This window comes from Bradyrhizobium sp. CCGB20, from assembly GCF_024199855.1.
Lineage (GTDB): Bacteria > Pseudomonadota > Alphaproteobacteria > Rhizobiales > Xanthobacteraceae > Bradyrhizobium.
The window spans coordinates 9,155,228-9,211,095 of record NZ_JANADN010000001.1; the positions used below are offsets into that span (position 1 = coordinate 9,155,228).

At 64.3% G+C, this 55,868-nt stretch carries 51 protein-coding genes, 1 tRNA gene and 2 pseudogenes (2 of these 54 running past the window's edge); 28 read left to right on the forward strand and 26 right to left on the reverse strand.

What is annotated here, in order from left to right; genetic code table 11:
* Positions 1 to 847, reverse strand: partial view of a LysR family transcriptional regulator gene (locus NLM15_RS43100; RefSeq protein ID WP_254124049.1) — the 5' portion only. It extends 53 nt beyond the left edge of the window; the window shows 847 of its 900 coding nt (coding positions 1–847); it begins with the start codon at positions 845 to 847; its stop codon lies beyond the left edge, outside the window.
* 112 nt (positions 848 to 959) lie between these two features.
* On the opposite strand from NLM15_RS43100, the gene NLM15_RS43105 reads away from it, so the two are divergent.
* Complete coding sequence (locus tag NLM15_RS43105) at positions 960 to 1,364, forward strand: nuclear transport factor 2 family protein (protein WP_254124050.1); 405 nt, start codon at positions 960 to 962, stop codon at positions 1,362 to 1,364.
* A gap of 50 nt (positions 1,365 to 1,414) precedes the next feature.
* Here NLM15_RS43105 and NLM15_RS43110 read toward each other — a convergent pair whose 3' ends face one another.
* Positions 1,415 to 1,945 carry a methylated-DNA--[protein]-cysteine S-methyltransferase gene (locus tag NLM15_RS43110; RefSeq protein ID WP_254124051.1) on the reverse strand — a complete coding sequence of 177 codons (531 nt, stop codon included), beginning with the start codon at positions 1,943 to 1,945 and terminating at the stop codon, positions 1,415 to 1,417.
* Positions 1,946 to 2,029: 84 nt separating this feature from the next.
* On the opposite strand from NLM15_RS43110, the gene NLM15_RS43115 reads away from it, so the two are divergent.
* From NLM15_RS43115 to NLM15_RS43125, 3 genes are all read left to right on the forward strand, one after another.
* Complete coding sequence (locus NLM15_RS43115; RefSeq protein WP_254124052.1) at positions 2,030 to 2,392, forward strand: DUF1304 domain-containing protein; 363 nt, start codon at positions 2,030 to 2,032, stop codon at positions 2,390 to 2,392.
* A gap of 130 nt (positions 2,393 to 2,522) precedes the next feature.
* Positions 2,523 to 3,749 (forward strand): ABC transporter substrate-binding protein, encoded by a 1,227-nt coding sequence (locus tag NLM15_RS43120; RefSeq protein WP_254124053.1) that lies wholly within the window; start codon positions 2,523 to 2,525, stop codon positions 3,747 to 3,749.
* A 256-nt stretch (positions 3,750 to 4,005) separates the two neighbouring features.
* Positions 4,006 to 5,232, forward strand: coding sequence for an ABC transporter substrate-binding protein (locus tag NLM15_RS43125; RefSeq protein ID WP_254124054.1), 1,227 nt, complete (start codon positions 4,006 to 4,008; stop codon positions 5,230 to 5,232).
* Between the two features lie 77 nt (positions 5,233 to 5,309).
* Here NLM15_RS43125 and NLM15_RS43130 read toward each other — a convergent pair whose 3' ends face one another.
* Positions 5,310 to 5,735 carry a DUF1330 domain-containing protein gene (locus tag NLM15_RS43130; protein ID WP_254124055.1) on the reverse strand — a complete coding sequence of 142 codons (426 nt, stop codon included), beginning with the start codon at positions 5,733 to 5,735 and terminating at the stop codon, positions 5,310 to 5,312.
* A 167-nt stretch (positions 5,736 to 5,902) separates the two neighbouring features.
* Between NLM15_RS43130 and NLM15_RS43135 the strand changes: the two genes are divergently transcribed.
* Positions 5,903 to 8,116, forward strand: a complete 2,214-nt coding sequence (locus NLM15_RS43135) for a transglycosylase domain-containing protein (RefSeq protein WP_254124056.1) — start codon at positions 5,903 to 5,905, stop codon at positions 8,114 to 8,116.
* 347 nt (positions 8,117 to 8,463) lie between these two features.
* Positions 8,464 to 9,123, forward strand: coding sequence for a hypothetical protein (locus tag NLM15_RS43140; RefSeq protein ID WP_254124057.1), 660 nt, complete (start codon positions 8,464 to 8,466; stop codon positions 9,121 to 9,123).
* A 177-nt stretch (positions 9,124 to 9,300) separates the two neighbouring features.
* On the opposite strand, the gene NLM15_RS43145 is transcribed toward NLM15_RS43140, so the two are convergent.
* The 4 genes from NLM15_RS43145 to NLM15_RS43160 form a co-directional block, all read right to left on the reverse strand.
* A complete protein-coding gene (locus NLM15_RS43145; protein WP_254124058.1) occupies positions 9,301 to 10,140 on the reverse strand; it encodes a M48 family metallopeptidase in 840 nt (279 codons plus the stop codon).
* 311 nt (positions 10,141 to 10,451) lie between these two features.
* The gene (locus NLM15_RS43150) at positions 10,452 to 11,780 is read right to left on the reverse strand and encodes a polyhydroxyalkanoate depolymerase (RefSeq protein WP_254124734.1); all 1,329 of its coding nucleotides are present in this window, start codon (positions 11,778 to 11,780) and stop codon (positions 10,452 to 10,454) included.
* A gap of 121 nt (positions 11,781 to 11,901) precedes the next feature.
* Positions 11,902 to 12,720: an ABC transporter permease gene (locus NLM15_RS43155; protein WP_254124059.1), complete on the reverse strand. Its 819-nt coding sequence runs from the start codon at positions 12,718 to 12,720 to the stop codon at positions 11,902 to 11,904.
* Positions 12,721 to 12,829: 109 nt separating this feature from the next.
* The gene (locus NLM15_RS43160; RefSeq protein ID WP_254124060.1) at positions 12,830 to 13,633 is read right to left on the reverse strand and encodes an ABC transporter ATP-binding protein; all 804 of its coding nucleotides are present in this window, start codon (positions 13,631 to 13,633) and stop codon (positions 12,830 to 12,832) included.
* Between the two features lie 107 nt (positions 13,634 to 13,740).
* Here NLM15_RS43160 and NLM15_RS43165 point away from each other — a divergent pair, with 107 nt between their 5' ends.
* A complete protein-coding gene (locus NLM15_RS43165) occupies positions 13,741 to 15,063 on the forward strand; it encodes an ActS/PrrB/RegB family redox-sensitive histidine kinase (RefSeq protein ID WP_254124736.1) in 1,323 nt (440 codons plus the stop codon).
* 102 nt (positions 15,064 to 15,165) lie between these two features.
* Positions 15,166 to 15,720 carry an ActR/PrrA/RegA family redox response regulator transcription factor gene (locus tag NLM15_RS43170; RefSeq protein WP_074122131.1) on the forward strand — a complete coding sequence of 185 codons (555 nt, stop codon included), beginning with the start codon at positions 15,166 to 15,168 and terminating at the stop codon, positions 15,718 to 15,720.
* A gap of 98 nt (positions 15,721 to 15,818) precedes the next feature.
* Here NLM15_RS43170 and NLM15_RS43175 read toward each other — a convergent pair whose 3' ends face one another.
* Positions 15,819 to 16,310, reverse strand: coding sequence for an MmcB family DNA repair protein (locus tag NLM15_RS43175; RefSeq protein WP_254124738.1), 492 nt, complete (start codon positions 16,308 to 16,310; stop codon positions 15,819 to 15,821).
* A gap of 250 nt (positions 16,311 to 16,560) precedes the next feature.
* On the opposite strand from NLM15_RS43175, the gene NLM15_RS43180 reads away from it, so the two are divergent.
* Positions 16,561 to 18,261, forward strand: a complete 1,701-nt coding sequence (locus NLM15_RS43180) for an alpha-amylase family protein (protein ID WP_254124062.1) — start codon at positions 16,561 to 16,563, stop codon at positions 18,259 to 18,261.
* A gap of 58 nt (positions 18,262 to 18,319) precedes the next feature.
* Here NLM15_RS43180 and NLM15_RS43185 read toward each other — a convergent pair whose 3' ends face one another.
* Positions 18,320 to 19,924 carry an alpha-amylase family glycosyl hydrolase gene (locus NLM15_RS43185; RefSeq protein WP_254124063.1) on the reverse strand — a complete coding sequence of 535 codons (1,605 nt, stop codon included), beginning with the start codon at positions 19,922 to 19,924 and terminating at the stop codon, positions 18,320 to 18,322.
* A 171-nt stretch (positions 19,925 to 20,095) separates the two neighbouring features.
* On the opposite strand from NLM15_RS43185, the gene NLM15_RS43190 reads away from it, so the two are divergent.
* A complete protein-coding gene (locus NLM15_RS43190) occupies positions 20,096 to 20,788 on the forward strand; it encodes an MBL fold metallo-hydrolase (RefSeq protein WP_254124064.1) in 693 nt (230 codons plus the stop codon).
* A 4-nt stretch (positions 20,789 to 20,792) separates the two neighbouring features.
* Here NLM15_RS43190 and NLM15_RS43195 read toward each other — a convergent pair whose 3' ends face one another.
* Positions 20,793 to 21,161: a helix-turn-helix domain-containing protein gene (locus NLM15_RS43195; RefSeq protein WP_254124065.1), complete on the reverse strand. Its 369-nt coding sequence runs from the start codon at positions 21,159 to 21,161 to the stop codon at positions 20,793 to 20,795.
* A 131-nt stretch (positions 21,162 to 21,292) separates the two neighbouring features.
* Here NLM15_RS43195 and NLM15_RS43200 point away from each other — a divergent pair, with 131 nt between their 5' ends.
* Positions 21,293 to 21,595: a hypothetical protein gene (locus NLM15_RS43200; RefSeq protein ID WP_254124066.1), complete on the forward strand. Its 303-nt coding sequence runs from the start codon at positions 21,293 to 21,295 to the stop codon at positions 21,593 to 21,595.
* Positions 21,596 to 21,632: 37 nt separating this feature from the next.
* On the opposite strand, the gene NLM15_RS43205 is transcribed toward NLM15_RS43200, so the two are convergent.
* Together NLM15_RS43205 and NLM15_RS43210 are read right to left on the reverse strand one after the other, a co-directional pair.
* Positions 21,633 to 22,811: a PHB depolymerase family esterase gene (locus NLM15_RS43205; RefSeq protein WP_254124067.1), complete on the reverse strand. Its 1,179-nt coding sequence runs from the start codon at positions 22,809 to 22,811 to the stop codon at positions 21,633 to 21,635.
* A 149-nt stretch (positions 22,812 to 22,960) separates the two neighbouring features.
* Positions 22,961 to 24,373, reverse strand: a complete 1,413-nt coding sequence (locus NLM15_RS43210) for an MFS transporter (protein WP_254124068.1) — start codon at positions 24,371 to 24,373, stop codon at positions 22,961 to 22,963.
* A gap of 145 nt (positions 24,374 to 24,518) precedes the next feature.
* Here NLM15_RS43210 and sthA point away from each other — a divergent pair, with 145 nt between their 5' ends.
* The 3 genes from sthA (at position 24,519) to NLM15_RS43225 (ending at position 29,069) form a co-directional block, all read left to right on the forward strand.
* Positions 24,519 to 25,910 (forward strand): Si-specific NAD(P)(+) transhydrogenase, encoded by a 1,392-nt coding sequence (gene sthA, locus NLM15_RS43215; RefSeq protein WP_254124740.1) that lies wholly within the window; start codon positions 24,519 to 24,521, stop codon positions 25,908 to 25,910.
* 407 nt (positions 25,911 to 26,317) lie between these two features.
* Positions 26,318 to 27,553 carry an LLM class flavin-dependent oxidoreductase gene (locus NLM15_RS43220; RefSeq protein WP_254124069.1) on the forward strand — a complete coding sequence of 412 codons (1,236 nt, stop codon included), beginning with the start codon at positions 26,318 to 26,320 and terminating at the stop codon, positions 27,551 to 27,553.
* Positions 27,554 to 27,692: 139 nt separating this feature from the next.
* The gene (locus NLM15_RS43225) at positions 27,693 to 29,069 is read left to right on the forward strand and encodes a cytochrome P450 (RefSeq protein ID WP_254124070.1); all 1,377 of its coding nucleotides are present in this window, start codon (positions 27,693 to 27,695) and stop codon (positions 29,067 to 29,069) included.
* Positions 29,070 to 29,194: 125 nt separating this feature from the next.
* Here the strand turns inward: NLM15_RS43225 and NLM15_RS43230 are convergent, their stop codons facing one another.
* Entirely contained in the window at positions 29,195 to 30,034 is an 840-nt protein-coding gene (locus NLM15_RS43230; protein ID WP_254124071.1) for an SDR family NAD(P)-dependent oxidoreductase, read from the reverse strand.
* A 179-nt stretch (positions 30,035 to 30,213) separates the two neighbouring features.
* Between NLM15_RS43230 and NLM15_RS43235 the strand changes: the two genes are divergently transcribed.
* The 11 genes from NLM15_RS43235 (at position 30,214) to NLM15_RS43285 (ending at position 44,269) form a co-directional block, all read left to right on the forward strand.
* Positions 30,214 to 31,179: a sensor histidine kinase gene (locus tag NLM15_RS43235; RefSeq protein ID WP_254124072.1), complete on the forward strand. Its 966-nt coding sequence runs from the start codon at positions 30,214 to 30,216 to the stop codon at positions 31,177 to 31,179.
* A gap of 206 nt (positions 31,180 to 31,385) precedes the next feature.
* Positions 31,386 to 33,122: a bifunctional diguanylate cyclase/phosphodiesterase gene (locus NLM15_RS43240; RefSeq protein WP_254124073.1), complete on the forward strand. Its 1,737-nt coding sequence runs from the start codon at positions 31,386 to 31,388 to the stop codon at positions 33,120 to 33,122.
* A gap of 75 nt (positions 33,123 to 33,197) precedes the next feature.
* On the forward strand, positions 33,198 to 34,640 hold the full coding sequence (locus NLM15_RS43245) for a sigma-54-dependent Fis family transcriptional regulator (protein ID WP_254124074.1): 1,443 nt from the start codon (positions 33,198 to 33,200) through the stop codon (positions 34,638 to 34,640).
* Between the two features lie 337 nt (positions 34,641 to 34,977).
* Positions 34,978 to 36,162, forward strand: coding sequence for a substrate-binding domain-containing protein (locus tag NLM15_RS43250; RefSeq protein WP_254124075.1), 1,185 nt, complete (start codon positions 34,978 to 34,980; stop codon positions 36,160 to 36,162).
* Between the two features lie 63 nt (positions 36,163 to 36,225).
* Entirely contained in the window at positions 36,226 to 36,990 is a 765-nt protein-coding gene (locus NLM15_RS43255; RefSeq protein ID WP_254124076.1) for an ABC transporter ATP-binding protein, read from the forward strand.
* Positions 36,987 to 37,709: an ABC transporter ATP-binding protein gene (locus NLM15_RS43260; RefSeq protein WP_254124077.1), complete on the forward strand. Its 723-nt coding sequence runs from the start codon at positions 36,987 to 36,989 to the stop codon at positions 37,707 to 37,709. Before NLM15_RS43255 ends, NLM15_RS43260 begins: the two co-directional genes overlap by 4 nt.
* Positions 37,706 to 38,716 carry a branched-chain amino acid ABC transporter permease gene (locus NLM15_RS43265; RefSeq protein ID WP_254124078.1) on the forward strand — a complete coding sequence of 337 codons (1,011 nt, stop codon included), beginning with the start codon at positions 37,706 to 37,708 and terminating at the stop codon, positions 38,714 to 38,716. The genes NLM15_RS43260 and NLM15_RS43265 overlap by 4 nt, the downstream gene beginning before the upstream one ends.
* On the forward strand, positions 38,713 to 39,798 hold the full coding sequence (locus tag NLM15_RS43270) for a branched-chain amino acid ABC transporter permease (RefSeq protein ID WP_254124079.1): 1,086 nt from the start codon (positions 38,713 to 38,715) through the stop codon (positions 39,796 to 39,798). Before NLM15_RS43265 ends, NLM15_RS43270 begins: the two co-directional genes overlap by 4 nt.
* A 174-nt stretch (positions 39,799 to 39,972) precedes the next feature.
* Positions 39,973 to 43,083 carry an EAL domain-containing protein gene (locus NLM15_RS43275; RefSeq protein WP_375166923.1) on the forward strand — a complete coding sequence of 1,037 codons (3,111 nt, stop codon included), beginning with the start codon at positions 39,973 to 39,975 and terminating at the stop codon, positions 43,081 to 43,083.
* A gap of 1 nt (position 43,084) precedes the next feature.
* Positions 43,085 to 44,134: a diguanylate cyclase gene (locus NLM15_RS43280; protein WP_254124081.1), complete on the forward strand. Its 1,050-nt coding sequence runs from the start codon at positions 43,085 to 43,087 to the stop codon at positions 44,132 to 44,134.
* Between the two features lie 58 nt (positions 44,135 to 44,192).
* Positions 44,193 to 44,269, forward strand: a tRNA-Arg gene (locus NLM15_RS43285).
* A gap of 107 nt (positions 44,270 to 44,376) precedes the next feature.
* On the opposite strand, the gene NLM15_RS43290 is transcribed toward NLM15_RS43285, so the two are convergent.
* Together NLM15_RS43290 and NLM15_RS43295 are read right to left on the reverse strand one after the other, a co-directional pair.
* Complete coding sequence (locus NLM15_RS43290) at positions 44,377 to 44,586, reverse strand: hypothetical protein (protein ID WP_254124082.1); 210 nt, start codon at positions 44,584 to 44,586, stop codon at positions 44,377 to 44,379.
* A 94-nt stretch (positions 44,587 to 44,680) separates the two neighbouring features.
* Positions 44,681 to 45,124: a TspO/MBR family protein gene (locus NLM15_RS43295; RefSeq protein WP_254124083.1), complete on the reverse strand. Its 444-nt coding sequence runs from the start codon at positions 45,122 to 45,124 to the stop codon at positions 44,681 to 44,683.
* Between the two features lie 43 nt (positions 45,125 to 45,167).
* On the opposite strand from NLM15_RS43295, the gene dinB reads away from it, so the two are divergent.
* Entirely contained in the window at positions 45,168 to 46,268 is a 1,101-nt protein-coding gene (gene dinB, locus NLM15_RS43300; protein WP_254124084.1) for a DNA polymerase IV, read from the forward strand.
* Positions 46,269 to 46,389: 121 nt separating this feature from the next.
* Here the strand turns inward: dinB and NLM15_RS43305 are convergent, their stop codons facing one another.
* The 3 genes from NLM15_RS43305 to NLM15_RS43315 all read right to left on the reverse strand — a co-directional run bounded on the left by NLM15_RS43305 (position 46,390) and on the right by NLM15_RS43315 (position 47,896).
* Positions 46,390 to 46,683 (reverse strand): hypothetical protein, encoded by a 294-nt coding sequence (locus tag NLM15_RS43305; protein ID WP_254124085.1) that lies wholly within the window; start codon positions 46,681 to 46,683, stop codon positions 46,390 to 46,392.
* 204 nt (positions 46,684 to 46,887) lie between these two features.
* Positions 46,888 to 47,181 carry a DUF1330 domain-containing protein gene (locus NLM15_RS43310; RefSeq protein ID WP_254124086.1) on the reverse strand — a complete coding sequence of 98 codons (294 nt, stop codon included), beginning with the start codon at positions 47,179 to 47,181 and terminating at the stop codon, positions 46,888 to 46,890.
* A gap of 25 nt (positions 47,182 to 47,206) precedes the next feature.
* Entirely contained in the window at positions 47,207 to 47,896 is a 690-nt protein-coding gene (locus NLM15_RS43315) for a DNA-3-methyladenine glycosylase I (protein ID WP_254124087.1), read from the reverse strand.
* Between the two features lie 201 nt (positions 47,897 to 48,097).
* On the opposite strand from NLM15_RS43315, the gene NLM15_RS43320 reads away from it, so the two are divergent.
* The gene (locus NLM15_RS43320; protein ID WP_254124088.1) at positions 48,098 to 48,925 is read left to right on the forward strand and encodes a metallophosphoesterase; all 828 of its coding nucleotides are present in this window, start codon (positions 48,098 to 48,100) and stop codon (positions 48,923 to 48,925) included.
* Here NLM15_RS43320 and NLM15_RS43325 read toward each other — a convergent pair.
* From NLM15_RS43325 to NLM15_RS43350, 6 genes and pseudogenes are all read right to left on the reverse strand, one after another.
* Positions 48,864 to 49,352 (reverse strand): Crp/Fnr family transcriptional regulator, encoded by a 489-nt coding sequence (locus tag NLM15_RS43325; RefSeq protein ID WP_254124089.1) that lies wholly within the window; start codon positions 49,350 to 49,352, stop codon positions 48,864 to 48,866. The two genes, NLM15_RS43320 and NLM15_RS43325, sit on opposite strands and share 62 nt — an antisense overlap.
* A gap of 77 nt (positions 49,353 to 49,429) precedes the next feature.
* The gene (locus NLM15_RS43330) at positions 49,430 to 49,957 is read right to left on the reverse strand and encodes a GNAT family N-acetyltransferase (protein WP_254124090.1); all 528 of its coding nucleotides are present in this window, start codon (positions 49,955 to 49,957) and stop codon (positions 49,430 to 49,432) included.
* Positions 49,958 to 50,096: 139 nt separating this feature from the next.
* Positions 50,097 to 51,622, reverse strand: a pseudogene (gene bchE, locus NLM15_RS43335) (magnesium-protoporphyrin IX monomethyl ester anaerobic oxidative cyclase).
* Positions 51,623 to 51,754: 132 nt separating this feature from the next.
* A complete protein-coding gene (locus NLM15_RS43340) occupies positions 51,755 to 52,495 on the reverse strand; it encodes a di-trans,poly-cis-decaprenylcistransferase (protein WP_254124091.1) in 741 nt (246 codons plus the stop codon).
* A gap of 29 nt (positions 52,496 to 52,524) precedes the next feature.
* Positions 52,525 to 52,902 carry a transcriptional regulator gene (locus NLM15_RS43345; RefSeq protein ID WP_254124092.1) on the reverse strand — a complete coding sequence of 126 codons (378 nt, stop codon included), beginning with the start codon at positions 52,900 to 52,902 and terminating at the stop codon, positions 52,525 to 52,527.
* Positions 52,889 to 53,506 (reverse strand): hypothetical protein, encoded by a 618-nt coding sequence (locus tag NLM15_RS43350; RefSeq protein WP_254124093.1) that lies wholly within the window; start codon positions 53,504 to 53,506, stop codon positions 52,889 to 52,891. The genes NLM15_RS43345 and NLM15_RS43350 overlap by 14 nt, the downstream gene beginning before the upstream one ends.
* 201 nt (positions 53,507 to 53,707) lie before the next feature.
* Between NLM15_RS43350 and NLM15_RS43355 the strand changes: the two genes are divergently transcribed.
* Positions 53,708 to 54,955 (forward strand): S1C family serine protease, encoded by a 1,248-nt coding sequence (locus tag NLM15_RS43355; protein WP_254124094.1) that lies wholly within the window; start codon positions 53,708 to 53,710, stop codon positions 54,953 to 54,955.
* 67 nt (positions 54,956 to 55,022) lie between these two features.
* On the opposite strand, the gene NLM15_RS43360 is transcribed toward NLM15_RS43355, so the two are convergent.
* A complete protein-coding gene (locus NLM15_RS43360; RefSeq protein WP_254124095.1) occupies positions 55,023 to 55,760 on the reverse strand; it encodes a DUF899 domain-containing protein in 738 nt (245 codons plus the stop codon).
* Positions 55,761 to 55,775: 15 nt separating this feature from the next.
* Positions 55,776 to 55,868 (reverse strand): annotated as a pseudogene (locus NLM15_RS43365) (SRPBCC domain-containing protein); its annotated part runs 240 nt beyond the window's last position; the annotation flags it as partial.

The window sequence follows — 55,868 nt, forward strand, 5'->3', positions numbered from 1 at the left end:
GCGCGGCTGGCTGATGCCGACGACTGGGATAATACATGAAGAAGCCGGGAATTGGCGGCGTCCAATCCTCCAGCACCCTGACAAGGCGGCGCTGCGCAATATATCCGACGACCTGCTCTTCATAGGCGATTCCGACACCAACTCCGGCGAGCGCCGCCTGAATCACCAGGTGAGTATCGTCAATGACGAGCGGCCCGTTCACGTTGATCGTGACCGACTTTCGTCCCTGCTCAAACTCCCACCGATATGGGCCACCCGCAAGACGCAGGGTAATGCATCGATGATCGTTGAGATCCTTTGGCTTTTCGGGGATGCGTCGTGAAGCGAAATAGCGCGGCGACCCTACGACCGCCAATCGCAATTCGCGCGTGACACGAACCGCGATCATGTCCTTTTGAATGTACTCGCCAAGCTGAATACCGGCATCGAACTCGCCTGCAACAAGATCCACGGGGCCAGTGACGGTGACAACGTCCAGGACGATGTCAGGGTAGGCCTCGGCGAAAGCCCTTAGCCGCGGCAGCAATACCATCACGGCAGCTGATCGTGACATGACAATTCGAAGGCGACCCTCGGGTCGGTGCCGAACGTTTCGGGCTTTGTCGAGGGCATGCCGAATTTGCTCGAGTGCGGGCGACAAGTCTTCCAGGAGAGCGGCCCCCGCAGCGGTTGGTGCAACGCTCTTGGTTGTTCGCGCGAGCAGCTGCAGCTCAAGCCGTTGCTCAAGCCTCCGGATGGTGTGGCTGAGGGCAGACTGAGACACACCCAGCTTTGTCGCAGCGCGTGTAAAGCTTCGTTCACTGGCCACGACTGCAAACGTAGCGAGCTCGTTCATTTCGTTTGTCATCGTTCATGAATATCGCTCATGAGCCCATGCCATGCAAGGCGACTAGTCTCATAAGCCACGTTGCCCTAGTCATGCGCAAGCAGGTGACGCTCGGCACAGCTGGCCGAGCCGCATGAATGAGTTCGGTGTAACAGCTTTGAGGATGACGATGGATACGGACGCTCCCGCCTTGCGCTCCCTTGCGCAGACCTATTTCGATGCCGCCTATGAAATGGATGCCGAGAAATTTGCATCCATATTCCACCCCTTGAGTTCCGTGACGAAGGTCGCCGAGGACGGCAACGTGGACGTGACGCCGATTGCGACCTGGCTGGCAGCGGTCCGCAACATGAAAGCTCCGAAGCAACAGGGCTTCGAGCGCGACGATCAGATCCTGTCGGTGGATATTGAAAGAGAGCTCGCGCTCTTGAAGGTGAAATTGCAGATTCCGCCGCGTTCCTTCACGGACCTGTTGTCATGCCTAAAGGTGAACGGGACCTGGAAGATCGTGCAGAAGGTGATGACGTCGAAAGTCTGACGGTTTCGGTTACACCGCCGCCAATCGCTCACACATTCTCAAACGGGCCCTCAAACCTCCACGCCCTCATGCCGCAGCAGCCAGCGCTTGCGCTCGAGGCCGCCGCCGTACTTCACCAGCGAGCCATCGGCACCGATCAGGCGGTGGCAGGGCAGCACCACGCTGATCGGGTTGGAGCCGTTGGCATGGCCGACGGCTCGGATGGCCTTCGGCATGTCGATCCTCGCAGCCATTGCACCGTAGCTCATCGTGGTGCCGGCAGGGATTTGCGCCAGCGCGGTCCAGACCTTCTGCTGGAACGGCGTGCCGGCGATGCGCCAGGCAATGCCCGAGAGCTGGCCGAGATCGCCTTGGAAGTAACGTGACAGCGCAGTCCGCATCTGTGTCGGCGCCGGCCGATCGTTCAGATCCACCGCGCCGTAATGCAGGCGCAAGAGCTCGCGCATGCGGTGCTCGTAATCGTGCCAGTCGAGCGCGCGCAAGGCACCTTGCGCATCGGTGACGAGCAACGCGATCCCAATCGGCGTCGGCAGCCGATCGAGGCCGAAACGTTCGGGCGTCTTGATTGATCGAACGGCCATTTGCGCCACCATTGCATCGAAACACGCCATCGCACTTGCCATGCCGACCGTGCTAAGGTCCACCCGAAAGCTGGGGGGCTCAACTTGATTTGGATCGCCAATATCCTGGTGGCGCTGGTCGCCGCACTGCACGCCTACTTCCTGATCCTGGAGATGTTTCTCTGGGACAAGCCGCTGGGCTTGAAGACATTCCGCAATACGCCGGAAAAGGCCGAGATCACGAAAGTGCTGGCCGCCAACCAGGGGCTCTATAACGGCTTCCTCGCCGCGGGGCTGATCTGGGGCATCATCCACGGCAACCCGGCCTTCGCGTTCCAGATCAAGGCATTCTTCCTGCTCTGCGTGATCGTGGCCGGCGCCTACGGCGCGGCGACCGTCAGCACCCGCATCCTGCTCGTACAGGCGCTCCCGGCGGCGGTCGCGCTGGTTGCCCTGCTCCTGACCTGAGACGCTTCGGCGCAGCGCCGCGATCCTTGCGCGGCGCCGGACCTTCCTCCACAATCTTCGGCAGCGATGGCGACCGTTATCAACGGGAAAAGACCGTCGGCCGGAAATTCCGCCAGGAGGAACAACCCAGATGAACAATCGCAGAGCCTTTATAGCTGCCACGGCTGCGTTCGCCTTCGCGTTCTCAGCCAGCCAAGCCCTCGCCCAGAAGAAATACGACACCGGGGCGAGCGACACCGAGATCAAGATCGGCCAGACCGTGCCGTTCTCCGGCGCCTACTCCGTCTACGCCAATATCGGCAAGACGCAGGCCGCCTACTTCAAGATGATCAACGATCAGGGCGGCATCAACGGCCGCAAGATCAACCTGATCCAGTATGACGACGCCTATTCGCCGCCGAAGACCGTCGAGCAGGTGCGCAAGCTCGTCGAAGGCGACGAAGTCCTCTTCACCTTCCAGATCATCGGCACCGCCGCCAACGCCGCCGTGCAAAAATATCTCAACGGCAAGAAGATCCCGCAGCTCCTGGCGTCCACCGGCGCCGCGCGCTTCAACGATCCGCAGAACTATCCCTGGACCATCGCCTATAATCCCAACTACGTGTCCGAGGGACGGATCTACGCAAAATACATTCTCAAGGAGCATCCCAACGCCAAGATCGGCGTGCTCTACCAGAACGACGACATGGGCCGCGACTATCTCGCCGGCCTCAAGAGCGGCCTCGGCGACAAGGCGGCCAGCATGATCGTCGGCGAGGTCTCCTACGAAGTCACCGATCCGACGGTGGATTCGCAGGTGGTCAAGCTGAAGTCGCTGGGCGCCGATCTCTTCTACGATGCCTCGACACCGAAATTCGCGGCGCAGGCCATCAAGAAGGTGGCCGAGCTCGGCTGGAATCCGGTGCACATCCTCGACATCAATGCGAGTCCGATCTCGGCGACGCTGAAGCCGGCCGGCCTCGACATCTCCAAGGGCATCATCTCGACCCAATACGGCAAGGAGCCGAGCGATCCGCAGTGGAAGGACGATCCGGGCGTGAAGGCGTTCTTCGCATTCATGGACAAGTATTTCCCCGAAGGCGACAAGCTCAACACGGTCAACACCTATGCTTACTCGGTCGCCGAGCTGCTGACGCAGGTGCTGAAACAGTGCGGCGACGACCTGTCGCGTGAGAACGTGATGAAGCAGGTCGCCAACATCAAGGACTTCACCCCGAGCTTCGCGCTGCCCGGCATCAAGATCAACACCGGCCCGAACGACTACCGCGTCAACAAGCAGATGCAGATGATGAGGTTCAACGGCGAGCGCTGGGAGCTGTTCGGACCGATCATCGAGGACAACGGGCCGGCGGGTTAGTTCTGTCGCGGTCGCAGGGTGGGTTAGCTCGCGGCTGCGCGGAGCGCAGTCCGCTGGCGTAACTCACCTCCTTTCGCTTCTGCGGAGACAGACAGTGGTGGGTTGCGCCTTCGGCCAACCCACCCTACGAACTGAGTGTCTCCGTCCACCTTGCGTTGCAACAATCGTTCCTCCACACTCGCCCTCAGCGATGGCATCGGGCGCGCAACAGCGCGCCCGATCGATCATCGGCAATAACAAGCTGAGGAAATTGCGAATGAGGAATGGAATGCTGCATCTGGCCACCGCAACGGCGCTGACCCTGGCGCTGTCGGTCTCCGCGGCCAATGCCCAGAAAAAATATGATCCGGGCGCGAGCGACACCGAGATCAAGGTCGGACAGACCATGCCGTTTTCGGGACCGGCGTCGGCCTATTCGTCGATCGGCAAGACCCAGGCCGCCTATTTCAAGATGGTCAACGACCAGGGCGGCATCAACGGCCGCAAGATCAATCTGATCCAGTATGACGACGCCTATTCGCCGCCGAAAGCCGTGGAGCAGATTCGCAAGCTCGTCGAGAGCGACGAGGTGCTGCTGACCTTCCAGATCATCGGCACGCCCGTGAACGCGGCCGTCCAGAAATATCTCAATGCCAAGAAGGTGCCGCAGCTGTTTGCGGCGACCGGCGCCTCGAGGTTCACCGATCCGAAGAACTTTCCGTGGACCATGGGCTATAATCCGAACTACTTCGTCGAAGGCCGCATCTACGGACAGTACATCCTGAAGGAGCATCCGAACGCCAAGATCGGCGTGCTCTATCAGAACGACGACCTCGGCAAGGACTATCTCAACGGCATCAAGGCCGGTCTCGGCGACAAGGCCGCCAAGATGATCGTGACCGAAGCGTCCTACGAAGTTTCCGATCCCACGGTCGATTCACAGATCCTCAAGATCAAGGACGCCGGCGCCGACCTGTTCTTCAGCGCCAGCACGCCGAAGCAGGCGGCGCAGGCGATCAAGAAGATCGCCGAAATGGGCTGGCATCCGGTGCAGATCGTCGACATCAACGCAACCTCGGTCGGCGCGGTGCTGAAGCCGGCCGGCCTCGATGCCGCCAAGGGCCTGATCAGTGTCAACTACGGCAAGGAACCGCTCGATCCGACCTGGAAGGATGACGCCGGCCTGAAGAGGTATTTCGACTTCATGGCCAAGTACTATCCGGATGGCGACAAGGACTCGAACTTCAACACTTACGGCTACGGCACCGCCCAGCTGCTGGTCCATGTGCTCAAGCAGTGCGGTGACGATCTGACGCGCGAGAACGTCATGAAGCAGGCGGCTTCGCTGAAGGACGTCACCAGCGACATCGCGCTGCCCGGCATCAAGGCCAACACCTCGGCCACCGACTACCGCGTCAACAAGCAGCTTCAGATGATGAAGTTCAACGGCGAGCGCTGGGAGCTGTTCGGCCCGATCCTGGAGGATGCGGGTCCGGCGGGCTAGTGTTGCTCTCGTAGGGTGGGTTACGCCCAACGGACTGCGCTCCGCGCAACCGCTGCGCTAACCTACCCTACGAACTCCTACTCCGGTATTTCTCCAAAGCCCTTCCCGACCGGCAGCACCGCGTGCCGGATCAATCGCGAATCCTCCACCGCGGCCTGCCGGTGCTTCACCGCCTCGCGATAGACGGGATCGCGGATCATCTCGACGAAGGCGGCGACGCTGGGATATTCGGCGATGAAGCAATGGTCCCAGCGCTCCGTCTGCGGCCCGATCAGCATCAGCTCGAACTTGCCCTGCCAGACGATGCGGCCGCCGAGGCGCTCGAACACCGGACCGCTCTCGCGGCCATAGGCCGCATAGGCTTCCGCGCCGCTCGCCTTGCGGCCGTCAGGATAGGCCGCCTCCTGGCGCAAACGCACCAGATTGAGCATGTGGATGGGGCCGGGGCGGTCGTTGTCCCGGAACTGCGCAAAAATCTCCTTGGTCGGATCGATGTGGCCCATGCGGGTTCCCTCTTCTTGATGCGGTCGATCCTAGCTCTGGCGCCTGGGAAGCGGAACTGCGGCAGGCGAATGCCGCACCTCCTAATCGCGCGTTAACGTCGGGGTAACCGGGCCTTAAACAGCGACCGCTAGCGTGCGACGGGGCGGGCTGACCGGGCGTATTGCGTATGGGGCTGGGAAAGAAAAAGGGTGGGCGGAAGGAGCCGTTGTTCGGCTTGCCCGCGGCGCTCGCCGATCTGCGCCTGACGGCGGCGGACCGCATCCCCGGCGGCGACGACAAGCCGAAGAAATCAGCGAAATCACCTGCCAAGCGCAAGAGCGACGATGCCGGTGACGAGCCGCCGCGCGAGAAGCCGCAGCCGAGCCGCAGCGGCGCCAAGCGGCGATCCAGATCGCGTATCGGCGCCGGCCTCGGCCGCCTGGTCTATTGGGGCGCGGTGCTGAGCCTGTGGGGCGTGATCGCGGTGATCGGCGTCGTGATCTATGTCGGCGCCCATCTGCCGCCGATCCAGTCGCTGGAAATCCCCAAGCGCCCGCCGACGATCCAGATCGTCGGCATCGACGGCAGCATGCTGGCGCAGCGCGGCGAGATGGCCGGCGCCAACGTCTCGCTGAAGGATCTGCCGCCGTATCTGCCCAAGGCATTCATCGCCATTGAGGACCGCCGTTTCTATTCGCATTTCGGCATCGATCCCGTCGGCATCCTGCGCGCGCTCGTCACCAACGTCATGCATCGCGGCGTGTCGCAGGGCGGCTCGACGCTGACGCAGCAGCTTGCCAAGAACCTGTTCCTGACCCAGGAACGCACCATGCAGCGCAAGCTGCAGGAGGCGGAGCTCGCGATCTGGCTGGAGCGCAAGCATTCCAAGAACGAGATTCTGGAACTCTACCTCAACCGCGTCTATTTCGGCTCGGGCGCCTATGGCGTCGAGGCAGCGGCGCAAAAATATTTCGGCAAGTCCGCCAGGAACGTCACCGTCGCGGAAGCCGCGATGCTGGCCGGCCTCGTCAAATCGCCCTCGCGGCTGGCGCCGAACCGCAACCCCGAAGGCGCGGAAGCGCGCGCGCAGATCGTGCTCGCGGCGATGGCGGATGCAAAGTTCATCACCGACGCGCAGGCACAGGCCTCCATCGGCCACCCCTCCTACAACGTGAAGCCGGCCGGCGCCGGCACGGTCAATTACGTCGCCGACTGGATCGGCGAGGTCCTGGACGATCTGGTCGGCCAGATCGACGAGAGCATCAAGGTCGAGACCACGATCGATCCGAAGCTGCAGAGCGTGGCGGAAGCCGCCATCATCGACGAGCTCGCGGCCAAGAGCGTCAAGTTCAATGTCAGCCAGGGCGCGCTGGTCGCGATGACGCCCGACGGCGCCGTACGCGCCATGGTCGGCGGACGGAACTATTCCGAGAGCCAGTACAACCGCGCGGTCACGGCAAAACGCCAGCCAGGCTCCTCGTTCAAGCCGTTCGTGTACCTGACCGCGCTCGAGCAGGGGCTGACGCCGGACACGATGCGCCAGGACGCGCCGATCGAGGTCAAGGGCTGGAAGCCCGAGAACTACACCCATGAATATTTCGGCGCGGTGACGCTGACGCAGGCGCTGGCGATGTCGCTCAACACCGTCGCCATCCGCCTCGGCCTCGAGGTCGGGCCGAAGAACGTGGTGCGCACCGCGCACCGGCTCGGCATCTCCTCGAAGCTCGAGGCCAATGCCTCGATCGCGCTCGGCACCTCCGAGGTCTCGGTGGTCGAGCTGGTCGGCGCCTATGCCCCCTTCGCCAATGGCGGCCTCGCGGTGGCGCCGCACGTCGTCACGCGGATCAGGACGCTCAGCGGCAAGCTGCTCTACATGCGCCAGCCTGACGAGCGCAATCAGGTCATCGACCCGCGCTATGTCGGCATGATGAACACGATGATGCGGGAAACCTTGATCAGCGGCACCGCCAAGAAGGCGGAGATCCCCGGCTGGCCGGCGGCCGGCAAGACCGGCACCAGCCAGGATTACCGCGACGCCTGGTTCATCGGCTACACCGCCAACCTCGTCACCGGCGTGTGGCTCGGCAATGACGACAATTCGCCGACCAGAAAGGCAACCGGCGGCGGCCTGCCCGTCGAAGTCTGGTCGCGCTTCATGCGCGCGGCGCACGAGGGCGTGCCGGTGGCGGCCCTGCCGAACTCGCAAGCGACCTGGGGCCTGTCGAACCTCGCCCAGGCGGCATCGCAGGTGTCGCCGCCGACCGCGGCGGCGCCCGGACCTGTCGCGGCGACCAATGGCGGCTATCGCCCGCCGCCTCCGACCCGCGCCAATGTGCGGCCGGAAGCGGCGGCAGGGCTCGACGGCTGGCTGATGGACCGGCTGTTTGGCGGAAATCGCTAGGTGTTCCCGAGGTTCTTGAGACCCTCGAAACATAAAATCGCGAAAACAACCCCATGCACAGTAGCCGGTGATGTCTGGCGCGGTGCGCGGTGGATCGTGCGAAGCGTTTGATGTGGAGAGGAAAATCGAGCGCGCAGCGCAATCGTCGCTGCGGAGGACTGGAATCGCGCGAAACGCGCTGACATCTGCCCGTCATTCCCCGCGAACGCTTCGGCAAATCCTGCCCATGGCGGCAAGATCGACCGAGGCCAGCGCCCCCTGAAAGCAAAAACACCAGTCTCTTCAGGCTCTCGCTATTGGTCCAGGATTTGCTCTCATAGGTTGAGCAAGTAAGCGAGGAGCGTTCCATGATATCCGGTGTATCCAGCGCGGCATTGCCCCATCTGCGGCCCGCCTCAACATCCGCTTCAAATGCGACATCGGGTCTCCAGCCTGCGGTACCGGACGCGACTGACGCTGCGACCAGCGGCTTCCGGATTGACGTCTCGCAGGTCAAGCCGCTGTCAGGCGCCAAGCCGATATCGGTGGCGGACAATCCTGTCCTGCGCGACCTGATGGCAACGAACTGGCTGATGACCCATGATACGAGCGCGACTCAAGCTGCCGTCTCGGACGATGCGCCGGAGAACACCTATGCTCGGGTGAAAGTCGACGGCAAGGTGGTGGCCACTCTGTACAATGGCGGCTCCTCGACGATGACCAACGCGGCGGCCGCGAAGATCGGCAATCTGCAGGATCCTCCCGGTCTGAGCGGACCGGATCTGGCGCAATGGCGCGCCGACACCTACGCCGAGCTGCTTGGCGGCACCGTCGAAAAGGCTCCCACCGCGATCACGCAATCGCAATGGACACCGCGTCAGAGCAGTTCTGCGACCTACAGCCGCGATCAACTCGATGCGGCCTTCCAGGCGATGCTGGCCGAGGGCCAAAGGGTCATGGCGCAGCAGCAAGCGCCGTATCTGGCGACACGCGCGCGGTCGGGGACGAGCGCGGATTTCAGTACGTGAGCGTCGTTTGATGCCGCCCCGCTCATCGCTGTCATTCCCCGCGAAAGCGGGGAATCCAGTACGCCGCGGCGTCTCGGTTTGACAAGAACCGCCTCTGGAATACTGGATCGCCCGCCCCAGTGCGCAAGCGCGCACAAGGCGGACGATGACAGTGTTTGCTGGGCTCGCCAGCGGGGCCTAATCCTCGACCCCGTACCGGTGCAGATCATTCCCGTACGTGTCGAGCCACTTCTTGGCGCGCTCCATCGACGGGCAGACCTTTCCGCAGACGCGCCAGAACCGCGCCGAATGGTTCATCTCGACGAGGTGGGCGACCTCGTGCGCGGCGAGGTAGTCGAGCACGAAGGGTGGCGCGAGGATGAGGCGCCAGGAAAACGACAGCGAGCCGGCCGAGGTGCAGGAGCCCCAGCGGCTGGACTGATCACGAATCGAGAGGCGCTTGACCTTGACGCCGAGCTCGGCGGCGTAGGCCTCCGCCGAGCGCTGGAGATCGCGGCGCGCCTCGCGCTTGAGGAAGTCGCTGATGCGGCGGTCGACATGCTCGTGCCCGCCGGCGACGCAGAGAATGCGTTCACCGCTGTCGCGCACTTCGGTCCACACCGTGCCGCGCGTGCCGGCACGATGCACGATGCGGTGGGAAACGCCGCGAAGCGGTATCACTGTGCCGGGTTGGAACGGCGCCGCCTTCGGCAATCGGCCGAGACGTGCCGCGATCCACGCACCATGACGCTGCGCGAAATCCTTGGCTTCGGCCAACGTGCCGCGCGGCGGGATGGTGAGGATGGCTTCGCGATCGCTCGGATGAATTCTGAGCGTGTAGCGGCGCGCGCGGCGATGCCGGCGCAGTCGGATCGCAAAGAATTGCGATCCGTGGGTGATCAGGAGGGTCTTCGGTTCGTGGGGCCGTCGATAGAGGAGCGCGCGAGTGGCCATGTCTGTCAGTCCGGGGGGCAGGAGGGCGCCCGGATTCTGCCATAACCGCCGCCAGGGAAAGCGCTCGGCGCAAAAACAAATCATTTGCCCAATATACAGGGGTTAGGCGTCCGGGAGACCCTACAGACTGGGGTTGGAACCGGCTTTTTTCGCCCCCGCTGGATGCATGCGGTACCCCCAAGGGTTGAGGGGAGACTCACTCCTATAAAGCTACCTAAATACCGCGAATCCGGAGGGAACCCAGCCCTGTCGGAACTCCCGACCGGGCATCGATTTTCAGCGGGAAAGCCGAAAAACGCGACTAGAGCCGTTCCGATGGAATCGGAACGGCTCTAGATTCCTGTTTTGACGCGTTTTCTTTACGCGAACCGGTCGCCACTTCGCTCGAAAACGCTCTATTCCGCCGCGAGAGCCTGCAACGAGCTCGGATTCGCAGCCGAGACCATGAAGTCATGGATGCGCGGCACGATTTCCGACTTGAAGCGCGAGCCGTTGAACACGCCGTAGTGCCCGACGCCCTTCTGGACGTAATGAACGCGGCGATGATCGGGGATCGAACTGCACAATGTGTGCGTTGCTTCGGTCTGACCGAGCCCGGAGATATCGTCGTTCTCGCCTTCGACCGTCATCAGCGCCACGCGCGTGACCTTCGAGGGATCGACGCGGGTTCCGCGATGGGTCATCTCGCCCTTCGGCAGCGAGTGCTTCACGAACACGGTGTCGACCGTCTGCAGGTAATACTCTGCCGAGAGATCCATCACCGCGAGATATTCGTCGTAGAAGTCGCGATGCTTGTCGACGAGGTCGCCGTCGCCCTTCACCAGATTAGCGAACAGCTGCTTGTGGGCGTCCATGTGCCGGTCGAGGTTCATGCTGATGAACCCGTTGAGCTGCAGGAAGCCCGGATAGACGTCGCGCATCATGCCCGGATGCGGGAACGGCACCTTGGTGATGACGTGGTTGCGGAACCAGTCGATGCCGCGTTCCTGGGCCAGGTTGTTCACGCCGGTCGGATTGCGGCGGGTGTCGATCGGGCCGCCCATCAGCGTCATCGAGGTCGGCACGAACGGGTCTCGCCGCGCTTCCATGATCGAGACGGCGGCGACGACGGGAACGGAGGGCTGGCACACCGCCATGACATGAGTGTTGCCGCCAAGGACGTGCAGCATCTCGATAACGTAGTCGATGTAGTCGTCGAGATCGAAGCGGCCTTCGCTGAGCGGCACCATGCGGGCGTCGGCCCAGTCGGTGATGTAGACCTCATGCGCCGGCAGGAACGCCTCGACCGTGCCGCGGAGCAGCGTCGCATAGTGGCCGGACATCGGCGCGACGATCAGCACGCGCGGCTGCGGGCTGCGCAGCGGACGAGCGAACTTGCGATCGAAGTAGAGTAGCTTGCAGAACGGCTTTTCCCAGACCGAACGGACCTCGACGGGGACGCGGATGCCGTTGACCTCGGTGTCGTCGAGGCCCCATTCCGGCTTGCCGTAGCGGCGCGTGGTGCGTTCGAACAATTCGCAGGCCGCGGCGACCGACTTGCCGACCTCGGTGCGCGCCCAGGGATTGAGGGGATTCTGAAACAGAAGCTTGGTCGCGTCGGTGACCGCACGCGCCGGATTGAGAGAGGCCTGCGCCATCTCGTACATCCAGTACATCGGCGTCGTCAGGACCGGGCTGCCTTCTGCCGCCAGGGGCGGCGCGCCGCCGAACTCACCAATAGGCATCGTCATATTCCTCTTCGCATCGCAGCATACTGCCGAATGCGTAATATTGCGTCAATGCATGGTTCCGTACATCTACGTGCTCTGAACGGCCAAACCCGCCTGAATCCACGAGAAAATGTGATTATTCGCCGCTCGAGAGCAGCGAGCCGTGCTTCTTGGCGCTCCGCAAAAGGGCAAGGAATGCCCCGAAAGATGCAACCAGCAACACCGCATTGATGGCCAACGCGCTCAGCATCAGATCGGTCCTGACGGTGTGCTCGATCAAAAGCGCCCGCATTCCCTCGAACACATAGGTCGGCGGCAGCGACCAGGCCACGTATTGCAGCCATCCCGGCAGCACGCTGACGGGATAGTAGACGCAGGCAAGCGGCATGACCGCGAACATCAAGGTCCAGACGATGCTTTCGGCGCCAAGGCCGTTTCGCAGCACCAGCCCCGAGACGAAGATGCCGACCGCCCAGCTCGTGAAGATCAGATTGCAGAAGAACGCGATCAGCGGCAGGCCGAGGGCATAGACGTTGAAGTGAAACAGGAACAGCGCGAGCAGCGTCATCGGGATGACGCCGATCGCGAGCCGGATCATGCTCATGATCATCAGCGACAGCAGAAACTCGATCGGCTTCAAGGGGCTCATCATGAGATTGCCGATGTTGCGCGCCCACATCTCCTCCAGAAACGAGATGGAGAAGCCGAGCTGGCCGCGGAACAGGATGTCCCAGAGGATGACGGCGCCGATCAGCGTGCCGCCGGCGCGCGCGAAGAAGTTGGCGTTCTCGGCGATGTAGAGCTGGAGAAAGCCCCAGGTGACGACCTGGAGCGCGGGCCAGTAAAGCAGCTCGAGCAGCCGCGGCCAGGATGACATCAACAGGTACCAATAGCGCAGGATCATCGCGCCGATGCGGTGGGCGGAGATGCCGCGATGGAGGGAGATGTCGGTCATCGGGGCACCGCGTAGCCCGGATGAGCGCAGCGACATCCGGGACTTTGCTTGCAGCGTCCCCGGGTATCGCTGCGCTCACCCGGGCTACGGCAGAGACTGAGGGGGCCGCTCATCTCACCGCCTCCTTCGCACCGTTCGCCCGGCCGCGGGCGACGTCCAGGAACACCTCCTCCAGTGTCGTGCGGTTGTAGCGGGCCATGATTGCCTCCGGCGTGTCGTCGTCCTCGATGCGGCCGCGCTTCATGATGATGACGCGGTCGCACAGACGCTCGACCTCGAGCATGTTGTGCGAGGCCAGGAGGATGGTGGCGTTGTTCTCCTTGCGATAGCGCTCCATATGCGCTCGCACCCAGTCGGCGGTGTCAGGGTCGAGCGAGGCGGTGGGCTCGTCCAGCAGGAGCAGCTCGGGCTGGTTGATCAGCGCTTTCGCGAGCGCGACCCGGGTCTTCTGCCCGGCGGAGAGCTTGCCGTTGGCGCGGTCGATGAAATCCGTGAGATCAAGCTCGTCGGCCAATCTGGCGATGCGATCGGAGAGGTTCTTCACCGCATAGAGCTTGCCGAACACGGTGAGGTTCTGCCGCACCGTGAGCCGCATCGGCATGTCGACATAGGGGCTCTCGAAATTCATCCGCCCCAGCACCGCGGCGCTCTCCTCGGGCATCCGATGCCCGAGCACCCGAACGCGGCCGGAGGTCGGCAGCACCAGGCCCATGATCATCGCGATGGTCGTGGTCTTGCCGGCGCCGTTGCCGCCCAGAAGCCCGGTGATGCTACCGCGCGGCAGCGAAAAGGAGATATCGTCGACGGCGCGGATCTGCTTGTAGACCTTGACGAGGTGATCGACCGCAATCGCCGCGGAGGAGGCGCGATCCGCGACAGTCGGCCGACTTGAAGCCTTGTCATTCTCGGTCATGCTGGGCCGTTCTTCTGCTATTGCAGCGGAGAGCGCAAGGCTTGTATCTCGGGCGGTTCCACGAGCCCAGCGTTTGTGATCGAGAAGGCACCGCCACATTGACCGACATGACCGAAATCGCCGCTTCCGACTTTCGCCACGCGCAGCGGCATATCCGCCTGGACACGATCCTGCGGCTGCGCTGGCTCGCGGTGCTCGGGCAGCTTGCCGCGATCTTCATCGTGGCGCAGGGGCTGGAGTTCAATGTCGAGATCGTCCCCTGCGTCAGCATCATCGCCCTGTCGGCCGCGCTCAATCTGGCGCTCCAGACCGCGTCCAATCCGATGCAGCGGCTGGAGCCGATGCAGGCGGCCGGACTGCTCGCGCTGAACATCGTGGAGCTGGCGGGGCTGTTGTTCTTCACCGGCGGACTGCAAAACCCGTTCTCGTACCTGTTCCTCGCGCCCGTGCTGATCTCGGCCACCGCGCTGCCGGCCCGCTTCACCTTCGGTCTCGGCCTGCTCGCGGTGGCCTGCGCTTCGGTCCTGTTCTTCTTCCATCTGCCACTGCCCTGGGATTCCGACGATCCGCTGGTGCTGCCGCCGATCTATCTCGTCGGCGTCTGGCTCTCGATCGTGCTCGCGATCGGCGTCACCAGCCTCTACTCTTTCCAGGTGACGGAGGAGGCGCGCAAGCTCGCCGACGCGCTGGCCGCGACCGAGCTGGTGCTGACGCGCGAGCAGCATCTGACCCAGCTGGACGGCCTGGCTGCCGCCGCCGCGCACGAGCTCGGCACGCCGCTCGCGACCATCTTCCTGATCTCGCGCGAGCTGGAAAAGACGGTGAAGGAGCCGATCTTCGCCGCCGACCTGAAGACCCTGCGCGAGCAGACCCAGCGCTGCCGCGACATATTGAGCAAGATCACCCAGCTTTCCTCCGAAGGCGCGCCGTTCGACCGCATGAAGCTGTCGGAGCTGATCGAGGAGGTGGTGGCGCCGCACCGCGATTTCGGCGTCGACATCAAGGTGCGGATCGCGGTCGCCGTCGTGGCCGAGCCGGTCGGCTCGCGCAACCCGGCGATCCTCTACGGCGTCGGCAACATCGTCGAGAACGCGGTCGATTTCGCCCACACCACCGTCGAGGTGAATGCGTGGTGGAACAAGGACACGATCGAGATCGTGATTTCCGACGACGGCCCGGGCATTCCGCCTGATATCCTTAACCGGATCGGCGAGCCCTATCTGTCGCGGCGGCGCAATCTGGATGACAGCGGCGGCGAGCGGCGTGGGCTGGGACTCGGCGTGTTCATCGCGCGCACCTTGCTGGAACGCACCGGCGCCAAGGTCTCGTTTACCAATCGGACCTTTCCTGAACACGGCGCGGTGGTCCACATCAATTGGCCGAGAGAGCGTTTTGAGGCTATCGAGACGCTCGAAGAAACAATAGGATAGGCGCGACCTTGCGTCGCACGGCGGGGCCGATCGACTATTTGCGGCCTTGGCACCGCCCGGCTGCGACGCCATATGTGGATGTGCAGGAGAGAGGACAAAACCTTGAACGCCATCGCCGAACTGAACGAACAGACCGACCGCTCGCTTCTCATCGTGGAGGACGACAAGCCGTTTCTGGAGCGGCTGTCGCGCGCGATGGAGACCCGCGGATTTGCGGTGACGTCATGTGACACCGTCTCGGACGGCCTCGCCCAGATCGGCAAGGCCGCGCCCGCCTTCGCCGTGGTCGACCTTCGCCTCGGCGACGGCAATGGCCTCGACGTTGTCTCCGCACTGAAGAAGAAGCGCCCCGAAGCCCGCGCAATCGTGCTGACCGGCTATGGCAACATCGCCACCGCCGTCACCGCCGTGAAGATGGGTGCGATCGATTATCTCTCGAAGCCCGCGGATGCCGATGATGTCGTCGCCGCGCTGCTGTCGACCAGCGCGGAGAAATCCGAGCTGCCGACCAACCCGATGTCCGCCGACCGCGTCCGCTGGGAGCACATCCAGCGCATCTACGAGATGTGCAACCGCAACGTCTCGGAGACCGCGCGCAGGCTCAACATGCACCGGCGCACCTTGCAGCGCATTCTGGCGAAGCGCGCGCCGAGGTAACGCGAATCTTGTAGGGTGGATTAGCCGAAGGCGTAATCCACCTTTTCTCGCTGCGACAGCAGTTGGTGGATGACGCTACGCTAATCCACCCTACGACTTCATTCCCAGAAATCCGCGTGGCCCTGCGGGTCGACCAGACGGTTGATCCGCAAGGCTGCCGCCATCGCGAAACGCACCGTCATCTGCTTGCGCGTGGCGGCGGCGATCTTGTGCTCGGGCGCCTCGCAGTGCAGATGCGCGCCATAGGCATCCGCGATGATCAGGCCGGTGCCTTCCGGAAAGATCTCGCACGGCAGGTCCTGCGTGAAGGCGAAGAACAGCCGGTCGCAATGGGCACGGTATTCGTGCCATTTCTGGTCGGCGCGCAGATCCTCGACCGACGATTTGATCTCGACGATCCAGATCTCGCCGCGCTCGTTCAGCGCCACCAGATCGGCGCGCCGGCCCGACGGCAGCGGCAATTCGCTGATGCAGGTAAAGCCGAGCGAACGCAGCAGCCGCGCCGTGCCGCGCGCGATCGCCAGCGCCGTCTCGGATTGGCGGCGGTCGGGCGGTGGAACGAGGGCGATATTGCGGGCGGTGCTGTCCATGGCGGGAGGATAGCCGATTCCGGTGGGGGCGGACACGTCCATTCTCCGCTGTCGTCCCCGCCCTAGTGCGCAATTGCGCACGGGGAGCGGGGACCCATAACCACAGGGAGAGGTTATCGCGAAAGCTGGTCACTTCGAGTCTTCGCCAAACATCTCCCTGTGGTTATGGGTCCCGGATCTGCGCTCCGCTTGTCCGGGACGACAGTGAGTGTGAGGCGGGAACCTCCCCTCCTCCACGCACTTATCACGCATGATCGACGATCTCTGGTACAAGAACGGCGTGATCTACTGCCTGTCCGTCGGCTCCTATATGGATTCCAACGGCGACGGCGTCGGCGACTTCAAGGGCCTTCTGCGGCGGCTCGACTATCTGCACGGCCTCGGCATCACCACGATCTGGCTGATGCCGTTCCAGACTTCGCCGGGCCGCGACGACGGCTACGACATCGCCGACTATTACAGCGTCGATTCCCGCTACGGCACGCTCGGCGATTTCGTCGAGTTCGCCCATGGCTGCAAGCAGCGCGGCATCCGCATCATCATCGACCTCGTCGTCAACCACACCTCGGACCAGCATCACTGGTTCAAGGAAGCGCGGCGCGACAAGGACTCGCCCTATCGCGACTGGTATGTGTGGTCGGACAAGAAGCCGGCCGGCGCCAACAAGGGCATGGTGTTTCCCGGCGTGCAGAAATCGACATGGTCGCGCGACAAGGAAGCCGGCGCGTATTACTTCCATCGCTTCTACGATTTCCAGCCCGACCTCAACACCTCGAACCCGCACGTGCAGGCCGAGATCCTCAAGATCATGGGCTTCTGGATCCAGCTCGGCGTCTCCGGCTTCCGCATGGACGCCGTGCCGTTCGTGATCGCCACCAAGGGCGCCAAGGTGAAGAAGCCGGTCGAGCAATACGACATGCTGCGCGCGTTCCGCGAATTCCTGCAATGGCGCCAGGGCGATGCCATCATCCTTGCGGAAGCCAACGTGCTGCCGGAAACCGACATGGAATATTTCGGCCGCGATGCCGACCGCATGCACATGATGTTCAACTTCCACGTCAACCAGCATCTGTTCTATGCGCTGGCATCCGGCGACTCGCGTCCGCTGGCGAAGGCGCTGAAGGCGACCAGGCCGCGGCCAGCCACGGCGCAATGGGGCCTGTTCCTGCGCAATCACGACGAGCTCGATCTCGGCCGCCTGACCAAGGTGCAGCGCGACATCGTGTTCAAGAAATTTGGCCCCGACAAGGACATGCAGCTCTACGACCGCGGCATCCGCCGACGCTTCGCGCCGATGCTGGGCGGCGACCGCAGGCGGCTCGAGCTCGCCTACAGCCTGATGTGCACGCTGCCGGGCACGCCCGTGATCCGCTACGGCGACGAGATCGCGATGGGCGACGATCTCGCGCTGCCCGAGCGCAACTGCGCGCGCACGCCGATGCAATGGTCGACCGAGCCGCATGGCGGCTTCACCAGGAGCGACAAGCCGGCCTGCCCGGTCATCGACAAGGGCCCTTACGGCTACCCGCATGTCAACGTCGCAAAACAGCGACGCGATCCCAACTCGATGCTGAACTGGACCGAGCGCATCGTGCGCATGCGCAAGGAAGTGCCGGAGATCGGCTGGGGCGATTTCGCGATCATTCCGACACGCGACCCCGCCGTGTTCATCATGCGTTACGACTGGCGCAACAATTCCGTGCTGTTCGTGCACAATCTGGATGAGATGCCACGCGAGATCGCGTTCTCGGCGGGGCTGCCTGGCGATGCCGGTGCGCACCTGATCAATCTGCTCGCGGAGGATCACAGCCACGCCGACAAGCGCGGCCAGCATCGCGTCGTGCTGGAACCCTATGGCTATCGCTGGTACCGCGTCGGCGGGCTGGATTATCTGCTGAAGCGCAGCGACATCGACGAGAATACGGTGCGGGGCAAGCAGCATCCCGGGTAGGTATATGCCCGCGCATCACCGTCATTCCCGCGCGCGCTGCGCTTGTCCGGAACGACGGCTAGATATGAGGCGGCGCCACCAAGACCCCCTCATTGCCGCGCAAATCGAGCACGCCATCCAGCCGCTCGCCCTCGCGATCCAGAAACGTCGACAGCAATATCTCGCTGTTGAAACGGATCGCGCTGGTGGTGACGGCGATCGGCTCTGGGCCGAGATTGAGCACGACGATCACCGCCTTGCCCTCGGCCTCGCGGCGATAGATCAGGAGATCGCCCTGCGCGGCGACCGGATGATAGTCGCCTGCGACCAGCGGCGGAGACGCCTTCCGCAAGGCAATCAGCCGCTTGTACAGGTTGAGGATCGAGCGCGTATCGGCCTCGAGATTGGCGACGTTGTCGTGGATATGGTCCTCCGGCAGCGGGAGCCATGGCCTTACGCCGGAGAAGCCGCTGGTCTGCGAGGAATCCCACTGCATCGGCGTGCGGCAGCCGTCGCGGCCGACACCGATGCCGGGCACGTTCTTCTCGAAGGGATCGCGCACGTCCTCGGGCGCGATCGCGAGCTGATGCATGCCGATCTCGTCGCCGTAATAGAGCGTCGGCGTCCCGCGCAACGTCAGCAGCAGCATGGCGGCGACGCGGGCCTGCTCGGGTCCGACACGGCTGGCGACGCGCGGACGATCGTGATTGCCGAGCACCCAGTTCGGCCAGGCGCCCCTGGGCAGCGCTTTCTCGTAATCCTCCACGATCTTCTCGATCGAGCGCGCGCTCCAGAACGTCGAGAGCAGCGCAAAATTGAACGGCATCTGCGCGCCAGTGAGATCGTTGCCGTAATAGGCCATCAACCGGTGCAGCGGCAGATAGATCTCGCCGATCAGCACGCGCGCCGCATACGCATCGGTGACGCGCCGCATCTCGGCGATGACGTCGTGCACCTCCGGCTGGTCGGTGGAGTATTGCGTCAGGATCTTCTCGTTCGGCGGCCGGCCCTCGACGTAATGCGGGTTTGGCGGATTGTCGCGGAATTCGGCGTCCTTAATCAGGTGCCAGATCACGTCGACACGAAAACCGTCGACGCCCTTCTCCAGCCAGAACCGCATCACGTCGTAGATCGCGGCACGGACATCCGGATTGCGCCAGTTGAGGTCCGGCTGCTGGGCGAGGAAGGCGTGATAGTAATATTGACCGGTTGTCTCGTCGAATTGCCACGCGCTGCCGCCGAACTCCGACAGCCAGTTGTTCGGCACGCCGCCGTCCGGCGCCGGATCGCGCCAGACGTACCAGTCGCGTTTGGGATTGTCGCGCGAGGCGCGGCTCTCGACGAACCAGGGATGCTGGTCCGAGGTGTGGTTGGGCACCAGATCGAGGATCAACTTCAGGCCGTTCTCGTGCACGGCGGCGAGCAGCGCATCGAAATCCTCCATCGTGCCGAACAGCGGCTCGATGCCGGTATAGTCGGAGATGTCGTAGCCGAAATCGGCCATCGGCGAGGGGAAGATCGGCGACAGCCAGATCGCGTCGACGCCAAGCGATTTCACGTAAGGCAACCGCCGCAAGATGCCGGCGAGATCGCCGACGCCGTCACCGTCCGTGTCCTGAAAGGAGCGCGGGTAGATCTGATAGAAGATGCCGTCGCGCCACCAATTGTCGCCGCCCTGAGCCATGCCGGAAACCCACCCAAAATCTGCGTCTCGCGCGAGAGAACGCGGAAGGAACGCTGCGGTTCAAACCAGCAGGCGAAATGGGACGGCCGTGTGACGGCCGGTGCGGCTGTTCCGGGGCGCGGCACGAATCTTTTGCTTGGCGGCATGGCAAAAATCGGCATTGTGAGGCCCATGACCGAGCAAAATGACACCCAACAATCCGCGCAGGACTCCTCGCAAGCCAAGGCCGGCGCGATCATCGTCCCCGTGACGCTGTTCGAGCAGAACTGCACCATCATCTGGGACGAGCCCAGCAAGAAGGCCGTGGTGATCGATCCCGGCGGCGACGTGCCGAAGATCCTGGACGCGATCAAGCAGACCGGCGTCACCGTTGAGAAGATCTGGCTGACCCACGGCCATATCGACCATGTCGGCGGCGCCGCCGATCTGCGCGATGCGCTGAAGGTGCCGATCGAGGGCCCGCATGTCGCCGACAAATTCCTGCTCGACAACGTGGTCGAGAGCGGCGCGCGCTTCGGCATGACCGGCGGGCGCAATTTCGAGCCGGACCGCTGGCTCGACGAGGGCGACAGCGTGTCGATCGGCGGCTTGCAGTTCGACATTTTCCACTGCCCGGGCCACTCGCCGGGCAGCGTGGTGTTCTTCAACAAGGAACTGCGCTTTGCCCATGTCGGCGACGTCTTGTTCGCCGGCTCGGTCGGCCGCACCGATTTGCCCGGCGGCAGTCACGCCACGCTGATCAACTCGATCAAGACCAAGCTGCTGCCGCTCGGCGACGATGTCGGCTTCATCTGCGGCCACGGCGCCGGCTCGAGCATCGGCCAGGAGCGGATGACCAATCCGTTCATCACCGGCGAGGTGTGAGGCCCTATTCGGCGGCGTCCGCCAGCGTCGTCACGTCGCCGAGATTGCGCTCGCCCCACTCGCGGATCGCGGCGACGACCGGCACAAAGCTCTTGCCCTTGCGGGTCAGGCGATACTCGACCTTGGGCGGCACCTCGCCGAAATCCTTGCGATCGATCAGGCCGCTCTGCGTCAGCGCCTTCAATTCGCGGCTGAGCACGCGCGGGGTGATTTCGGCGCTGCCCTCTGTGCCGCGCAGCAGCCCGCTGCGGATCTCGCCATAGCGGCGCGGGCCGTCCTTGAGGTCCCAGACGATGCGGAGCTTGTACTTGCCGCTGATCATCTTCTGAAAGGCCGCAACCGGACAGCTGCGCGCCGGGATCGCCTTTGCCATGTCGTCTCCTCCATGCGCGAGATAACAATAGGAGCGACGTCGAAAAAGTCCATACTATCAATTTTGTCCATACTTGCAGGATCGCCTGCAAGCCGCAGATGATGACGCACACGACGAACAGGGAGCGTCACATGAAGCACTTCATGATCAGATACGAATTCAGGAACGGCACGTCGGAGGCCTGGCACCAGGAGATCGGCCGCTTCGTCAAGGCGATCGACGGCGATCCGGAGCTGAAGGGGCGGATCGGCTACCGTGTCCTGAAGAACCGCGACGACGGCAGCTATTTCCACCTCGCCAGCGTTACGGATGATGCCGCGCAAAAGACGCTGCAATCGCGCGATTTCTTCAAGGCCTATCAGGAGATGACGCGGAAGGTCGCCGGCGGCGAGGTGACGGTGACGCCGATCGAGATGATCGCAGCGACGGCGTAGCCGCAAGCTCCGCCGTCGTCCCGGACAAGCGTAAGCGTTACTTCATCAAACCCGCCGCCGTCAGCGCGCGCGTGATGATCTGGCCGAGATCGAAGCCGCGAGCCTCCGCGCGCTTCGGCTCGGCCGGCTCTTCGGCGACTGCGGCGCGGATCGAGCGGGCGAGATGCGGCGCGGGCGGGAGCCCCGGCTTCGACGTTGCAGGCCTGGCCTCGACCTTCTTTCCGGCCGCGTCCGCAATCCAGCCGGTGAGGCCGAAGAACTTTGCGATGTGGTAGGACGAGGAAATGCCGGCCTCGATCAGGAATGCGCCTTCGATGCCGTAGCGCTGATCATTGTCGGCGAGGCCGAGCGGGGTGCCATGCGCCATGTCGGTGATGGCGTAGGACTCGACCAGCGTTTCGCCGTCCTTGTTCCACCAGGCCTGGCGCGGATAGCCATCGACGATGGTCTCCGCCATCGGCGCGGCCGGCAGATCGTGCACATCGAGCCACTGCTTGACGATCTCATTGGCATTGCCCGGGTTGACCGTGCGGTCGGCGCTGCCGTGCCACACCGAAACCTTCGGCCACGGCCCGCGATGGTTCGAGGCGCGCCGCACGAAATCGCCGAGCTCGCGCTCGGGCCGCGCCGGCGAATGAAACATGCCGTCCAGCGCCTCGCGCAAATTCGACGCGATGCCATAGGGCAATCCGGCGATCACCGCGCCGGCCGCGAAGACTTCGGGATAGGTCGCGAGCATCACCGATGTCATGCCGCCGCCGGCGGAGAGACCGGTGATGAAGACGCGCCTGGAATCGATGCGATGCGCCTGCACCATATGCGCGACCATCTCGCGAATCGAACGCGCCTCGCCGCTGTCGCGCGCAGTGTCTTCCGGATTGAACCAGTTGAAGCAGGTGTTGCCGTTGTTGATGCGCTGCTGCTCGGGCATCACCAGCGCGAAGCCATAATGCTGCGCCAGCGTCGACCAGCCCGCGCCGAGATCGTAGGCAGCTGCGGTCTGGCCGCAGCCATGCAGCACGACGACGAGCGCGCGTGGCTTCTGGAGTTGCGCCGGCACGAACGCGAACATGCGCAAATTTCCGGGATTGTCGCCGAAGCCCGTGACTTCTTCCAGCGGGCTGGACACATCCGCGCTCCGGCCGAGCTCGGCAAGGCGCAGACCATCCACCTTCGGCAGATGTCTCAAGAGAGCGACATTTTTTGCAAGCAACACGGCAACTCCTGGCAGGCGACGTTCAACGTTCACCCAAACCAAATAGTTGCTGCGCTGCAAAATAAAAAGGCCGTGTGCTGTCAATCACGCGAAATCACTCGAAAATCCGCAGGAATCCGCAAGAATCCGCACGCATTAACCGCACTGCCTCAACTTCGTGCAGATGCGCGGCGCATCCACGTCAGGAATGCGGCGCAGATCATGATTAACGCCGCAAACAGCGCGAGCGAAACGAGGAAAGCTGCGCGCGCTGATTGCAGCGCTTCGACCGCGAAGAACACCGCGCCGATTGCGGCCACTCCGGCCGCATTTCCGATCTGCGCAACGGTGCCATACATGCCGGAGGCCGAGCCTGCCGCGACAGGTTTCACCGTCGAGAGCACCGCGCCTGACAGCGGCGCCATCACCAGCCCCTGGCCGTAGCCGAAGATGGCCATGGTGAGTGCGAGCGCGATCGGCGTCGGCGCATCGACATAGAATGCAAGAGCCGCGAGCGCCGCGAGGCCCGCGATCTGAAGCGCGCAGCCTTCGATCAACACTTTTGTGCCGCGATGCCGTGCGCGCGCGCCGCTGTGGCGCGAAGCCGTGACGAAGGCGATTGCAAGTGGAATGCAGGCCATGCCGGCTGCGAGCGGCGGGATCTTCAGGCCACGCTGCATGAACAACGTCATGACGAGATAGAATGAGAGATTGGCGACGAAGAAAAAGAAGGCAGCACCGAGGCCGCGCAGAAAGGCTGAGTCCGCCAGCAACGAGAGATCGATCAGCGGCATGCCGCCGGCGCGCGCGACCGTATGTTCCAGCTTCAGGAACGCCGCGAGGATCGCGCCGCCGAGCGCCATCACCGCCCACAGCCACGGCGCCCAGCCGACATCGTGACCGAACAGCAGCGGTCCGATCAGACACAGCAGCCCCGCGAACAGGACGGCGCTGCCCTGAATGTCGAGCCGCGTGCCGGCCCGACGCGGCACCGACGGCATGATGCGCCAGGCGGCAGCCGCGATGAGGAGACCGCCGGGCACGTTGACAAAAAACACCGAGCGCCAGCCGGTGTGGGCAAGGTCGATCGTGACCAGCAGACCGCCAAGCAGGAAGCCTGCGGCGCCCGCAAGCCCGAGCACGATGCCGTAAATGGCGAAGGCGCGGCTGCGCGTTTCATCCGTGAAGAGCAGATGCAGCGTCGCCAGCACCTGCGGCACCATCAGCGCGGCCGTGGCGCCCTGCGCGAGCCGCGCGACGATCAGCTCCGCACCTGATTGCGCGAGGCCGCACCACAGCGAGGTCACGGTGAAGCCGAGCACGCCGGCGAGAAACACGCTCTTCGTGCCGTGGATGTCGCCGAGCCGCCCTCCGGTGACGACCAGCGTGGCGTAGGCGATCAGATAGATCGCGATCACGGATTCGATCTGCGCCGGCGTCGCATGCAGATCGACCGCGATGGTGGGGATGGCGACGTTCACGATGAAGGCATCGACACCGAACATGAACTGTGCGGCGACGACGATCGCCAGCACCCACCAGCGGCGGGTCGAATCGACTTGTTTTGTGACGGTTTGATGCATCGGCGCGCGAACCTTCAGGGATTTATTTGCGCGCAAAGCTCGCAGATCGGCGTCATCCGCGCGATTACCTCCGAGGTAGGACTTGCCGCATTGGCCCGATTGCTGCATGTCGGTTGCCGCTGGTTTTGCGGGCTCGGAAGTCTCGATGTACGACTACGACATGGTGGTGATCGGCTCGGGCCCGTCGGGGCGCCGGGCCGCGGTGCAATGTGCCAAGCTCGGCAAGGCCGTGCTGGTGGTGGAGAAGGGCCGGCGGGTCGGCGGTGTCTCCGTCCATACCGGCACGATCCCCTCGAAGACGCTGCGCGAGACCGTGCTCAATCTCTCCGGCTGGCGCGAGCGCGGCTTCTACGGCCGCTCCTACAAGGTGAAGCAGGACATCGCGGCGAGCGACCTGATGATCCGCCTTCAGAAGACGCTCGACCACGAGGTCGAGGTGCTCGAGCATCAGTTCAGCCGTAACCTCGTCCGCACCGCCAACGGCGAGGCGCGGCTGGTCTCGCCGCACGAGGTCGAGATCACCAGCGCGATCGGCGAGACCAGGACGGTGTCCGCTGCTTTCATCCTGATCGCCTGCGGCACCCGCCCGTTCCGGCCCGATGATGTGCCGTTCGACGGCGCCACCGTGCTCGACAGCGACGAGATCATCGAGTTGCAGAAGCTGCCGCGCAGCCTGGCCGTGATTGGCGCCGGCGTGATCGGCGTGGAATATGCCACCATCTTCAGCGCGCTCGACGTGCCCGTGACCCTGATCGAGCCCCGGCCGACCTTTCTCGACTTCATCGACAAGGAATTGATCGACGAGTTCATGCACGAGCTGCGCGACCGCAACGTCGCGCTGCGGCTCGGCTCGAAGGTCACGTCGATCGAGAAGAATGCGCAAGGCAGCATCGTCACGAACCTGTCCGACGGGCGGTACGTCACCACGGACATGCTGCTGTTCGCGGCCGGCCGTGTCGGCGCCACCGACAAGCTCAATCTCGAAGCTGCCGGCATCGTTGTCGACCATCGCGGCCGCATCTCGGTCGATCCCGTGACGTTGCAAACCAGCGTGCCGCACATCTATGCGGCCGGTGACGTGATCGGCTTTCCGAGTCTCGCCTCCACGTCGATGGAGCAGGGCCGCGTCGCCGCGTGCCACGCCCTCGGCATGGAGCCGCTGGCGCCGCCGGAATTCTTTCCCTACGGCATCTATTCGGTGCCGGAGATCTCGACGGCAGGCCTGACCGAAGAAGAGGTGCGCACGCGCGGCATTCCCTACGAGGTCGGCATTGCGCGCTTCCGCGAGACCTCGCGCGGCCACATCATGGGGCTGAACAGCGGCATGATGAAGATGATCTTCTCGACCAAGACGCGCCGCCTGCTCGGCGTGCACATCCTCGGCGAAGGTGCCACCGAGCTGATCCATATCGGCCAGGCCGTTCTGAACCTCAAAGGCACCATCGACTATTTCATCCAGAACACGTTCAACTATCCGACGCTGGCGGAAGCGTACAAGATCGCCGGGCTGGATGCGTGGAACAGGATGACGCGGTAGCCCTTACCTCTCCCCGCGTGCGGGGAGAGGTCGGAATTCAAACTGCGTTTGAATTCCGGGTGAAGGGGACGCTCCGCGAATCGTCCGTGCCTTACGACGACGCGCTCTCGACACGTCATTGCGAGCGCAGCGAAGCAATCCAGAATCCCTCCGCGGAAAGACCCTGGATTGCTTCGCTGCGCTCGCAATGACGGCGTGGGGCATCTCGAAAATCCAACTACCACCGCCCCCGCGGAAGCTCCCCCTCACCCTACCCTCTCCCCGCAAGCGGGGAGAGGGGAAGAAGCATCTCGCCTCAACGCATGCCTGCATTCCGCCGTGCGGGACATCGCGCGATTGCGTTCGCTTGCGCCACCACGTAGCCTCATCACTTCAACAAACAGAAAATCGAAGCCGGAGAGAACGCCATGGCGCGCCTGAAGTTCGGAGCCTTCCTTGCCCCGCATCACCCGATCGGGGAGCATCCGATGCTCCAGTTCCGGCGCGATCTCGACCTGGTCGAGCAGCTCGACGCGCTCGGCTATGACGAGTTCTGGTGTGGCGAGCATCATTCCTCCGGCTGGGAGATGATCGCTTCGCCCGAGATGTTTCTGGCCGCGGCCGGCGAGCGCACCAAGCGGATCAAGCTCGGCACCGGCGTGGTGTCGCTGCCCTACCACCATCCCTTCAACGTCGCCCAGCGCATGGTGCAGCTCGATCACATGACCGGCGGCCGCGCCATCTTCGGCTCCGGCCCCGGCGCGCTCGCCTCCGACGCGCACACGCTCGGCATCGATCCGATGACACAGCGCGACCGCCAGGACGAGGCCATCGGCGTGATCCGCCGCCTCTTCAACGGCGAGCGCGTCACCGCGAAGAGCGACTGGTTCACGATGAACGACGCCGCGCTCCAGCTCCTGCCGTTGCAGGAGGAGATGCCGTTCGTGGTGGCCTCGCAGATCTCGCCCTCGGGCATGACGCTCGCCGGCAAATACGGCATCGGCATCATCTCGCTGGGCTCGATGACGACGCAGGGGCTGATGTCGCTGCAACAGCAATGGCAGTTCGCCGAGGATGCCGCCAAGAAGCACGGCACCAAAGTGGATCGGGCGAACTGGCGCGTGCTGCTGACCTGGCACCTCGCCGAGACCCGCGAGCAGGCCCGCCGCGAGGCCGGCGCCGGCCTGATGCGCTGGCACAACGAATATAATGTCGGCACGCTGCAGCGGCCGGGCCTGACCGCCTTCTCCTCGCCCGATGAGGCCGTGGACAAGACCGCTTTCGTCGAGGGCGCCGCCTCCGTCATCGGCACGCCCGACGACCTCGTCAAGATGATCAAGAACGTGATGCAGGTGTCGGGCGGCGTCGGCGCCGTCATCGGCTTCGTGCACGATTGGGCCAACCCCGAGAATACGCGCCGGAGCTGGGACCTGGTGGCCCGCTACGTCGTGCCGGAGATCAACGGCTATATCGACGGGCTGCGCAAGTCGCAAAAGTTCGTGATCGAGAACCGCGCGATCTTCGAACGCGCCGGGCAGGCCGTGATGGCGAAGATCATGGAGAACGAGAAGGCTGCAGAGGCGCTGAAGGTGACCGGCGCCGGCCGCGTTGCCATTCCCGCCGTCAACGCCCCGGATTTGCAGAAGGAGGCGGCGAAGCGGTAGGCTTCTGCGTGACTACGCCCGTAACCACTATCATCAGCAAGTGATACCAGCCTGTGCTATGTTGATCCCGTCAGCGTGGCGCAGGCGGTATTAATGCCTCGATCGCGCGCTGTTCGGTCAGCCAACCGGAGCAATCGTCATGTCGATGCAGAATGTGGCCGCCCCTGCGCTTCAGTTCACCGCGCCCAGGCGCAACGAGCTGACGCACATCCCGGGTGACGAGGGCTGGCCGATCATCGGCAAGACCTTTCAGGTGCTGGCCGACCCCAAGGGACATATCGAGGCGAACGGCGCCAAGTACGGCCCGGTCTACCGCACCCATGTTTTCGGCGAGACCAACGTCGTGCTGCTCGGCCCCGAGGCCAACGAACTCGTGATGTTCGACCAGCAAAAGCTGTTCTCGTCGACGCACGGTTGGAACAAGGTGCTCGGCCTGCTGTTTCCGCGCGGATTGATGTTGCTCGATTTCGACGAGCACCGGCTGCATCGCAAGGCGCTGTCGGTCGCGTTCAAGTCCGGGCCGATGAAGTCCTATCTCAGCGATCTCGACCGCGGCATCGCCGCGCGCGTCGCGCAGTGGAAGGCAAAGCCCGGCGAGATGCAGCTCTATCCGGCGATGAAGCAGCTCACGCTCGACCTTGCCGCAGCGTCCTTCCTCGGCGCCGATATCGGGCCGGAGGTCGACGAGATCAACCGCGCCTTCGTCGACATGGTCGCGGCCGCCGTCGCCCCGATCCGCCGGCCCCTGCCGGGCACCCAGATGGCCGCCGGCGTGAAGGGGCGCAAGCGCATCGTCGCCTATTTCCGCGAGCAAATCCCGTTGCGGCGCGGCAATCACGGCGGCGACGATCTGTTCTCGCAGCTCTGCCGCGCCACCCATGAGGACGGCGCGCTGCTCTCCGAGCAGGACATCATCGACCACATGAGCTTCTTGATGATGGCGGCGCACGACACGCTGACCTCGTCGCTGACGTCCTTCGTCGGCGAGCTCGCCGCGAATCCGGACTGGCAGGACAGGCTGCGCGCGGAGGTTCTCGCGCTCGGCCTCGCTCCGGGGGCGCCCAGCAGCTTCGACGATCTCGAAAAGATGCCGCTGTCGGAAATGGCGTTCAAGGAAGCGTTGCGGATCAAGCCGCCGGTGCCCTCGATGCCGCGCCGCGCGATGCGCGACTTCACCTTCAAGGGCTTCACGATTCCCGCCGGCACCGCGGTCGGCGTCAATCCGCTCTACACGCATCACATGAAGGACATCTGGCCGGAGCCGGATCGCTTCGATCCCTTGCGCTTCACCGAGGAAGCCCAGCGCAACCGGCATCGCTTCGCCTGGGTGCCGTTCGGCGGCGGCGCGCATATGTGCCTCGGCCTGCACTTCGCCTACATGCAGGCAAAATGCTTCGCGCGGCACTTCCTGCAGAACATCGAGGTGTCGCTGGAGCCAGGCTACAAGCCGGACTGGCAGATGTGGCCGATCCCGAAGCCGCGGGATGGGTTGAAGGTCAGGGTGAAGGCGGTTTAGCCGCCGCTCCCGTGGTCTCGTAGGGTGGGTTAGCGGAGCGTAACCCACCGCTTATGTCACTGCGGAAACCGAAGAGGTGGGTTACGCCTTCGGCTAACCCACCCTACGGCTCCGTCGTTGTGGTCCTACGCCCCCTGATCGAACGCGTTGCGCAAGGCCGCCAGGCCTTGCTGCTGCTGACTCCAGTTGCGGCCGCCGGTCATGGCGCCGTCGATGACGAGGTCGTGGCCGTTGATGAAGCTGGATTCGTCGCTGGCCAGGAACACCGCGGCCTGGGCGATGTCATCGGGGAGGCCCGCACGCGGGATCGGCTGCGCGGTCTTGTAGACCTCGCGCATCATCGCCGGCGTCTTCTCCGCCGCATCGGTCGAAAGCCCGAGGGCCTTGCCGAAGATGCCGGTCGCGATCGCGCCGGGCGAGATCGAGTTGACGCGGACATTGGACTCGCCGAGCTCCATCGCCACGCATTTGGTGAGATGGATCACCGCCGCCTTGGCCGCGCCATAGACGATCGAGGAGGAGAAACCGGCGAGGCGGCCAGCGATGCTGCCATTGTTGATGATGCTGCCAGAACCCTGCTTCTTCATGGCGGGCGCGGCGTGCTTCATGCCGAGCATGACGCTTCGGACCAGCGTCGCCATGGCCGCGTCGAACCGCTCGACCTCGAGGCCTTCGATGCCGCCGGTCTGCGCCGGGCCGCCGGCATTGTTGAACAGGCAGTCGATCCGGCCGAATTTTTCCACCGCGAGCGCAATCAGCGCCTGCATCTGCGCTTCCACTGTCACATCGGTCTGCAGGAAGATGCAATTGGCCCCGAGCTGCTTGGCCAGCGCCTCGCCCTCAGGGACGCGCCGCCCCGCGATCACAATTTTGGCACCTTCGGCAACGAAGACTTCCGCGGTACGCAGGCCGATCCCGCTCGTCGCGCCTGTAATCACCGCAACCTTGCTGTCCAGCCTGCCCATGGAATGTCCCTGTTTTCGAATGATTTGATGCCAAATGGCGGACACCGGTCGATGACGGCGCCGCGACGCTCACTATTCCCGCCGGCCCGTGACAAGGCAAGCTTTGCTTGTGCATGCGACATGCGTAACATTCTCGTTCCTCTCTCGATTTTCGAACGCATAGCGCAACCGGGCCGGGCATGGAGAAGCTGATCGACGAATTCCGCAAGGGCTGGCAGGGCGAGGCACCACCATCGCTCGTTCTCAGCCTCGCCTTCGCGGTCGCCTGCCTGCTGGTTGCGACGCTGGCGCGCTGGGGTCTCGCGCATGTGCGGCCCGACGTCTACTTCACCCCGTATTTCCCGGCCGTGTTCTTTGCCGCCGCATTCGGCGGCTTGCGCATCGGCATCATCACGGCGCTGGTCGGCGGCGTGCTCGGCGTCGTCGTCAATTTCGGCGACGCTTTTGCCGATCGCTCCAGGTTCACCTTGCTGACCCTTTATTGGGGCGTCTCCGCACTCACCATCTGGGGCGTCGAGCATTATCGCACGATGCTGGTGGAGCAGCGCCGGATCTCCAGGCGCCTGATCGAGGAAGAAGAGTATCGCAAGCTGCTGGTCGACGAGCTCCAGCACCGGCTGAAGAACAAGCTGTCGACGGCGCACGCGGTGCTGCACCAGGTGCTGCACGACCAGCCGCAGGTCTGGGCCCGGATCGATCCGCGGCTACGGTCGCTGGCCGCGACCGACGATCTGATCTCGCGGATCGACAAGGGGGGCTGCGACATCCGCGATCTCCTGATCGCGGAGCTCGGACCTTACGGCCATGTCCGCTTCACGCTCAACGGCGACCAGCTGTTCCTGCCGCCGAAGCTCGCGGTCACGCTATCCCTGATGTTTCACGAGCTCGCCACCAACGCGGGCAAATATGGTGCCTTCTCCGCGCCGCGCGGCTTGTTGCAGGTGTCATGGACCGTCAGCGGCGACCGCCTGACCGTGACCTGGGATGAAACCGAGGGCCCGAGCATCGATAAGGTCTCGGAGCCGGGCTTCGGCACAAAGCTGCTGAAGTCGGCACTGTCAGCTTTCGACGGCAAGTCTGAGGTCTCGTATCTCAAGACCGGCCTGCATTGCATCATGCAATGCCGCATCCCGGAGAACGGCTAGACTCGAAACAAGCGAAAGCGAACGTGCGCTTCGCTTGGAGTTTCGCAGGTGCCGTTGACGCTCTGTTAATGACGATGGGTCGCACGCGTCGCATCGCCGCAAAACACCCCCGTATTTCTCCGGACCCCTTAACCAAACCTAAGAGGGAACCACGCAAGATCGCGCCCATTGCAAAGGCGCGCTGAACAACAAGATTCATGACTTCTATGAACGACAACACATATAACGGCGCGAGCGATGCCGAACTCGGATTTCTCAAGGAAATCGTTAGAATGCTGCCTGCCGGCCTGACCGTGCAGGACGCGCAAGGCAAGCTTCTCCTGGTTAACGATGTCGCGGCCGCCCAGCTCGGCATGGACGGCAGCCGTCCGTCACCCGATCTCGCGCAGCGCCGCGAAGCTTGCGAGCGAGCGCTGAGAGCCGGACAGCCTGTCACCACCGAGGAAGCGCTCCACGACGGGGCCGCACGCCAGGTGCTGCTGACCACCCATCGCCCTGTCAGCCTCGCCGGACGCGAGCTGCTGATCTCGGCTTCCTCCGACATCACCGAGCAGAAGAACTTCGAGGACCAGCTGTTCCGCTCGGCCTATTTCGACGAGCTGACCGGCCTGCCCTCGCGGCGCGTGATCGAGCACCGCGCCAACAGCCTGCTCGCGCAGGGCGGCGCCGGCGAACGCTTCGCGCTGGCCTTTCTCGACGTCGACAATTTCAAGCACATCAACGACTATTACGGCCACGCCGTCGGCGATGCGCTGCTGGTCGAGCTGTCGAAGCGGCTTGGGCGAGACTTGCGCGATTCCGACATGCTGTCGCGCATCTCCGGCGACGAATTTTTGCTGCTGCTCTCGCCGATCCAGAGCCAGGAGGAAGTCGCCGAATTCATGCAATCGACGCTCGAGCGGCTGACCGCGCCGTTCTTCATCGACAATTCGGAGCTGTTCGCGTCCACCTCCGTCGGCGTCAGCCTCTATCCCGACCACGGTCGCAGCTTCGAGATGCTGCGCCAGAACGCCGACATCGCGATGTACCGCATCAAGAACGCCGGCAAGGGATCGGCGGCCTTCTTCGATTCCAGCATGGAGCGCGAGGCGCTGGCGCGGATGAAGATCGAGCAGTCGCTGCGGCTCGCCATCCTCGAAAAGCGCTTCTGCTGCGCGTTCCAGTCCAAGGTCGACATCCGAACCCAGGCCGTCAAGGGCATCGAGGCACTGGTACGGCTGCGCGACGACGAGGGCGTGATCCAGGCACCCGGCTCGTTCATCAACCTCGCCAGCGAGCTCGGGCTGATCGACGAGCTGACCCATCTCGTGCTGGCCGAGATCGTCAAGTCGATCGACCTGATCAACGACACCTTCGGCGCGGAAGCGACCATCAGCATCAACGTCGCGGCCAAGCAGGCCGGCAATCCCGAATTCATGCGCAGCTTTGCGCAGGCGCTGGACGACACCGGCTTTCCCCAGCGCTTCATGATCGAGGTGACGGAAGACGCCTTCGTCGCCAAGAATGATTTCCAGGCCGAGATCCTGCCAATGTTCCGCAAGCTCGGCGTCGGCATCTCGATCGACGATTTCGGCACCGGCTATTCCTCGCTTTCGGCGCTCGCCGACATCACCGCCGATGAGATCAAGATCGACCGCTCGTTCATCACCGACATCCATAAGCGCCCGCGCAGCCAGGGCATCCTGCGCGCGATCGAATCCCTGAGCGAAGCGCTCGGCATGACCGTGATCGCCGAAGGCCTCGAATCCTACGAGGAACTGGCCTATCTCCAGGCCGCGACCAAGATCCGCTACGCGCAGGGCTATTATTTCGCCCGGCCGATCTTCCTGGAGGAGCTCAAGCTCGCAACCCCCGCCTCCAGCGAATCCCGCCCCGGCGTGTCCAACCGCCCGATGCAGCAGAACCGCCAGGGCTATTCGCGCGCGAGCGGGTATCGGCGTTAACCTCGCCGCGTCGATTCCCCTTTGAAATTATTGCGCTTTTGGTAAGAAACAGGCGGACCTCCCCCGGGGTATGTCATGTCCGCCTCCCACCTAGACGTCAGCGATCCCGCCTATGTCCGCGCGCGGGCGATGGTGACGCTGTTCGAGCGGCTGGAGCATCTGTGCGAGGGCGCGATCGCGATCGATCGCGGCGGGCGGGTCATCTACGTCAACGAGAAATATCTGGCCTCGCTCGGTCTCAAGCAGACGGCGGAAGCGATCGGCCGGCCGATCGAGGAGATCATCCCGAACAGCCTGATGCGGAACGTGGCCGAGAGCGGCGAGCCGATCCTGCTCGACATCATGGAGCTTGGCGGCGAGCAGCTCGTGGTGACGCGCATGCCGATCGAGGACGAGGACCGCAACGTCATCGGCGCGATCGGCTTCGTGCTCTATGACCACCTCGAGAGCCTCAAGCCGCTGCTCGCCCGCGTCGCCCAGCTCGAGAGCGATCTGCGGCTGGCGCGGCGGCAATTGTCCAACGCCCGCGCGGCGCGTTTCACGTTCGCCGATTTCGTCGGCACGACACCGGGAATCGCGCAGGCCAAGGAGTTCGCCAAACGCGCGGCGCGGCAGAGCGTGACCGTGCTGCTCACCGGCGAGACCGGCACCGGCAAGGAGCTGCTGGCCCAGGCGATCCACAATGCGTCCTCGCGCGCGGACAAGCCGTTCGTCAGCGTCAATGTCGCGGCGATCCCGGAAACGCTGATCGAGTCCGAATTCTTCGGCACCGCGCCGGGCGCCTATACCGGCGCCGACCGCAGGGGGCGCGAGGGGAAATTCCGGGTCGCCGACGGCGGCACGCTGTTCCTCGACGAGATCGGCGAGATGCCGCTGCAATTGCAGGCCAAGCTCCTGCGCGTGTTGCAAGAGCGCGAGATCGAGCCACTCGGCTCGGACAAGATCACCAAGGTCGATGTGCGCGTGATTGCCGCGACCAACGTGGATTTGCGCAAGCGCGTCAGCGACGGCGCCTTCCGCGCCGATCTCTACTACCGCCTCAACGTGCTCTCGATCGACCTGCCGCCTCTGCGCAAATCCCAGGGCGATCTCCCCGACATCTGCGCGCGGCTGATCGAGGACATCAGTGCTTCCGGCGATTTCCTCAATGCCAGGATCACACCGAGCGGATTGTCGGCGCTCGCGCGCTACGACTGGCCCGGCAACGTCCGCGAGCTCCGCAACGTCCTGGAACGTGCGCTGATCCTGAGCGATTCCGGGCGCCTGACCGGCGACGATTTCGTCCACATCCTGCCGGTCGGTGCGGATGCCGGCCCGGCGCCCGTACAGCGGACGACCGGCCCGGTCGTCCCCTATGCCGAAGCGGAGGCGGAGTTCGAGAAGCAGACGCTCGAGCACGCACTCGCCGCCAGCAACGGGCAGATCTCGGAAGCCGCGCGGATGCTGCGCATCTCGCGCGCGACGTTCTACAAGAAGCTCGCCAAGTTCGGCCTCGCGTCGGGATCGCCGCCTGTCTGACTTTCGAGACGGCACGTGTCCGGAGTCTCGGATTCCTGACAGCGCGATGCCGGTGTCCGGCTGTGCCATTCGCGGATTATCTGCCGCATTTTCAGCCATTCCGACGCAATGCGGCAACTGGCGCAGAGCTTGCTCTGGGCCGGCTTGAGGAAACGCATGGGCTGGTGCGAGACGTGGCATCACGCGGCTTCGCCGACGCGAACGCCGCGGTCGCGGTACGCGCGTCAAGAGACTGTCACATGCGCCTCACGCAAGCTCCGCCTGAAGGTGGAATTGCAATGTTTGCACAGCTGTGCAAATCGCTGTGACCAAGACAGTTCATCAAGGAGGAACCATCGTGCGTCGATCGCTCATTCTCACAGCAGCCATCCTCGGCCTGGCGGCGAGTACCTCCGCGCAAGCCGACGACCTCAAGGTCGCATTGATCTACGGCAAGACCGGCCCGCTCGAAGCCTACGCCAAGCAGACCGAGATCGGCCTGCAAATGGGTTTCGAATACGCCACCAAGGGCACCATGACGCTCGACGGTCGCAAGATCGTCGTCATCACCAAGGACGACCAGGGCAAGCCGGACCTTTCGAAGGCGGCGCTGGCCGAAGCCTATCAGGACGACAAGGCGGACATCGCGATCGGCACGACCTCGTCGGCCGCCGCGCTCGCCATTCTCCCGGTCGCCGAGGAGAACAAGAAGATTTTGATCGTCGAGCCCGCGGTCGCGGACCAGATTACCGGCGAGAAGTGGAATCGCTACATCTTCCGCACCGGGCGCAATTCGTCGCAGGACGCGATCTCGAACGCGGTCGCGATCGGCAAGCAGGGCGTCACCGTCGCGACGCTGGCGCAGGACTACGCCTTCGGCCGCGACGGCGTCGCCGCCTTCAAGGAGGCGCTCGCCAAGACCGGCGCGACGCTCGCCGCGGAAGAATATGCTCCGACCAACACCACCGACTTCACCGCGGTCGGCCAGCGCCTGTTCGATGCGCTGAAGGACAAGCCCGGCCGCAAGGTGATCTGGGTGATCTGGGCCGGCGCCGGCAATCCGCTGGCCAAGCTCCAGGATATGGATCCGAAGCGCTACGGCATCGAGCTGTCGACCGGCGGCAACATCCTGCCGGCGCTCGCCGCCTATAAGAGCCTGCCGGGCATGGAAGGCGCGACCTATTATTTCTATGAGATCCCGAAGAACCCGGTGAACGACTGGTTCGTCGCCGAGCACCAGAAGCGCTTCAACGCGCCGCCGGACTTCTTCACCGCGGGCGGTTTTGCCGCCGCGATGTCCGTCGTCGCCGCCGTCACCAAGGCGAAGTCGACCGACACCGAGAAGCTGATCACGGCGATGGAAGGCCTGGAGTTCGACACGCCGAAGGGCAAGATGGTGTTCCGCAAGGAGGACCATCAGGCGCTCCAGAGCATGTATCACTTCAAGGTCAAGGTCGATCCGAACGTCGCCTGGGCCGTGCTCGAGCCGGTGCGCGAGCTGAAGATCGAGGACATGGACGTTCCGGTCCGCAACAAGCGCTGATATCAAATCCCCTCTCCCCGCAGGCGCGGGGAGAGGATTCCTCCATCTTCCAGAGTTATCCTGATGGCCCTGACGTTAGAGACCCGCGACCTCACCATCCGCTTCGGCGGTCATGTCGCGGTCAACAACGTCACCTGCAGCTTTCGCCCGGGCGAGCTCACCGCGATCGTCGGCCCGAACGGCGCCGGCAAGACCACCTATTTCAACCTGATCTCGGGCCAGCTGCGCGCCTCACACGGCAGCATCCTGTTCGACGGCGCCGACATCACCCAGCATTCCGCGCCAATGCGCACCCGCGCCGGCCTCGGCCGCGCCTTCCAGCTCACCAACCTGTTTCCGAACCTCACCGTGGAAGAGAACGTCCGCCTTGCCGTGCAGGCCGCCAGCGGCACCCATTACGACATGCTGCGGCCCTGGATGGTTCGCCGCGACCTGATCGCCCGGGCCGATGCCATCCTCGACCAGGTCGCACTCGGCAATCGCCGCGGCGTCGCGGCAACTGCGCTGTCGCATGGCGACCAGCGCAAGCTCGAGGTCGCGCTGATGATCGCGCTCGAACCCAAAGTGTTCATGTTCGACGAGCCCACCGCGGGCATGAGCATCGACGAGGTGCCGGTCGTGCTGAACCTGATCGCGCAGCTCAAGCAGGACAGGAGCAAGATCATCCTCCTGGTCGAGCACAAGATGGACGTGGTGCGCTCGCTCGCCGACCGCATCATCGTGCTGCATAACGGACAGCTTGTTGCGGATGGTCCGCCGGCCGAAGTGATCGCCTCGCCGATCGTGCAGGAAGCCTATCTCGGCGTCGCACCGAAGAGCGCCGCATGACAGACCTCCTCAAGCTCTCCGGCGTACACACCCATATCGGCCGCTACCACATCCTCCAGGGCATCGACCTCGCGGCCCCTCAGGGCCAGGTCACGATGCTGCTCGGCCGCAACGGCGCCGGCAAGACCACGACGCTGCGCACCATCATGGGCCTGTGGCAGGCCTCGAGTGGCGAGATCAGCCTCGCCGGCGAGCGCATCGAGAGCCGCGCCACGCCCGACATCGCCCGGCTCGGCGTCGGCTATGTGCCTGAGAGCATGGCGGTGTTCTCCGATCTCACGGTGAAGGAGAACCTGGTGCTGGCGGCGCGCGACGGGCCGCTCGACGACACCCAGCTCGACTGGATCTTCGGCTTCTTCCCGGCGCTGCGCCGGTTCTGGCTGTCGCGGGCGGGAAGCCTCTCGGGCGGGCAGAAGCAGATGTTGTCGATCGCACGCGCGATCGTCGAACCGCGCAAGCTGCTGCTGATCGACGAGCCGACCAAGGGGCTGGCGCCCGCGATCGTGATGGCGCTGATCGAGTGCCTGAAGGAGATCAAGCGCAAGGGCGCGACGATCCTGCTGGTCGAACAGAATTTCTTTGCCGCCCGCGAGCTCGGCGACAACGTGCTGGTCATGGACAACGGCACCATCGTCCATCGCGGCGAGATGGCGGCGCTTGCCGCCGACGTGCCGCTGCAGGAGCGGCTGCTCGGCCTGAGCCTGGAGGCGCATCAGTGACTGAAATCGCCGCAACCGATCCGCTGCCGAAGCCGAAGCGCGACATCGCGCCGATCCTGCTGCCGATCGCAGTCGCGCTTCTCATGATCCCGCTGATCGGATCGACCAGCTCCTGGCTGACACTGACCGCCGCGAGCCTCGCGATGGGCATGATGATCTTCATCATGGCCTCCGGCCTGACGCTGGTGTTCGGCCTGATGGACGTGCTCAATTTCGGCCACGGCGCCTTCATCGCGGTCGGCGCCTATGTCGCAACGCTGGTGCTGGCGCCGTTCGCGGCCTCGATGCAGGCGGATTCGCTCTGGGTCAACCTTGCGGTGCTGGCGCCGGCGGCGCTGCTGTCGATGGCGGTATCGGGCGCACTCGGCCTGGTCGTCGAGCGCGTGCTGATCCTGCCCGTCTACGGCCAGCATCTGAAGCAGATCCTGATGACGACGGGCGGCCTGATCGTCGCCGAGCAGACGCTCTATGCGCTGTGGGGGCCGCAGATCATCCCGATGCCGCTGCCGACATCGCTGCGCGGCTCCTTCATCCTCGGCGACGTCGCAATCGCCAAATACCGCGTGCTGGCGATGCTGATCGGCCTTGCGGTCTTCATCGCGATCCAGCTCGTGCTCAACCGCACCAAGCTTGGCCTGCTGATCCGCGCCGGCGTCGAGAACCGCGAGATGGTCGAGGCGCTCGGCTACCGCATCCGCCGGCTGTTCCTCGGCGTGTTCATGACGGGCTCGGCGCTCGCCGGCCTCGGCGGCGTGATGTGGGCGCTCTATCGCGAGCAGGTCCATGCCTCCATGAGCGACGATCTCACGGTCCTGATTTTCATCGTCGTGATCATCGGCGGCCTCGGTTCGATCGGAGGCTGCTTCATCGGCGCCATCCTGGTGGCGATGGTCGCCAATTATGGCGGCTTCCTGGTGCCGAAGCTCGCCCTCGTCTCCAACATCCTGCTGATGGTCGCCATTCTGATGTGGCGGCCACGCGGCCTCTATGCGGTGACCAGCCGATGATGCTTCTCTCCGGTGACCCGCCGCGCAGCCGCGTGCTCACGCTCGTTCTCGTCGTCATCATCCTGGCGCTGGCGGCGACGCCGTTCCTGTTCCCGGGCGCCAAGGCGCTGAACGTCGCGGCCAAGATCTGCGTCTTCGCCGCACTGGTCGCGTCCTACGACCTCCTGCTCGGCTATACCGGCTCGGTGTCGTTCGCCCACACCATGTTCTACGGCATCGGCAGCTACGCGATCGCGATCGCGCTGTACGGGATGGGTCCGAACTGGGCCGCGGTCGCAACCGGCATCGTCGTCGGCTTGCCACTCGCGGCGCTGCTCGCGCTCGCGATCGGCCTGTTCTCGCTGCGGGTTGCCGCGATCTTCTTTGCCATGATCACGCTCGCGGTCGCCTCCGCCTTCCAGGTGCTGGCCTCGCAGCTCTCCTGGCTGACCGGCGGCGAGGACGGACGCAGCTTTCAGCTGCCCGAACTGCTTCGCCCCGGCACGGTGCTGATTTCCAAGAACCTGTTCGGCTTCGAGATCAACGGCCGCATCCTCACCTTCTACCTGGTATTCGCCGTCTCGGCCCTGATGATCCTCGCCTTGTTGCGTGTCGTGAACTCGCCGTTCGGGCGCGTGCTCCAGGCGATCCGCGAGAACCGGTTTCGCGCCGAGGCGCTCGGCTTCCGCACCGTTTTCCACCTGACCTACGCCAACTGCCTCGCCGCGCTGGTCGCCGCCAGCGCCGGCATCTTGAACGCGTTGTGGCTGCGCTATGCCGGCCCCGACACCTCGCTCAGCTTCTCGATCATGCTCGACATCCTCCTGATGGTCGTGATCGGCGGCATGGGCACGATCTACGGCGCGATCATCGGCGCCACCATCTTCATCCTCGCCCAGAACTATCTGCAATCGCTGATGGGCGTCGCCTCCAAGGCGGCGAGCGAAGCCGGCCTGCCGCTGCTGCCGGGGCTGCTGCATCCCGATCGCTGGCTGCTGTGGCTCGGCCTGCTGTTCATCGCCAGCGTCTACTTCTTCCCGACCGGCGTGGTCGGCCGGCTGCGCAATGTCGGCAGCGGCAAGAGTGCGGGCGCCTCGCATTAAGCTTCGATTAATGATGCAGCGCAGCGATTGCTGCGCCCGTCGTGCAACCGCGAAGTGATTCACGCCTGGATGCACTCTGGCGCAGCTGCGCAACCGGATTAATGCTTAGGTAACTGGCTTTCCTAAGGTTTGCGCCATTTGTGCGGTGTAATCCTGTTCCTCCAGGGAGGGGGAATGGGCCAGGTCTTGTCAGGGGTCGCAGCCGGAATGTCCTTAGCCGCGAAGAACGGCTGGGAGGCAACGATGCGGCGCGGACCGGTGCTGTGGCTGACCCTGTGCGGCGTGCTGCTGGTCGCGGGCATCTTCGCCGTGACCGCCATGGCCGTCGGCGAATTCCGCGAACGGACCCTCGCCAACCGCGAGCGCGAGCTGGAAAACACGGTGCAGCTGATCGCGCGGCACTTCGACCAGCAGTTTGAAGATTCGGACGTCGTCGCCGCCGACCTGATCGGCCAGATGAATCTGCCGGAGATCACCTCACCCGCGATGTTCCGCGAGCGGATGTCCGGGCCTGCAGCAAACCAGATGCTGCGCGGCAAGATCAGCGCGGTATCCTACCTCGGCGACATCGTGATCTACGACGCGGAGGGCGAAATCGTCAATTGGTCCCGCGCCCAGCCGCTGCCCAAGATCAACGTCGCCTCCCGCGCCTATTTCCAGACCTTCAAGTCGAACCCGCGATCCGAGCCGGTGCTGCTGGAATCCGTGCGCAGCTACCTCATCGACAAATGGACCACGGTCGTCGCGCGGCGGTTGAACATGCCGGACGGCACGTTCCTCGGCGTCATGGTGCGCCGGATCGATCCCGACAACTATCATCACTATTTCGCTTCCGTCGCGCTCGGCGAAGGCGCGGCCATCTCGCTGTTCGATCGTGAAGGCAAGATGCTGGCCCGCTACCCGCATGTCGAAGAGCTGATCGGCAGGAATTTCAGGGACGCCCCGCTGATGCGCAAGATGCTGGCCGAAGGTGGCCGGCACACGCTGCGGGTCAAGGGTCCGATCGACGGCGAGGATCGCCTCGGGTCGGCGGCCTCGCTTTCGCATTTCCCGCTGGTCATCGTCGCGACCAACACCACGAGCGCCGCGCTGGCGGACTGGCGGCAGCAGACCGGCTTCATGGTCACCACGGCGACGCTTTCGGCCACCGTGATCGCGCTGATCCTCTTCCTGATCGTTCGCCAGATCAATCGTCAGAACCGCGAGTCCCAGGAGCGGCTGGAAGCGGAGCGGCGGCGGCTCGACACCGCTCTGAACAACATGTCGCAAGGGCTGATCCTGTACGACGCCGCCGGTTACATCGTCACCTGCAACCGCCGCTACGCCGACATGTTCGGCCTTTCCACGGATGTCATCAAGCCCGGCTGTCACATTCGCGATGCCATGCAACACCGCAAGGAGCGTGGCTCGTTCAGCGGCGACGTCGATGCGTTTTGCGCCAATGTGATGAGGGTCGTCGCCGAAGGCACGGTTTCCACCAGGATCCACGAGCTGCCCAACGGCCGCGCCTTCCAGGTCATCAACACCCCGCTCGTGCAGGGCGGATGGGTCGCCACGATCGAGGAGATCACCGAGCGGCGCGATCTGGAGCAGGAACGCGACCGCAACTACATGTTCCTGCGCGAGATCATCGATCACATCCCCTCGCAGATCACGGTGAAGGACGCCCAGACGCGGCAGTATCTGCTTGTCAACCGGAGCGCCGAGGAGCAATTCGGCAAATCGGGCGAAGACATCGTCGGCAAGGCCCCCTTCGACATATACCCGGATGACGTAGCCAGGCTCGTCACCGAGGACGACACCGCGGCGCTCCAGGCCGCAACGGGGATGTTCAAGGACGAACATCCCTGGCCAAGCCAGACCAAGGGACTGCGCCATATCACCTCGACCCGCATCGGCATTCGCGACAAGTCCGGCGAGCCGCGCTACCTCATCAGTGTCGTCGAGGATGTCACCGAGCGGCGGCGCGCCCATGAGAAGATCGCGCATATGGCGCATTACGATGCGCTGACCGACCTGCCGAACCGCACGCTGTTCCGAGAACAGATCGAACGCGAGCTGGCGAAGGTCGCCGATGGCTGCCAGTTCGCGCTGCTCTATATCGACGTCGACGAATTCAAGGGCATCAACGATTCGCTCGGCCATCACGTCGGCGACGAGCTGTTGAAGGCGATCGCGACCCGCCTCCGCGGCTGCCTCAAGCGCGGTGACCTGATCGCACGGCTCGGCGGCGACGAATTCGCGGTGATCCAGACCGGGATCCAGTCTTCTGCGGACGTGCTGGCATTCGTGACGCGGATCTACGAGGCGATCCGTCAGCCCTATCATTGCCTCGGCCATCAGCTCTCCACCGACGCCAGCATCGGCATCGCGCTGGCGCCGCAGGACGGCACCGACCTCGACCAGCTCATCAAGCACGCCGACCTTGCGATGTACGGCGCCAAGGCCGAGGGACGCCGCACCCACCGCTTCTTCGAGCCGGAGATGGACGCGAGCGCCAAGGCGCGCTTGACCATGGAGCAGGATTTGCGCCAGGCGCTGGTGAATGGCGGCTTCGAGATCCACTACCAGCCGCTGGTCGACCTGCGCACCAACGGCGTGTCGGGCTGCGAGGCGCTGCTGCGCTGGCGGCATCCCGAACGCGGCTGGGTGTCGCCGGCGGAGTTCATTCCGGTCGCCGAGGATACCGGGCTGATCAACGAGCTCGGCGACTGGGTGCTGCGCATGGCCTGCAACGAGGCCGCGACCTGGCCGGCGCATGTGCGGATCGCGGTCAACGTCTCGCCGGTGCAGCTCAAATGCGACACGCTGGCGCTACGGATTGCGGGCGCGCTCGCCGCTTCCGGACTCGACCCGCGCCGGCTCGAGCTCGAAATCACCGAGGCCGTGCTGATCCGCGACGACGAGGCCGCGCTCTCGATCCTGCACCAGCTCCGTTCCATCGGCGTGCGCATCGCGCTCGACGATTTCGGCACCGGCTATTCCTCGCTGAGCTATCTGAAGCGCTTCCCGTTCGACAAGATCAAGATCGACCGCTGCTTCGTCGCCGACATCGCGGAGACCAGCGGCGCGCCTGTCATCGTGCAGGCGGTGGTGAACATCGCCGCTGCCAGCAACATGACCACGGTCGCCGAGGGCGTCGAGACCGAGGCGCAGCGCGAGATGCTGCGCGCGCTCGGCTGCACGGAGATGCAGGGTTATCTTTTCAGCAAGCCGAAGCCGGCCGCCGAAGTGCGAAAGCTGTTCGGTCCGAACAATGCCGTGCCGGTGGCGGCGGTCGCCTGAAATGGCCAGGCCGAAGAAAGCGTCCACGAAAGCCGTCGACGTCGCGGATTCCTATGCCGTGCGGCTGATGCAGCACCTGGTGGTGCCGACCTTCGTGATCGACCCGAAGCGCCGCGTCGTGATCTGGAACAGAGCCTGCGAGCGGCTGACCGGGCTTGCCGCCTCGGAGGTGATCGGCACGACGAAACACTGGCAGGCCTTCTACGAGACCAGGCGCCCGTGCCTCGCCGACCTGGTCGCGCTCGACCGTCCCGAGCAGCTGCCGGAGTTTTATTCGGAATATGCCGCGCGCGGCCACAACGGGCTCGGCTTTTCCGCGGAGAACTGGTGCGTGATGCCCAAGCTCGGCAGCCAGCTCTATCTCGCGATCGACGCCGGCCCGATCCACGACGAGGCCGGCCATCTGATCGCCGTGGTGGAGACGCTGCGCGACCTCACCGATCAGAAGCGCGCCGAGATGGCGCTCAAGGAGCTCGCGACCAAGGACGGGCTGACCGGCCTGTCGAACCGCCGCGCCTTCGACCAGATGCTGATGACGGAATGGGCCCGCGCGCAGCGGACGCGGAAGCCGATGGCGCTGCTGTTCGTCGACGTCGATCATTTCAAGCTGTTCAACGACCGCCACGGCCACCAGACCGGCGACGAGTGCCTGCGCGCGGTCGCTGATGTCGTCAGCCGCCATGCCACCCGTCCGCTCGACCTCGCCAGCCGCTATGGCGGGGAGGAGTTCGCACTGATCCTGCCGGACATGGATTGCGATCCCGCCTGCGTCATCGCCGAGGAGATCCGCCGTGCCGTCATGGCCTTGCGGATCGCCCATGGCGCCATTGGAGCCGGCGACCACGTCACCCTCAGCGTTGGCGTCGCCAGCCATATTCCCGGCGAAGCCGACGGTGGCCCCGACCGGCTGCTGGGTGCGGCCGACGAGGCGCTCTATGCGGCCAAAAGGCTCGGCCGCAACCGCGTCATCTGCGCCGAACGCGTGCTTGCCGAATTCGCCTGTCACGGCCGGGAGCCGGTTCCTGGCCGCGCCGCCCGCAAATCGGCCTAAAATCTCCCGGCGAGAAGCGGTTGCCCGCCCCCCGCCAATCGGCTAAATGAGGCCCATTGCACCCGTAGCTCAGCTGGATAGAGCGTTGCCCTCCGAAGGCAAAGGTCACACGTTCGAATCGTGTCGGGTGCGCCACTTCGTGGCGCGGTTTTCCCAATCGGCTTTCTTCTCGTCGCCCGACCGCTAGCGGTCAATGCTTCACGGCTCCAATGCGCAGCGTCTGCTCTGCCCAGAGCACCCGCTCACGTCAGCATCGAAATGATCGCCTGGACCTGATCGGACGCCGACGTCACCAGTCCGTCGTACGACGTCTGGCCGTGCGCGGCCGCGTTCAGGATGCATTCGGCGACAGCGGCTTTCAGACCGAACACCGACTGATGGGCCGGCACGCTCGCCATCACGGTCTCGAGTGCCTGACGCATGGTCTGAATGAGCTCGGAGCTGTATTGCATGGGCTGTCCTCTCCACGCCCATATAGGATCGCGTGCCTAGGCCTGCCACTCACAAGCCTGAGACTGCTCTTTGATGAACCTTCGACTGAACGCCTCAATTCAATCGCCAGATGGCCGCATTGAGTACGCCGGCAAACGCGACCCAGGCTGCGTAAGGTACGAACAATGCGGCTGCCAACCTGTCCCGTGATGTCTCGAGACTGATGTAAGTCACGATCGCGACGAACAGGCCAATGAGGATGACGAGCGCGGCTCCGATCTGATGCATCGTGAACATCATCGGAGACCAGATGAAATTGAGAGCCAGCTGCGCGACCCAGACCTGCATCGCTTGACCCGATGGCTCACGGCGAAAGGTCCGCCAGCCGGCGATAGCGATCAGGATATAAAGGATCGTCCAGGCCACCGGAAACGCCCAGTTCGGCGGCACGAAACCCGGTTTGGCGAGGCCCGCATACCAGTCTCCGGGAAGATTGGTCGCACCGATCAGCCAGCCGATGCCGACCACGGCGACGACGACGAACGACAATTGAAGCATCCATCTCCTCGCGCTTGCCCCTGCCCGATTGTATCATCCTTCCATGAGCGAATCCGACACGGTGACGGGCGACGCCTCGCCCGTCCGCAAGATCATCCATATCGACATGGATGCCTTCTATGCGTCCGTGGAACAGCGCGACAATCCGGACCTGCGCGGCAAGCCGGTCGCCGTCGGAGGCTCCGCGGAGCGCGGCGTGGTTGCGGCCGCCAGTTACGAGGCCCGCAAGTTCGGCGTTCGCTCCGCCATGCCATCGGTGACCGCGAAGCGGCAATGTCCCGAGCTGATCTTCGTCAGGCCGCGCTTCGAGGTCTACAAGGCGATCTCCCGGCAGATCCGCGACATCTTTGCCGAGCACACGCCCATCATCGAGCCGCTGTCGCTCGACGAGGCCTATCTCGACGTGACCGAAAACCTGCAAGGCATTCCGCTGGCGCGGGACGTCGCACTTCGGATCCGCGAGAAGATCAAGGCCGAGACGGGTCTGAACGCCTCGGCGGGCATTTCCTACAACAAGTTTCTGGCCAAACTCGCCTCCGATCATCGCAAGCCGAACGGCCAGTTCGTGATCTCGCCGGAGATGGGACCCGCCTTCGTCGAGACGCTGCCCGTCGGCAAGTTCCATGGGATCGGTCCGGCGACCAGTGCGAAGATGAACGCGCTCGGCCTGTTTACCGGGCTCGACATCCGTAACCAGACGCTGGAGTTCATGAATGCGAACTTCGGCAAGTCGGGCGCCTATTACTACTGGATCTCGCGCGGTGTCGACGAACGGCCGGTCCGGGCCAACCGGATCCGCAAATCGATCGGCGCGGAGACCACGTTCTCGACCGATCTCAGCGAATTCGACGTGCTGGTCGCCGAGCTCAAACCTCTCGTCGACAAGGTCTGGCGCCATTGCGAGGCGACCGGCAACCGGGGGCGCACCGTCACCCTCAAGATCAAGTTTGCCGACTTCGAGATCATCACGCGCAGCAGGTCCGTCACAGCACCGGTTGCAGGCCGGGACGAACTGGAGCGGCTGGCCTGCGGCCTGCTCGAAGTCGAGATGCCGCTGCCCAAGCGCGTCAGACTGCTTGGGGTATCGTTGGCTGCCCTCCAGATCGGCGACGATGCGGAGCCGCAGCTGACGTTCGGCATTTGAACCGGACCGGAGGCCTTCGGCGAACGCGGCCTCTCTCTCCGCGGCGCAGCTCCAAACCCGTCGTAGACGGTGGCGGGATTTTCACGCCCGCCACCGATGAAAATCGATCCGCCCGGGCCAATCAATGCCTCACGTGCTCGAACACGACGATCACGCCGGTCGGCTCGGGCTCGTGGGCCATCAGGCGTGTCAGATCAGCGTCGCTCCAGTCGGCGAGGCTGACGACCTCGCCAGTCTCACGCTCTGCATTGAGCGACGGGGTCGGCTCGAGCACCTTCAGGCCCGTCTCATCGACGAAGAAGGTGTGCTCGCCGAACATGCTGTTGAGTTGCGGCATGGCGGGATGCTCGTCGGGCAGCACCTGAGCGCCGAGTTGGTTGACGGTCTGCTTCACCTGTTCGGATGTGAGCTTCATGGGCTGCTCCGTTTCTGTCGTGTCGGGTTGCATTGAGTTGAGCCAGAACGGGCGTTCCCTGCGCCGCTGTTTCGCCTGGCTCAAACTCCCGAACGGGTGCTGCGCACAAATGTTCCGGAAAAATGTATTTCGTGATCGCGGGTTGCATCCGCCGCGCTCGCGGCACGGGATTGCCACACGATGTCCACGATCCGCGCCGCGGTGTTACTCGGCGGCTTCGACGATCCTGATGTCGCGGTCCGCGCCGTCACCCAGCGCGTCGTGCGCAACCTTGTAGGCCGGGCTTTCATACGCCGCCCTGGCGCTCGCGACGCTGTCGAACTCGATGAGGACGACGCGTTCCATCTGGCCAAGCTCGAACGCCGCAGCCGGCATTCCGCGCGCGAGCACGCGGCCGCCGGCCGCCTCGATCGCCGGACGCGACAGTTTTGCGTAGGCCGCCATGGCGTCGGGGTTCTTGATCGCGCGATAGGTGGCAACCCAATAGGCTTTTGCCATTCTTGTTCTCCTGGTGTTTCGTGACCTAGTGATCGCTGCGGTTCTCGCCGACCGACAGCGCGCAGATGCGTGACAGATAGGTGTAGGACAGACCGGTCTCCTCGGCCCAGGCGTTGAACTGCGCCTGCACCTTTGCGAGATCGCCCTTGGACTTGACCTCTTCGGCGATGTCGAGGCCGGCATCGCGCAGGCAAGCCACCACGTCCCTCGACGTCACAAAACCGTCCCAGCCGACGAAGCGCAGCAGCATCTGGCCGGTGTTGCCGCCCAAGCGGCTGCCCCGCTTGGTGAGGAGGTCGAGCAGGCCGATCTCGTTGGATGGCGGCCACTTCGCCAGGAACTTTCCGAAGCTGCCGTGCTCCTTCGCGATCTCCTGCACGAAGGCGGCGTTGTCGCGCACCGACATGATCTTTGCGCCGTTGCGCACGATACGCGCATCGCGCATCAGGCCCTCCCAATAGTCCTCGGGCTGGAAGCTGAGCTTGGCCGGCTGGAAGCGCAGGAAGGCAGCTTCAAAGCCATCCCATTTCGAATCGATCACGCTCCAGGCAAATCCGGCGCAAAACACCCGTTTGGTCATCTCGGCGAGAATGCGATCGTCGCCGAGCTTTGCCAGACCCTTCAAGTCGGGCTTGTCAGGCATCAGCTTGTCCAGCGCCTCGGGGCCGCCCTTGCGCTTCTCGGCACGGGCACGAATGGTCTTGAAGGAGGTCATGCGGACACCGCGTTGAGGGTGCGCCACGACATCAGAATTCGATGGTCCGGTCCAGCCCTGCGGCGCCCGGGCACTTGCGCAAGCCAGCGCGCCGCAGCATGCTGCCGTTCATTGGACTGACGGAAACGGGCCGTTCTGGTCTGCTTCTTGCTTGATAGCATTTTGGAATTCCCGGACATTTTCATCGCGAACGGATTTTCGATGCGCTGCCTCGTCGTGGCCGACCTGCACTATTCGCTGCCGCAGCTCGATTGGCTCGTGAGCGCGGCTCCGCAATTCGACCTCGTGATCTTCGCCGGCGATGCCCTCGACATCGGCTCGATGGTGGATTTTCGCGCGCAGATCGTGGTGGTGAAGAAGTACCTCGCGCTGCTCGCGGCGCAGACCCGCGTGATCCTCTGCTCCGGCAATCACGACCTCGACGAGCGCAATGCGGACGGCGAAAAGATCTCGCGCTGGATTTCGGAGGTGCGCGAGTTGGGCATTGCCTGCGACGGCGACAGCCTCGCCATCGGCGACACGCTGTTCACGGTCTGCCCGTGGTGGGACGGGCCATTGGTTCAGCAGCGCATCGCCGAGCAGCTGCGCGATGCATCCATCAAGCGGCCGCAGCGCTGGATCTGGGTCCATCATGCGCCACCGGCGAACTCGCCGACGAGCTGGGGCGGCAAGCGCTTCTTCGGCGATGTCGAGCTGGTGCAGTGGATCATGCAGTACCAGCCGTCGATGGTGATCTCGGGCCATGTACACCAGTCGCCCTTCATTGCCGACGGCTCGTGGTTTGACCGGCTGGGTCAGACCTGGGTATTCAACGCCGGGCTGCAACCGGGCCGGCCGCCGACCCATATCGTGCTGGACCTCGATGCCAGCCAGGCGTTCTGGCTGGCGGCGGGCGAAGCGCAGTGGATCGATCTCAATGCACCGCTGAAGCGGCCGGCCTCCTATGTCGAGGCGCCGCCCGACTGGCTCACATCCTTGGATCGGATTCCCGATCCGAGCCTGGCGAAACCTCGAGCGGCGGCAGGTTGATCATGCTCTGGAGCACTTCGCCGACCATGGCCAGATGCGTGCCGTGGCCGGCATATTGCCGCTTGAGATCGGCGAGATAGGTGTTGGCGGCGTTGAGCCGCTGCGCCAGCGTGCGCGCGAGCAGCAGCGCCACCTCCGGCCGCTGGATGAGGAACGACGCCGCGTCCTCGAATTCATAAATGACCGAATCCGAGCAGGCCCGTACCGTCGCGGTATGCGGCAGCCCGAGCAGCACGGACATCTCGCCGAACACCGCGCCGGGCTCGGCGATGGTCGCGACCACCATGTCGCTCTTGAGCACCTCGAGCTTGCCTTCCACGAGCACGTAGAGGTGGCCGCTGCTGGTGCCGCCCTCGGTAACGACGAGGGTGCCGGCCGCAACCTGCCGCTCGGTTCCGCCGCTGCAATGGTCCAGAACTGCGCGCATCGCCAAAGACTCCCGTCAGGGGAGACACTAGAGCACGATCCGCATCGCGCGCTTGCTCAAATTTGCGGCAAGCCCGGCTAGCGCGACAGGCGCTTTGCGAGATGAACCGACTGCCAGTCGCCAAGCCCGGTGTCCTCGAAGCCCGCCTTCTTCGCAAGGCCGCGCATTTCGGCATTTGCCCGTGCGGTCTCGGCTGCGATCATCGCGTGACCGAGACCGCTCGCGCGCATCTCCATCGCCGTCATCATCCGAAGGCCGAGACCCGTGCGCTGGAACGCATCGGCGACCGAAATCGCGAACTCGCCATGCCGTGCAGCCGCATCGTAGGCGTAATGGGTTTCGCCGATGATCGTGCCCTGCCCCTCCTGCCCGAGCTCCGCGAGCAAAGTGAAATGATCGGCATGGCCGGCCCTGGCGACGCATTCGGCCGCGACCATGGCAAAGTCCGCCCGCGCGCCCATGAAGCGCTTGTTGCGCGACGTCGCGGAAAGGCTGGTGAAATAGACCGAGAGGCTTTCGACGTCGGACGCGCCGGCGGGCCTGATACGGACCGCACCCTTTGCTTCGGCTGACGCGACAACGGCATCCAGCAATGACTGTGACATGCGCGAGGCTCCCGGCGGGTTGCGTGGCTTGCAACACCTAGCCGAGGCCGTGCAATTGCCGCTTGGACATTGCTGCCAATCTTGCGGCCGAAAACGAACCATGCGTTGCCCTGTGCCGTGCGTCACACACGGGCGACGTTCAAGCCGCCTCGCGCCTGCCGACACGCCGTTCCGGCCGTGCTGCCGTCATCGACTGCTCCTCGCCTCCTGCGGCGCGCCCCAGAACTCCCGCACCGTCGGCCCCCATTTGAGCCGTCGCGCGCGCAAGAATTCAAAGATCTCGTGCGGCCAGACCCTGCGGCCCATCTGCGTGTACCAGCGCATGGCGTGACGCAGCCCCGCATCGGGCTGGAACAGCACGCGCCAGATCGCCTTGGGGCGGCACTGCAGCACCATCTCCGTGAACTTGAACCAGACCAGCACGCGCCACGGCGCCATGTAACGCGTGGCCAGCACCTGGTGCTTGTAGTCCCAGCGCCGGCGATCGGGCTGGATCACGCGGCGGTCGGCGGCAAGCCGGAAATACGGCGTCCAGCGGTGCGGCGTGACGTAGAGCAGCTGAACCTGGTCGGGATCGTAGGCGAGCAGCTGCTTCAGGCCGCGCCAGTGATCGCGATCGGTCTCCTCCTCGAACCCGACCACCCAGGTCGCCATCGACAGGATGCCGTGCTGCCGCAGCAGGCGAATGGCTTCGCGGTCGGTCGCGGTGGTGGCGCCCTTGCGGATCAGCTCCAGGGTCTTTTCGTCGGTGTTCTCCAGCCCGAGCAGGAAGCGCTGCCATCCGGCCTTCTTGTAGAGATGCAGGATGTCGGCATCGCGCACGATGTCGTCGGCGCGGGTCGAGCCGACCAGGATCAGATCGACATTCTCGGCGATCAGCGCCTCGAGGAAGGCGCGCCACGCCTTTTTGGACACGGTCGGATTTTCGTCGGCGAAGTTGATGACCTTGACGCCGTGCTCGCGATGCAGGCGCGCCAGCTCCCTGGCGAAGCGCACGGGATCGCGATGGCGCCAGCGCGTCCAGAAGCCGCGCTGGCCGCAGTAATTGCACAGATGCGGGCAGCCGCGCGAGAACTGCACGACCACGGCACGCAAGCCGCCCCAATAGCTGTAGCGCGCGTGATCGATCAACTCCCACCCGACGCGATAGGCGTCGAGGTCCGCGATCACAGGTGCCGGCGGCGTCGCGCGCGGACCGGCGGCGTCGCGAAACGCGATACCGGCGATGTCGCCGAGATCGTGGCCGTATTCCAGCGCGCGCATCAGGCGGCGCCCGGTCTCCTCGCCCTCGCCGCGCACGATGGCGCTGACATAGGGCTCGTCGCGCAATATGTCGCGCCAGTGATAGGTCGGGAACACGCCGCCATAGACGATCAGCACGCCTGGCCTTGCCTTCACCAGGGCCTGGGCAATCTCCGCGATCACGGGATGCCCGGAGGTCGAGCCGGAATGCCCGAACAGTACCGCATCCGGAGCGAAGCGGTTCGCTGCGCTGATGATCTCCGCGACCGGCATCGGGCCGAACTCGGCATCGATCAGCCGCACGGTATGACCGTCGTCGAGCAGCGGACCGCCGATCGCGAGCAGGCCGAGCGGCGGCAGATGGTCGTCCGGAATCCGACTGCCGATCGAGGGATGAGGCACGTTGACGAGAAGAACACGCATGGACTTTCGCTCCCGCTTTGGTTGGCGTGATCGTCCGTCCCACTTCCTTTAATGAAGCCCAATCCCCCGACTGAACCCGAAGACATCAAGCATGACTGCCGCGGAGACCCTTGCTCTGCTCCGCCTTCAGCGTCACGCCCGGGAAAGTGAAGGCACCTCCTCCGGCATGATCGCCTGGAGGCCGCCGAAGCGGCGCTCGCGGCCATGGAAGGAGGCCAGCGCCGTGGCGAGATCGCCCGAATCGAATTCAGGCCACATCCGCTCGGTGAAATGCAGCTCGGCATAGGCGCCTTCCCAAAGCAGGAAGTCCGACAGCCGCTTCTCGCCCGAGGTGCGGATGATGAGGTCGACATCGCGAAGACCCGCCTCGCCGGTGACGAGCTGCGAGAACGCCTCGCGCGTGAGGCTGGTCAGCGCCGCCGCCTTGGCCGCTGCATTGAGAATGGCGTCGCGCGCCGAGTAGTCGACGGCGATGCGCAGGTGCAGCGCGCTGCCGCGTGCGGTGGCGTCTTCGGCACGCGCGATCGCATTGGCGATGCCGTCAGGCAGGCGGTCGCGGCGGCCGATCACGCTGAGACGCACGCCGTTCTTGACCAGGCTCTGCACCTCGTTGGCGAGATAGAAGCGCAGCAAGGTCATGAGCGCAGCGACTTCGGCTTTCGGCCTCCGCCAATTGTCGGTGGAGAAGGCGTAGAGCGTCAGCGTGCCGATGCCCTGCTTGGGCGCGGCCTCGACGATGCGCCGGATCGTTTCGACGCCGGCCTCGTGGCCGCGCACGCGCGACAGGCCGCGGCGGGTCGCCCATCGTCCGTTGCCGTCCATGATGATGCCGACGTGAAGCTTCTCGTTGCGAGAGGTCATGTCACTTTGCATTGCAAAGTCTCCGGTCAAAAAGGGGGGAATCAGGTCGAGACGATACCGAGACGGCCAAGCGGCGGCGGCGCCTCGCGGCCGGCGGCTTTGGCGGCGTCGCGCACCAGGCGTTCGAGCACGGCGAGATAGTCGAGGAACCGGCGGCGGCCGGCCTTGGTCAGGCGGCAGGTGGTGTGCGGGCGGTTGCCCTCATAGCCCTTGGTCACCTCGACGAGGCCGGCCTCCTGGAGCACGGCGAGATGCCGGCTGAGATTCCCGTCGGTGAGGCCGCAGAGCTGCTTGAGATCGGCGAATGCCAAGCCCTTTGGATGCCCCATCAGCGAGGTCAGAAGCCCGAGCCGCGCCTTCTCGTGGATGACGCGGTCGAGCCCTTCATAGGAAAAGGGTGCGCTGTCAGTCTTCGACATCATGGTCTCCGGACGCGAAATACAGAATGCCCGCCATCACCGACTGCCCGATCAGGAAAGGCAGTCCCATGGTCCATGGCGACAGCGCATGGGTTTGGCTCGCCAGCGCCAGCACGGCGAAGCCCGACACGAAATACCATGCGCCGGCGAGCGCGACGGTGCGCGGCAGCGAGCGGACGGACGCGAAAATACCGAGCGACACCAGGATCTGCCACAAGCCCGGCAGCAGCCACAGCGTCTCGGCGGCGAACTTCCACATCACCACCGCAAGCAGCACGCCCGCAACACCTGCGGGCAGGAACTGCTCGACCGCCTGGTGGATCATGGCATCGGCAAGACCGGAATGATGGCGGCGCAGGCGCGCGCGCATTTCGATGCCGATCATCAGGCCGGACAGCGCGGCGGCAATGAACCAGCCGAGGAAAAAGCCGAGCGGCTCGCTCGTGGGATCGCCGAGCAGCCAGAATTGCAGGATCGCCGTGACGAGGGCGACGGCGCCGGTCGCAGCCATCGTCGCCGGACCATAGCCGCGGAACGCCGTGCCCGCCGCAATCTGGTTGCGGATCGCCACGATGTCAGCCAGCGCCTTGTCCAGATCGCGCATTGGCAACGCCAAAACCCCGCTCCGCCCATAGATGGGGACTGCCCGCCCCCGTCACTTTGTATCGCAAAGTATATAGCATCGCAAAGTAAAGGCAAGCCGGAAAGTTGCCGACACGGGATCAGATCCAGACGAGCAACCGCCGGTTGCGCAGGTCATCCTCTCGCAGATAAGATGGGTCCAAAAGCGTTCCGGGGGAAAGTTATGTGGCTCAAGTCATTGGTCGTTGCGCTTCTGTTGCAGGTGGGTGCCGCAAGCGTCGCATATGCTGCCGGGCCATTCGGCAGCGTCAATGTCGGCAACTGGATCGGCGGCGCCTTCAGCAATGACGCGACGGGAGACTTCTCTCACTGCGCCGCGACGACGCCCTATGCCAACGGTGTCATCCTCGTCGTGAGCCAAAATGCCGCCGGCACGTGGTCACTCGCCTTTGCGAGTCCGAGCTACCGCTTCAACAAGGGCGAGAATGCCGCGATCGACGTGACCTTTGACGGGCAGGAGCAGGCCAGACTGTACGCTACGGCGTACCAGCCCAACATGCTCACGGCCATCATGCCGGTCAATGTCGTGCGCTCGTTTCAGAAGGCGAGCCTGATGGTCGCAACGGCCGGCCGCGCCGTCCTGAATTTCGACCTGACCTCGACCGGGCCTGTGATCGCCGCATTGGCCAATTGCGTCACCAAGGTGAAGGCCGACGGGCTCAACAAGGCCGGCGATTTCACCAAAGTTGCGGCGAAGCCGCAGACCGCCCCGGACAAGCAGGGATCACCGCCGGCCGGCGGCAAGCCGACCCGATCCAAGAGCGGTACTGGCTTTGTCGTGAGTCCCAGCGGACACGTCGTCACCAACAATCACGTGATCAGCGGGTGCGTCGGCGACATCAAGGGCAACCTCACCGGCGAGGCCGCGATGACGTTGCGCGTCGTGTCGAGCGATGCCAACAACGACCTCGCCTTGTTGCAGGCGCCGTCGACAACGACCTTCAAGGACTTTGTTCGGATCCGCGACCGCTCGATCCGCTCGGGCGATTCCGTCGTCGCGATCGGTTTCCCCTACCACGGGATGCTGACCTCGGATTTCACGGTGACGACCGGCATCGTGAGCTCGCTCAGCGGCCTGCGCAACGACACGCGTTTCCTGCAAATCAGCGCACCCGTGCAGCCCGGCAACAGCGGGGGCCCGCTGTTCGATACCGCCGGGCAGGTCGTGGGCGTGGTCACCGGAAAAGTCGACGCGCTCCGTATCGCCGTTGCGACCGGCAACATTCCCGAAAACATCAACTTCGCGATCAAGACCGGCGTGCTGCGCGACTTCCTCGACAATTCCGTAGTGCCCTACCAGACCGCCGAGCCGAAGGGCGAGCTCAAGACCACCGACATCGCCGGCAACGCGCGGCCGTATACGATGCTGATCTCGTGCAACGGCACGGAGCAGGCCGACGCGAAGCGGTAGTGGCTGAGGCCGGCTGCGTAGCCCGGATGGAGCGCAGCGCAATCCGGGCTACGGCCTCACCACGAACTCACCCGTGGCAGCACGCCGCCTTCGCCGCCTGCGGCGCATACTCGTCGCGCAGGCGGACCCAGTCCATCGGATAGGGCAGACCGCCCTCGTGGCGACCGAGCGGGGTGAGATCGAGATATTGATAGGCCGCGTTCATCATGTCGAGACCGCGGGCGAAGCATGAATAGGTATGGAAGATCTCGCCAGCGTCGTTGCGGTAAAATACGCTGATGCCGGGCAGCTCCGGACCGTAGAACGGCGTGGTGCCGAAATTGTATTTCGGCACGTCCTTGTCGATCTGCTCGCGTGTGAACGAGACCTCGTAGTCGTAGTTGAAGTCGTTGCTTCCCGACGAGACCCAGTCGAAGGTCCAGCCCATCCGCGCCTTGAAGGCTTCGAGCTTGGCGCTGGGGGCCAACGAGATCGCAACCGTGCTGGTGTCGCGCGCGGCGAGGTGCGGCACCATGCGATCAAGACCGTCGGCCCAGAACGAGCAGCTCTTGCACGCGGCCTCCCAATCGGGCGCGAACATCACATGCTGCACCACGAGCTGCGGGCGGCCCCTGAAGAGGTCGCCGAGCGTCACCTTGCCGTTCGGTCCATCGAACACATAGTCCTTGTCGACCTTCACCCAGGGCAGTGCGCGGCGCTGCTCGGCAAGGCGCTCGCGCGCCTGGCTGAGCTCCTTCTCGTTCGCCAGATGGGCCTTGCGGGCCGCGATCCATTGCTCGCGCGAGACGATCTGATGTTGCTGCATGGTATCCTCCTAAGGTCAGGCGACGAAGGCGTCGAGCTTGTCGAGGAACGAGGTCCAGCCACGCTTGTGGTTATCGCGCGCGGTTTCGTCGAAGAACTGCGCGTGGTG

What these genes read in the sequence shown, in the direction of transcription:
- NLM15_RS43210 (WP_254124068.1), bottom strand. Translation starts at nt 24,373, where the DNA reads ATGCATCAAACCGTCACAAAACAAGTCGATTCGACCCGCCGCTGGTGG.
- NLM15_RS43165 (WP_254124736.1), top strand. Translation starts at nt 13,741, where the DNA reads ATGACCGAAATCGCCGCTTCCGACTTTCGCCACGCGCAGCGGCATATC.
- NLM15_RS43225 (WP_254124070.1), top strand. Translation starts at nt 27,693, where the DNA reads ATGTCGATGCAGAATGTGGCCGCCCCTGCGCTTCAGTTCACCGCGCCC.
- NLM15_RS43310 (WP_254124086.1), bottom strand. Translation starts at nt 47,181, where the DNA reads ATGGCAAAAGCCTATTGGGTTGCCACCTATCGCGCGATCAAGAACCCC.
- NLM15_RS43135 (WP_254124056.1), top strand. Translation starts at nt 5,903, where the DNA reads ATGGGGCTGGGAAAGAAAAAGGGTGGGCGGAAGGAGCCGTTGTTCGGC.
- NLM15_RS43145 (WP_254124058.1), bottom strand. Translation starts at nt 10,140, where the DNA reads ATGATTTGTTTTTGCGCCGAGCGCTTTCCCTGGCGGCGGTTATGGCAG.
- NLM15_RS43150 (WP_254124734.1), bottom strand. Translation starts at nt 11,780, where the DNA reads ATGCCTATTGGTGAGTTCGGCGGCGCGCCGCCCCTGGCGGCAGAAGGC.
- NLM15_RS43330 (WP_254124090.1), bottom strand. Translation starts at nt 49,957, where the DNA reads ATGTCACAGTCATTGCTGGATGCCGTTGTCGCGTCAGCCGAAGCAAAG.
- NLM15_RS43130 (WP_254124055.1), bottom strand. Translation starts at nt 5,735, where the DNA reads ATGGGCCACATCGATCCGACCAAGGAGATTTTTGCGCAGTTCCGGGAC.
- NLM15_RS43325 (WP_254124089.1), bottom strand. Translation starts at nt 49,352, where the DNA reads ATGCGCGCAGTTCTGGACCATTGCAGCGGCGGAACCGAGCGGCAGGTT.
- NLM15_RS43105 (WP_254124050.1), top strand. Translation starts at nt 960, where the DNA reads ATGAATGAGTTCGGTGTAACAGCTTTGAGGATGACGATGGATACGGAC.
- NLM15_RS43245 (WP_254124074.1), top strand. Translation starts at nt 33,198, where the DNA reads ATGTCCGCCTCCCACCTAGACGTCAGCGATCCCGCCTATGTCCGCGCG.
- NLM15_RS43315 (WP_254124087.1), bottom strand. Translation starts at nt 47,896, where the DNA reads ATGACCTCCTTCAAGACCATTCGTGCCCGTGCCGAGAAGCGCAAGGGC.
- NLM15_RS43295 (WP_254124083.1), bottom strand. Translation starts at nt 45,124, where the DNA reads ATGCTTCAATTGTCGTTCGTCGTCGTCGCCGTGGTCGGCATCGGCTGG.
- NLM15_RS43185 (WP_254124063.1), bottom strand. Translation starts at nt 19,924, where the DNA reads ATGGCTCAGGGCGGCGACAATTGGTGGCGCGACGGCATCTTCTATCAG.
- NLM15_RS43355 (WP_254124094.1), top strand. Translation starts at nt 53,708, where the DNA reads ATGTGGCTCAAGTCATTGGTCGTTGCGCTTCTGTTGCAGGTGGGTGCC.
- NLM15_RS43320 (WP_254124088.1), top strand. Translation starts at nt 48,098, where the DNA reads ATGCGCTGCCTCGTCGTGGCCGACCTGCACTATTCGCTGCCGCAGCTC.
- NLM15_RS43235 (WP_254124072.1), top strand. Translation starts at nt 30,214, where the DNA reads ATGGAGAAGCTGATCGACGAATTCCGCAAGGGCTGGCAGGGCGAGGCA.
- NLM15_RS43240 (WP_254124073.1), top strand. Translation starts at nt 31,386, where the DNA reads ATGAACGACAACACATATAACGGCGCGAGCGATGCCGAACTCGGATTT.
- NLM15_RS43350 (WP_254124093.1), bottom strand. Translation starts at nt 53,506, where the DNA reads ATGCGCGATCTGGACAAGGCGCTGGCTGACATCGTGGCGATCCGCAAC.
- NLM15_RS43180 (WP_254124062.1), top strand. Translation starts at nt 16,561, where the DNA reads ATGATCGACGATCTCTGGTACAAGAACGGCGTGATCTACTGCCTGTCC.
- NLM15_RS43195 (WP_254124065.1), bottom strand. Translation starts at nt 21,161, where the DNA reads ATGGCAAAGGCGATCCCGGCGCGCAGCTGTCCGGTTGCGGCCTTTCAG.
- NLM15_RS43360 (WP_254124095.1), bottom strand. Translation starts at nt 55,760, where the DNA reads ATGCAGCAACATCAGATCGTCTCGCGCGAGCAATGGATCGCGGCCCGC.
- NLM15_RS43305 (WP_254124085.1), bottom strand. Translation starts at nt 46,683, where the DNA reads ATGAAGCTCACATCCGAACAGGTGAAGCAGACCGTCAACCAACTCGGC.
- NLM15_RS43275 (WP_375166923.1), top strand. Translation starts at nt 39,973, where the DNA reads ATGGGCCAGGTCTTGTCAGGGGTCGCAGCCGGAATGTCCTTAGCCGCG.
- NLM15_RS43280 (WP_254124081.1), top strand. Translation starts at nt 43,085, where the DNA reads ATGGCCAGGCCGAAGAAAGCGTCCACGAAAGCCGTCGACGTCGCGGAT.
- NLM15_RS43110 (WP_254124051.1), bottom strand. Translation starts at nt 1,945, where the DNA reads ATGGCCGTTCGATCAATCAAGACGCCCGAACGTTTCGGCCTCGATCGG.
- sthA (WP_254124740.1), top strand. Translation starts at nt 24,519, where the DNA reads ATGTACGACTACGACATGGTGGTGATCGGCTCGGGCCCGTCGGGGCGC.
- NLM15_RS43345 (WP_254124092.1), bottom strand. Translation starts at nt 52,902, where the DNA reads ATGTCGAAGACTGACAGCGCACCCTTTTCCTATGAAGGGCTCGACCGC.
- NLM15_RS43155 (WP_254124059.1), bottom strand. Translation starts at nt 12,720, where the DNA reads ATGACCGACATCTCCCTCCATCGCGGCATCTCCGCCCACCGCATCGGC.
- NLM15_RS43200 (WP_254124066.1), top strand. Translation starts at nt 21,293, where the DNA reads ATGAAGCACTTCATGATCAGATACGAATTCAGGAACGGCACGTCGGAG.
- NLM15_RS43340 (WP_254124091.1), bottom strand. Translation starts at nt 52,495, where the DNA reads ATGCAAAGTGACATGACCTCTCGCAACGAGAAGCTTCACGTCGGCATC.
- NLM15_RS43190 (WP_254124064.1), top strand. Translation starts at nt 20,096, where the DNA reads ATGACCGAGCAAAATGACACCCAACAATCCGCGCAGGACTCCTCGCAA.
- NLM15_RS43175 (WP_254124738.1), bottom strand. Translation starts at nt 16,310, where the DNA reads ATGGACAGCACCGCCCGCAATATCGCCCTCGTTCCACCGCCCGACCGC.
- NLM15_RS43260 (WP_254124077.1), top strand. Translation starts at nt 36,987, where the DNA reads ATGACAGACCTCCTCAAGCTCTCCGGCGTACACACCCATATCGGCCGC.
- NLM15_RS43255 (WP_254124076.1), top strand. Translation starts at nt 36,226, where the DNA reads ATGGCCCTGACGTTAGAGACCCGCGACCTCACCATCCGCTTCGGCGGT.
- dinB (WP_254124084.1), top strand. Translation starts at nt 45,168, where the DNA reads ATGAGCGAATCCGACACGGTGACGGGCGACGCCTCGCCCGTCCGCAAG.
- NLM15_RS43220 (WP_254124069.1), top strand. Translation starts at nt 26,318, where the DNA reads ATGGCGCGCCTGAAGTTCGGAGCCTTCCTTGCCCCGCATCACCCGATC.
- NLM15_RS43270 (WP_254124079.1), top strand. Translation starts at nt 38,713, where the DNA reads ATGATGCTTCTCTCCGGTGACCCGCCGCGCAGCCGCGTGCTCACGCTC.
- NLM15_RS43230 (WP_254124071.1), bottom strand. Translation starts at nt 30,034, where the DNA reads ATGGGCAGGCTGGACAGCAAGGTTGCGGTGATTACAGGCGCGACGAGC.
- NLM15_RS43140 (WP_254124057.1), top strand. Translation starts at nt 8,464, where the DNA reads ATGATATCCGGTGTATCCAGCGCGGCATTGCCCCATCTGCGGCCCGCC.
- NLM15_RS43120 (WP_254124053.1), top strand. Translation starts at nt 2,523, where the DNA reads ATGAACAATCGCAGAGCCTTTATAGCTGCCACGGCTGCGTTCGCCTTC.
- NLM15_RS43125 (WP_254124054.1), top strand. Translation starts at nt 4,006, where the DNA reads ATGAGGAATGGAATGCTGCATCTGGCCACCGCAACGGCGCTGACCCTG.
- NLM15_RS43290 (WP_254124082.1), bottom strand. Translation starts at nt 44,586, where the DNA reads ATGCAATACAGCTCCGAGCTCATTCAGACCATGCGTCAGGCACTCGAG.
- NLM15_RS43160 (WP_254124060.1), bottom strand. Translation starts at nt 13,633, where the DNA reads ATGACCGAGAATGACAAGGCTTCAAGTCGGCCGACTGTCGCGGATCGC.